The following is a 57,671-nucleotide window of genomic DNA, read 5'->3' on the forward strand; positions in this document are numbered from 1 at the left end:
TATTTACGAGAAACTTGACGTTGCAACCTACGAAGGCGTTTCTCTGCCTGTCTTACCATTTTTGTTTTGTTGATATTTTTCTTTTTCTGACCATCAGAACAATATGCTAATTCTTTGATTCCAATATCTATTCCTAACGAAACAGCCGTTAACTTCTCTTTTGTAAAATCCTGTTCGATACTGACAGATAAATACCAATACTTACCGTCAAAGCTAACGCGTGGATTAGAGTACTTCACCTCTACAGGTAACTTTTCGGATGTTTTTACCCAACCAACTTTCTCAATCAAAACTTGTTTTTCTTTTACTTTTAACTTGATGTTATCGTTGTAGAAAGAGGGTTTTGATTTCCTTCTGCTTTTGAATCGTGGTTTATCAGCCAGCCCCTTAAAAAATCGTTTATATGCTTCACAAGCATCTTTGATTGCTTGTTTGGCTATATTATTCGAAACATCATACAACCAAGCATATTCTTCAGTCTGCTTCAATACAGTTAATTCTTTCCGTAAAAAACCGTCTGATATGAACTTTCCGCCATTCTTATAATTCTCCTCTTGCTTCGCCAGTGTCCAATTATAAGCCCATCTTGCCGTGCCAACAGATTTCCAAAGTTGCAATTCTTGTTCTTTATTTGGCTTCATTCTCACTTTCTTCGCAAGCATCACTTTCCAACAACTCCTTAACCATCTTCTTAGCTATATTTGCTCTTTTTCCTTGAAGATGGCAACTAGTTTACTCTGTCCTACCTGCCTTTTTTGCAAAATCACCAATTGAATATAATTTAAGATTTTTCACCCCATGAGGCTACTTTACCCTGACAATGGTTTTTTATCTATAAATATATACTTACCGTCCTCCCCTCCTCATAATAAAAGGCGCGAAACTAATGTTCCACGCCCATACTTACATTTTCCAAATTCCAATAATAATGAGTAATACCCCAGGCAGGAATGTAAATTTTTGTAACCATTTCATATTTGATAAAACCGTTCCAAGTTTCATTCCAATAAATAAAAACAAAGAACTCATAACCGCAACTAATATCGCCATCATAGCGGGCGCATACCCTAATAAAGATGCACCAATTCCAGCACCGAACGAATCTATAGAAAGAGCGATACCAAGAAGCAATGCTTCTCCTGCGGAAATGGTGCCTGATTTATCAAAATCTGCAACAGTCGGTTTCCGTAAAATTTGAATCACTAGCCCGAGCGAAGCAATTTCTAATTTCCAAACCTTCTCCTCTTGCTTTGGTTCTTCTTTTTTCTCACTTCGAAAAAATTGGTATAATACCCAAATTCCTATTCCAATAAGAACAAGCCCACCGATACGCGTTGCGATAACAGGTGAAAATATTTTCGCGATCATATGTCCAATTCCCATTGAAACAAGCATAACAGCCGCTGAACACATTCCGATAATTATAATTGATCTTAGTGGAATTCTTACGCTTCTTAAACCATATGTTAGCCCTACACTACAGCTATCTAAGCTTAATGTAAAAGCTAATAAAATAAGAGATAAATAAAGGTACATCGGTAAGCTCCTCCCTTATACATAGCCCTGCTGTATGTATATGACAAATGCCTATCCGATGTTATCTCTTTTCTATATTCTCGGCTGACAAATCGGGCAGTAATGCGTTCCTCTTCCGCCGACAACTGTTTTTTCTAATATCGTACCGCAAGTAACACACGGTTCTCCTTTTTTTCCGTATACATTTAGAAGTTCTTGGAATGAGCCAATTTGCCCTTGCGAATTCATATACGTTCGAATTGTACTTCCGCCTCGCTTCACTGCTTCACCTAACGTTGTAACAGTCGCCTCGTAAATTCGTTCAATTTCTTCTGCTGTTAAAGACGAAGCTTCTCGTTCCGGATGAATTTGAGAACGGAATAAAACTTCATCTACATATATATTTCCAAGCCCTACTAAAAGACGCTGGTCTAATAATACGACTTTTATTTTACGATTGGTCTTTTGCAATCTTTCTTGTAAATACTGCGGTGTCAATTCAGCATCAAACGGCTCCGGACCTAAGTCAGCAAGAGGCATTTGATTCAATTCTTCACCTTTCTTAAAGAGATGCATCGTACCAAACTTTCTCACATCTTTATAATGTAGTTCAGTTCCATCTGTAAATAAGAAACGGACGTGTGTATGCTTATCAATTGGCTCGTCCTCTTGATGCAGTAAAAACTTACCTTCCATACGTAAATGTGAAACAATAACATAATTCGTTACATATAAAAGCAAAAACTTTCCTCTTCGCTTTATATTTTCAATCTTCTCGCCTCTTAGCATTTCTTTAAAGATTTCTGCATCATCCGGACGTTTTACTATTTTTGGATAGGTAACAATGACATCTTCAATTGTTTTTCCTTTCACAAGATTTTCAAGTGTCCGTCTGACGTTTTCAACCTCTGGTAATTCAGGCATTTCATCACTTCCTTATTTTGCGTCGTACCAAGTTGGACCGTAAGAATAATCAACTTTCAACGGAACTGCGAGTTCAATTGCATGCTCCATTACTTCTGGTACAAGCTTCTCTAATTTTTCAATTTCTTCTTTTGGCGCTTCAAATATCAATTCATCGTGTACTTGCAGAAGTAGACGCGCCTGTAATCCTTCTTCTTCTAGACGGTCTGCCATAATAATCATTGCTTTTTTAATAATATCTGCCGCAGTCCCTTGAATTGGTGTATTCATAGCCGTACGCTCAGCAAAGCTACGTAAATTGAAATTACGACTCGTAATTTCCGGAATATAACGGCGGCGATTTAATAATGTAGCCACATACCCTTTTTGTTTCGCATCTTTTACGATGTCACTCATGTATTCTTGTACACCAGGGAAACTTTCTAAATACTTTTCAATAAATTCCGCTGCTGCTTTTCTTGTAATTCCTAAGTTTTGTGAAAGACCATAATCACTAATACCATATACAATTCCGAAATTGACAGCTTTCGCTTGTCGTCTCATATTCGAAGTTACTTCATCTTTTTCAACGCCAAATACATCCATCGCTGTTTTCGTATGAATATCCATATCATGTTGGAACGCTTCAACTAGCCCTTTATCATTTGCAATATGAGCTAATACGCGAAGTTCAATTTGTGAATAATCTGCCGCGTACATAATCCATCCTTCTTCTGATGGAACAAATGCCTGACGAATCTTTCTTCCTTCTTCTAATCGAATCGGGATATTTTGCAAGTTCGGATCCGTTGAACTTAATCGACCTGTTTGCGTTAATACTTGATTGAAACGAGTATGGATTTTAGATGAATCTTCATGTACAACTTTTAATAAACCTTCAATATAAGTTGAATTTAGTTTCCCTAATTGACGATAATGTAAAATGTTTGGAATGATTTCATGGCGATCCATAAGCTTTTCTAGTACATCAGCTGACGTAGAATAACCTGTTTTCGTCTTTTTAATAACTGGTAAGTTTAAGTTCTCAAACAGAATAACACCAAGCTGCTTCGGTGAATTAATATTAAATTCTGTTCCCGCAAGCTTATAAATTTCCTGTTCCATTTCCTTTAATCTACCTGCAAGTTCTTCTCCCATATTACGAAGACGCTCCGTATCAACTTTTACACCTTTTACTTCCATATCAGCTAATACACGCGCAAGTGGTAATTCTAACTCTGTAAACAGTTCATATTGCTCATTCTTTTGTAACTCTTCTACGAATGTTTGCTTTACATCATATAATACGTGCACTTTACGGGCTACATGCTCCGCTACTACTTCTAGCTCTGGAACAGCACGCTTCGCACCTTTTCCGTAAACTTCTTCATCAGATTTCACAGCATGTGTTTCTTTCATTTTTGCTACAGTACGGAAATCTTTATCCGTATCAGCCGGGTCAAGTAAATAAGCAGCGATTAATAGATCAAAGTCAATCCCTTGCATATCTATCCCGTTCCATTTAAGTGCAACGATTGCGCGCTTCGCATCAAATGTATGCTTTCTCATTTCTCCATCTGCAAGCCACTCTTTAAAAGCGTCTGACTTAAGAGCAATGTCTGTTTGAATAAAGTAACAGCCATTTTCATTTTGAATACCAAAACCTTGAATGTCCGCTCTATGATAGTTATCTTCTTGTACTTCAACAATAAGCGCACTATCTTGCTGAAGCATTTCTTCTGTAACTTCTTCCACAATATCAAATGTAATATCATCTAATTCAGCTGGAGTCGTTTCTTCTGGCGTAACACCTAATTTATTTAAAAGGGATGTAAATCCTAAATTCTCGAACATTGGAATCACATCACTTGCTTCATACCCTTTATACTCCATATCATCCACATGCACTGTAATCGGTGCATCTGTAATAATAGTTGCAAGATCTTTACTCATAAGAGCTTGGTCTTTATTTGCTTCTAGCTTTTCTTTTAATTTCTTCCCGCTTACTTGATCTATATTTTCATACACTGCCTCGACCGTTTCAAACTGTGTTAACAATTTAATCGCAGTTTTTTCACCAACTCCTGGTACACCTGGAATATTATCTGACTGGTCTCCCATTAAACCTTTCATATCGATAATTTGCTTTGGTGATAAGCTGTATTTCTCAAATAAAGCTTCTTTCGTATATTCATCCACTTCTGTAATCCCTTTGCGAGGAATACATACGAGTGTATTCTCTGAAACAAGTTGCAGTAAGTCTTTATCTCCTGAAATAACTTTTACATGAAACCCTTGTTCACTCGCTTCTTTCGCTAACGTCCCCATAATGTCATCCGCTTCATAATTTTCTAATTCATAACGCGGTACGTTGAATGCATCAAGCATCTCACGAATAAACGGGAATTGCTCTGATAATTCAGGTGGAGTCTTTTGACGTCCTCCTTTATACTCACTATACGTTTTATGACGGAATGTCGTTTTACCCGCATCAAACGCTACTAACATATGCGTTGGTTTTTCTTCCTCTAATATTCTCATTAACATCATTGTAAAACCGTAAATTGCGTTCGTATGTATACCTTTGTCGTTATTTAAAAGCGGTAGTGCAAAGAAAGCACGATACGCGATATTATTACCATCTACTAATACGACCTTTTTTTCCAAACCAGAAACCTCCCCATACAAATTTGAAATGATTTTTTTCACAGAAAAAAACCGTTCCTTTCCTCTCTCTATATTAACATGACTAATAGAGAGAAGAAAAATAACGGCTATTTCCTATCATATATACAAACGTTTACTAACATAAAAGGGAAGTGACGAGAACAGCATAACTATTCTCGTCCAAAATTACTCCTTGGATGAAGGGGTTTTCATGTATTATATTAACAGACCTTTATTAATATTTAATTAAGCCATTGTTAATATATTGTAAACATCCTTCATCCTATTTTTCAGTTGCTGATTTTGGTAAAACAACTGTAAATGTTGTCCCTTCCCCAACTTCACTATCCACTGTAATCGTACCGTGATGTGCCTCAACTAAATGCTTTACAATCGATAATCCAAGGCCTGTACCACCAGTATTTCTACTTCTCGCTTTATCCACTCGGTAAAAGCGTTCAAAAATACGCGGAATTTCATCTTTACTAATACCAATTCCGGTATCCGATACTTTTATATAAGCATTATATTTATCTTCTGCTAATTCTACAGAAACAACGCCTCCAGCCGGCGTATATACGATTGCGTTATTCATTAAATTAATAAAGATTTGCTTCAAACGACTTGGATCTCCAATGACCGAGACTCCTTTTAGCGCATTTACTTGTAAAGAAATTTCTTTTTCTCCCGCTTTGTTATCAAGCACCATATGAATGTCTTCAAGAAGTCCCTTCATATCAACGGTCCCCATACTCAATTTAAATCCTTGTTGCTCAATCTTTGATAAATCTAATAAATCTTCAATTAACCCTTGCATGCGTTCACTTTCTTTTAAAATAATGTGCAAGAAATGTTCGCAGAATTTTTTATTATCCATCGCTCCATCCAAGAGCGTTTCTGAAAAACCTTTAATAGAAGTAATCGGTGTCTTTAGTTCATGAGAAACATTCGCTAAAAAGTCTTTTCTCATTTGTTCTAATTTCTTTAGCTCAGTAATGTCATGGAATACAAGGACAATCCCTTTCCATTCATGGTTCGTCCCAATAATCGGTGCTCCATATACTTCGAAATGCTTTCGCTCAATTCCAAGCGGCAATAACATTTGTTTACGCACTTTCACTTCTGTCATAAAGATTTCTTCCACGAGCTCTATAATTTCTGTATGATGAAACGACTCATAATATAAACGATCTAAATATTCTTCATCTGTTACGTGGAAAGTCTCCTTATACGAACGGTTTACAAGGTTTATATAACCGCGGCTATCAATTAAAATCATTCCGCTTCCCATATTTTCAATTAACGTATGCAGACGATCTTGTTGCATTTCTTGCTCAAGTGTCATCTCTTGTAAATTACGGGCTAAAATATTAATCGCTTTACTCAACATTCCCGTTTCATCCGAATGACTCTCATAAGCGCGTGCTTTATAATTTCCCTTCGCTAATTCGATAGCAACTTTCGTAACGGATTCAATCGGCCTAATATATTGCCCTGTAATTTTCATACCTAAAAATACGACTACGAGACAAGCGATAACAAATCCGATAATTAATAATCCCCACGTTTTTTGATGAACAGATTTCAAAGGCTCAATTGTACTTTTCACCAAAATGTACCCTTGTTTCCCTGCTACATCTTGAACGAATACCGCATGGTAAAATTCATTATTCTGATCTGTTTCTTTCGTAATGACTTTGTTTCTTTGTTTTGTTGTTTCAGAAGAAAGTTCTTTAATTATCCCTTGACTAAAAGCAGACTGTTCTCCTCCGCTATATTGAACTTTCTTTTTTTCATCTACAAATGCAATAGAAGCCTGTATTTTTTCTTCTAACTTTTCAAATACATATGGATTTTTTAAAACATCATCAAAACCCTGTTCTTCTGCTAATACCGCAACATACTCTGTCTCTTTTACCATTCTCTCTTTGGCATGATCTATATAGTAGTTTTCAAACACGGTTTCCAGTAATAAACCTAATCCAACTAAAATAAATACAATAAGAGAAACAAATGTAAAAAGAAGCCTGGAACGAAATTTATTCATCCCCTTTTGGCTCCTCTAATTTATATCCTAAACCACGTATCGTTTTAATGTACGTCGGTTTTTTCGTATTTTGTTCAATTTTATCGCGCAAATGGCTAATATGAACGTCAACAATTCGTGTATCACCAGCAAAATCATAGTTCCATACAGCACTTAATAATTGATCACGTGTCAACACGCGACTTTTATTTTTCGCAAGATAAACAAGTAGTTCAAATTCTTTTGGTGTTAATTCAAGCTTTCTTCCTTGGAAATAAGCCTCATAAAATTCCGGCAAAATTTTAAGTTCAGCAATTGTGATGCTCTCTTCATCTGACGCTTCTTTCACTTGTTCTTCTTGTTGTAATTTCGTGCGGCGCAAAATTGCCTTCACACGCGCAACAACTTCCCTTGGGCTAAATGGCTTCGTCATATAATCATCTGCCCCAAGCTCAAGACCTAGCACCTTATCAAATTCATCATCTTTTGCTGTTAACATTAAAATCGGCGTCATAACGCGCTGCAATCGTAATTCTTTACACACTTCCATACCATCCATTTTTGGAAGCATTAAATCTAATATAATTAAATCTGGGCGTTCTGTTGTCGCTTTTTGAAGCGCCATTTCTCCATCCATCGCTGTTATCACTTCAAACCCAGCTTGTTGTAGATTAAATTCAATTAAAGTTAAGATAAATTCCTCATCATCAACTACTAAAATACGATTGTTCATTCTTTTCCTCCAAGTTATAGACTTGAAACCTTCTTCATCCTAGTATTTTCCCCGTTATTCTCATCATACTAGAAAACAAGGTCCCTCTCAATATAATTGTCTATACATGGATTCAGATTGTGCTATTGTTATTACTCATTCACTCCAATTAACGTGTTGTTATCCATACTTTATACACTTCTATATCGTTATTAAACTCCACATTCGTATAAATATTAAATTCTCGATTTTGCGCTAACAAAAATGCAAGAGCATACGCTATTTTATAGTCTAGCGTTTCATATCCATCAAATACTCTTCCATACATTTCATTCGCGACCCCTTCTACCCACACTTCAGCTTCTCTTATCGTTTCAAAAATAATGTCTTCTCTCGTCCACTTCACCTTACCCCCCCCCTTTCATTGACTTCAATTACCAATGAATATATTATTAATTTAAATATATAAATAAATATAATTAAGGGAGGGCTATTATGCGAGTATTACTACCTATTTTAACTTTAGCAGTAACATGTTTCCTTACTTTTAACGTACCTAGCTGGGATACGATTAAAACAGGTTGTTCAGAATTTGCTGAAGGGTTCAAAGAAGGATTTTTCAACTAAAAATAGCGCTAGCCCCTTATAGTAAGGTATGCTAGCGCTATTCATATTTTCATGTTTTAAAAATTATCTAATGCTTTTTCCATAATAGAAACTGATTTAAAAGGCGGCGTTACTGTTAAGGAACCTTTTACAACCGTTTCTCCTTTTTCATCATGAGCAGATACAAGCATATCAATTGTATGTTCCTCCTCAGAAACAGCCACAACTTCAAAGTGGATTTGTAACGTTTCATAATGGTGAACATGCTTCACGAACGTAAGGTCCTTCCTAGTAATATGACTACCTGGACCTGGTAAATATTTCGTAACTGCCGTTGTAATCATTCCCGTTAGCATAATGCTTGGTACAATCGGCTTTTCATACGGAGTTTGGGATGCGTAATCATGCTGAATATATAATGGATTGGCATCATTCGTTAACCCTAAGTACAATAACAAATCTTTATCCTCAATTTTTTCAGTGATAGATAATTTCTCTCCTACTGTAATTTCATCCATTCTACGACCAATTTGAACTTTTTTCTTTAACATGTTACAACCCCCTCCGATTTTTTCACCTTATTATCCTACTAATAGCGATACCTGATCCGAAATTTACTATGATGAGGGCAATGTATAGTATAAATCTATAGTTTCATTATAGGATACACCAAATGATAGCGTTTTCATATTATTTCAAAAAAACATTTGAATAAATAGTAGAAAAAGATTCGGGGCCCCGAATCTTTTTCCGCTTATATTTAATTATTAAACAAGAACCTTCATAACATTACGTACAGATTCTACAGAGCGATCTAACGCTTCTCTTTCATCTGCAAGAAGTTCTAACTCAATAATTTTTTCAATTCCGTTACCACCTAGAATTACTGGTACCCCTAAGTAAAGGTCGCTATAACCATATTCACCTTCAAGGTACGCAATAGCTGGTAATACACGGCGTTGATCTTTTAAGATTGCTTCTGTCATTTCAACTAAAGAAGCAGCTGGTGCGTAATATGCACTACCGTTTCCTAATAAGCCTACAATCTCGCCGCCACCTTTACGGGTACGTTCTACGATTGCTTCTAAACGCTCTTTCGGAATTAACGTTTCTAACGGAATGCCACCTGCATAAGAATAACGTACAAGAGGTACCATATCGTCACCGTGTCCACCAAGAACAAATCCTGTAATGTCTTTCACAGAAAGATTTAATTCTTGTGCAATAAATGTACGGAAACGAGCTGTATCTAATACGCCCGATTGACCGATAACACGCTCTTTCGGGAATCCTGCTTCTTTAAATACAGAATATGTCATTGCATCAACTGGATTTGTTAATACAACAATAATCGCATTTGGTGAATGTTTTGCAATGTCGCGCGTAATACTTTTCATAATTTTAGAGTTTGTTGCTACTAAGTCATCACGGCTCATACCAGGCTTACGTGCAATACCTGCTGTAATAACGACAACGTCAGAATCAGCAGTATCTGCGTAATCAGATGTTCCAATAATGTTAGCATCAAAACCTTGTACTGGGCTCGCTTCTAACATATCTAACGCTTTCCCTTTTGTTGGATTTTCCAGTTGTGGAATGTCCACTAATACAACATCTGCAAGTTCTTTTTGTGCTAATAAGAATGCTGTTGTTGCTCCTGTAAATCCTGCACCGATGACTGAAACTTTCTTGCGTTTGATTGTCATAATTTACCCCCCGCTTTAATTATGCGTTTTTGATTATCGCTACATCCATGTTTTTAATAAGTTCATTAGCGAACTCAGAACATTTCACTTCTGTTGCACCTTCCATTAAGCGTGCGAAATCATAAGTTACTACTTTTGAAGCAATTGTGTTCTCAACAGAAGCAGTTACTAATTGCGCAGCTTCGTTCCATCCTAAGTGCTCTAATAATAATACACCAGAAAGAAGAACTGAAGATGGGTTTACTTTGTCTAAACCTGCATATTTTGGAGCTGTACCATGTGTAGCTTCAAAGATAGCATGTCCAGTCACATAGTTAATGTTTGCACCAGGTGCAATACCAATTCCACCTACTTGTGCAGCAAGTGCATCAGAGATGTAGTCTCCGTTTAAATTCATTGTTGCAACAACGTCGAACTCACGTGGACGAGTTAAAATTTGTTGTAAGAAGATGTCTGCAATAGAATCTTTTACGATGATTTTTCCAGCCACTTCAGCATCTGCCATCGCTTTATTCGCTGCATCTTTACCATCTTTCTCAACGATACGGTCATATTCAGCCCAAGTAAATACTTTGTCACCGAATTCTTGTTCCGCTACTTCGTAACCCCAGTTTTTGAAAGCACCTTCTGTAAATTTCATAATGTTCCCTTTATGAACTAATGTAACAGAAGAACGTTTTTCGTTAATTGCATATTGAATTGCAGCACGAACAAGACGCTTTGTCCCTTCTTCTGAGATTGGTTTAATACCAATACCAGATGTTTCTGGGAAGCGGATTTTATTAACACCCATTGCTTCTTTTAAGAAAGCAAGGACTTTTTCTGCTTCTGGAGATCCTTGTGCATATTCAATTCCAGCATAAATGTCTTCTGTATTCTCACGGAAAATAACCATATCAGTATCTTCCGGACGTTTTACAGGTGAAGGAACACCATCAAAATAACGAACTGGACGTAGACATACATATAAATCTAATTCTTGACGAAGTGCTACGTTTAGAGAACGAATACCACCGCCAACTGGAGTTGTAAGTGGACCTTTAATCGCGATTAAATATTCACGGATTAAATTTAAAGTTTCTTCTGGTAACCACTCGCCTGTTTGGTTGAATGCTTTTTCCCCTGCAAGCACTTCTTTCCAAACGATTTTCTTCTCACCATCATAAGCTTTTTCAACTGCTGCTTCTAGTACACGAGATGCAGCTGCCCAAATATCAGGACCAATTCCATCTCCTTCGATAAATGGAATAATCGGATTGTTTGGTACATTCATAACACCATTAGTTACAGTAATTTTTTCACCTGTCGTCAATGTGATAACCCCCATGTTTGAAATTTCATATGTATGAAACTGAGGGAATAACCCCTCAGTTCAAACCGTTATTTAAATTAAAATATTCTAATCATTACGTCTTTCCGAAAAAATCAGACTTTTGAAAGCGTATTTTCACTATCAAAATAGTGTTTTTCGCTTATCGTTGTGCAATTGGAACGTACACTTGATGTGTTGGTCCATTATAATCAGCACGCGGACGGATTAAACGGTTGTTTTCATATTGTTCTAGAATATGAGCTAACCAGCCTGACATACGGCTAATTGCAAAAATAGGTGTAAATAAGTCATGGTCAATTCCTAAACAATGGTATACAGAAGCTGAATAGAAATCAACATTTGGTGGAAGACCTTTTTCTTTTGTTACAATGTCTTCAATTTTGATAGACATATTATACCATTTGTCTTCTCCTAAAAGCACGCATAATCTCTTAGACATTTCGCGTAAATGTTTTGCACGCGGATCACCCTGCTCATATACACGGTGGCCAAAGCCCATGATTTTTACTTTATTTTGAAGAGCATTATGAATATATGATTCTACATTTTCTTCTTCGCCAATTTCAGTTAGCATCTTCATTACATTTTCGTTTGCCCCGCCGTGAAGAGGACCTTTTAACGCACCGATTGCTGCTGTAATACCAGAATATACATCTGAAAGTGTAGCTACACAAACGCGTGCAGTAAATGTAGAAGCGTTTAACTCATGATCTGCGTGAAGTACAAGCGCCTTATCAAAAGCTTCAATTTCAACTTCATTTGGCTCGCGATCATTTAACATGTACAAGAAGTTTGCAGCTAATGATAAATCGTTTCTAGGCTCAACAACATCTAAACCTTTACGAATTCTTGCATAAGCAGCAACTAAAGTTCCCACTTGAGCCTGCAATTTAACCGCTTTCAAATAATTGGAGTTTTCATCCATAATTTCAGCGCTCTCATCGTATAATGATAGCATGGAAATTGCAGTTCGTAAAACAGACATCGGATGTGCGATTTTTAAATCTACTTGTTTCAAATATGTTAAAATCTCACCTGGAACTTTATAGTATTCCGATACAGTCTCTTTAAATTTCGCTAGTTCTTGTTCACTAGGAAGCTTGCGATGCCATAATAAGTACACTACTTCTTCAAATGTAGCATTCTCAGCTAAATCATCAATATTATACCCAACATAAGTTAATGTATCATCAATAATAGAGCTCACAGATGATGTTGTTGCTACTACCCCTTCTAAACCTCGAATAACAGTCATGACATTCTCTCCTTTTCCTGAAAATTCTCCCAACCTTGCTCCTTATATCTATTTGCTCCCCTTTTGAATTATGAACGCCCGTTCACTCTTTAGGCAAGCAAAATGCACGATCATGCAAATTTATTGCGATGTTCCCCTCTTATGTCCATTGTCTACATGGAAAGCATGAGCGTGAATGTCTCCCCGAATCCTCACGCTCAAAACAACAAGTTAGTGAGGAAAATTAATTCCGAAGAGTTTTATGATAAAAACAACATAAAACAATATCATTATAAAATTGTTTTATGTTGTTTTTATTTTATCTGGTGTAAAGTCTCTGCTGTTATGTAACTTTTCAAAGTTTCTAATCCTATTATAAACAATTATCTGACTTTTGTGAACAGAAAGAATTCAAAATTTTTATATTACTATAAAATTCCTCATTTAAACATCTGTATAATACTCATAACTGCATAGGCAATTCCAGCCCCAATTAATGGACCTACAGCAACTCCATTAAATAAAGCAACCGCTATAATTGTCCCGAAAACGAGCGCAGTTGTAATATGAGGATCCGTCGTCAATAATTGTACGCCGCCTTTCGCTAACAAAGCAACCGCTACCCCTGAAGCTAAAGCAATCCATGCATAATACGATTTCGCCGCTTCTCCAAGTTGTTTAAAACCTATTTCCCCCGTTGCAATCGGTACGAGTACCGCTATTGTAATAACCGTTACACCGAGGTTAATCCCTTTCGTTTGTAGATAAGGAAAGACTTTATCTCCTAGAAACGTAAATTTCAATAAAAATAACACACCAATGGCTACAGTAAGCGATTGGTTTTTAGCAACAAGTCCTATAATAAGTAGTATGAATAAAAATAACGTTGACTGACTAATCATGTTTGCACTTCCTTTCTGAAAATAATGAACTCATTTCCAAACAAAAATACCTTTAAACCTATCGTTATACATGCTATATCGATGTATATTCAACAATAACCACTTCATTTTTTATGTATTTTAAAATGCTAAAATGAGACTTTCATCATCAAAAATTTAAGCATGTATACATTTTTGAAAACGATTGTCTCTCCTTTCTTTTCTAATAAGAAACAGGTAAAATAAAAAGAAGAGAAAATGAAGTTTTTACCATATAGTAGAAGCATCAACACCAAGCTTTTACAGTCACTCATGTACTGAAAAAGCAGGAAAAATCCATCATTCCACTATAACATAAAGTGAAACTTTAATCAGCGGGGCATTTTCCACTGATTATTAGCCTTCACCAATTGGGCATTTACGGGCAGTTTATCTCCATCTAACTCCTTTGATCCAGCTGCACTTCGGGTAGGAGATTTACTGCCCGCAAATAGCGGGGTAAAGTGAAACTTTAATCAGCGGGGCACACTCGTTATAAGTTGAACGAATTAGGATAATCCAAATTGGAATGGGAGGTATACATCTTTGAACCGAAACTTACTATATATGATATTGCGACTCATATTTGTCATTGTAGCAACGGTAGCCGGGTTCTATGCATTACTATATATGTCAGGACTTATCTATCCTTTTATTATCGCTTTCGCATTTGCTTATTTGATTAATCCCGTCGTCAATTTCCTTAATCAAAAACTACAATTTCCTCGCGCACTAGCAGTACTCGTTAGCTTAATTCTCGTATTCGGAGCTATCGTCGGACTCGTTACATATCTTGTAACGGAAGCAATATCGGCCACAACATACTTACTACAACTTGTTACAGTAAAGTTCCCGGATATCGTTAAATTCGCAGAGCAATTTGCACTTAATCATATTATGCCTCTCTATGATGATTTAATTTCTAAATTTAATCATCTTGGGGAACCACAGCGCTATACGATTACACAAAACATTCAAAACTTAGGAACCGAAGCAACGACGCAAATGAAAGAACTTTTAACTGCTATTATAAGCGGGTTAACAAATTTCATTAGTGCATTACCAACAACTTTAACTGTCCTTGTATTCGTTTTATTAGCCACTTTCTTCATTAGTTACGATTGGCACCGTCTTGCTCAGAAAGTAAGAAAATTTTTGCCGAACCGTGTTCACGGCTATGGAAAAACTATTTTTGTCGATTTAAGAAAAGCTTTATTTGGTTTTGTTAAAGCGCAACTTACACTCGTATCTATGACAACTGTTATTGTACTAATCGGACTTTTAATATTACGCGTACCATACGCCATTACTATCGCGATTATTACAGGTGTTGTAGATTTACTCCCGTATTTAGGAACAGGTGCCGTCTTCGTTCCTTGGGTTATATACGTATTTTTCACTGGCGATACTGCTTTCGCCATCGGTCTTCTCATCTTATACATCTTCGTGATTGTCCAAAGACAAATTATGGAGCCTAAAGTACTTTCATCTAATATCGGCCTCGATCCATTAGCAACACTGATTGCTCTATTTGTCGGCTTTAAGCTTTTTGGCTTTTTAGGATTAATCATCGGTCCAGTCATCTTAGTACTACTTAATACATTGCACAAAGCTCGTGTATTCCATGATTTGTGGAAATATATTAAAGGCTCACCTTCAAAATAATAGTTTCTAATTCATATACAACAAAAAACTTACATGTAATCAGTGGGAATTTCCCACTGATTATTCCTTGTACTTATTTTTCACACTCATTACATGCAACAAGAGGATTCCCCACAAAAAGGATAATACTCTTGTTTTTTTTGCATAGAAAACGCATATTCCGAGGTATTTTTACATATTTATTCTATTATTTCTATAATTATTACTTACATTTATTACTTTTTATGTAAATGAATAAATATGCAAAATGGTATGAAATGAGACTTAAACTAACAATTTTCCTGTTCGTATCTAACTTTTCCATTCCAATTGATTCTTTTTATATACAAAACCAACTTGAGTTCATATGAATTTCCCTACAACACACTCATTAAGAACTACCTACATATCCAATCGAAAATACATAGCAAATATAATAAGGCAAAACTATGATCAGTAAGGATTTTGTCCACCACCGATTATTAACTTTCACCAACCGGACTTGTATGAGCAGTCTAATTTCCACTTAACTCCTTCGCATTCACCACATTTTAAGGCATGATACAGCAAAACTTTAATTAACAGAGCTTCATCCATCCGCCATCCTTTTGCGGGCAAAAAAATAGTGCTTAGATTGCTATAATCTAAGCACTATTTCTGCACAATAATAGTAGAACTCTTTCTAAACTTCCATTCCATCCACTTCATAACGAATGGCTTCAACAAAGCCCTCGTCATAGGGATAACGAAGATCAAACCCATTATATCCGTTACGTATCCAGGAAGCACCAAAAGAATACCTCCTATAAAGATAAAAATACCATCCAGTACTGCTCCTCCTGGCATTTCTCCTCTATTCAACTTAGATTGAATCTCTCCAAGCACTTTAAATCCTTGTCTTTTCGCCAAATAGACACCTACAACACCCGTAAATACAATCATGGCGAACGTAGACCATAAACCTATTACATGACTCGATCCAATTAAGACTGTAATCTCAATCGCCGGTATTAAAATAAACAAGAATAGTAACCACTTCATAGTTCTACACTCCTCTCAAACATCACCTTAAACGAACCCAGAGCGCCCGTATACGCTACACAGAAACTAAACGCCTTTCCCTGTTGAACCTCGTAACAAACGGCTTTTAAACGCAATTCCAGGCGTTTCAAGCTGATTCCACCTCGTTTTTGTGTAAAAAAAAGAGAAGGACTCCGATCCTTCTCTTCGTATTACTTATAGCACTTCCGCATGTCCATTATAAACAATTCCGCGTGCTGCATCAACTGTTACTTCTTGGCCATTTTTTAAAGTTGCTGTTACGCTGTTTACACCAACAATAACAGGAATACCGATTGATACACCTACAACAGCCGCATGGCTTGTTAGACCGCCTTCTTCTACAACTAGAGCAGCAGCTTTTTCGATTGCAGGAATCATATCTTTATCAGTGCTTGTTGTAACAAGGATATCACCTTTGTTTACGTTCGCTACAGCTTCAGCAGCTGTTTTCGCTACAACTACTTTACCTTTTGCAGCTTTACGACCGATTCCTTGTCCTTTCGCAACTTCTTCACCAACAACATGGATTTTCATTAAGTTTGTTGTACCAGTTTCAGCAACTGGAACACCAGCAGTGATTACTACAGTGTCTCCAAGTCCAATTAGGCCTGCATCCATACCTGTTTGAATTGCAGTATCTAACATTTCGTCAGTAGACGCTGCACGTTTTCCAGCCATAAATGCTTGTACACCCCAAACAAGTGCAAGACGACGTCCTACTTGCTCGTCAGATGTTACAGCTACGATTGGAGATTTCGGACGGTATTTAGAGATCATTTTCGCAGTATGTCCACTTTCTGTTGGAGCTACGATTGCAGCTACATCAAGAGCAAGTGCTGTATGCGCAACAGATTGGCTAATTGCATCTGTAATTGTTGGAGTGAACTCTTTAATACGTTTTTTGAACATATCTTCATATTGTAATGATTTTTCAACACGTACTGCAATGTTAGCCATCATTGTTACTGCTTCTACTGGGTATTGACCAGCAGCTGTTTCACCTGAAAGCATGATTGCATCTGTACCATCGAAGATTGCGTTAGCTACGTCACTTGCTTCCGCACGAGTTGGGCGTGGGTTACGTTGCATAGAATCTAACATTTGTGTCGCAGTAATAACCGGTTTACCTAACACGTTACATTTTTTGATTAGACGTTTTTGTACTAACGGTACTTCTTCTGGTGGAATTTCTACACCCATATCACCACGAGCTACCATTAAACCGTCAGAAACTTCTAAGATTGAATCGATGTTATCGATACCCTCTTGGTTTTCGATTTTTGGTACGATTTGGATGTATTGAGCGTTATGCCCTTCTAATAATTCACGGATTTCTAATACATCAGATGCTTTACGTACGAATGAAGCTGCGATGAAATCAACTTTTTGCTCGATACCGAAAACGATATCTTTTACGTCTTTTTCAGTGATACCAGGAAGCTTAATGCTTACGTTTGGTACGTTAACACCTTTTTTATTTTTTACAGTTCCGCTGTTTAAAACTTTTGTACGGATGTTTCCGTCAGCTTTTTCGATTACTTCTAGTTCGATAAGACCGTCATCGATTAAAATACGAGAACCTGGGTCTACATCGTCATAAAGACCAGCATAAGATACAGAGAACTTCTCTGCAGTACCTAATACTTGCTCAGTAGAAAGAACTACTTCTGCACCTGTTACAAGCTCAGCTTGTCCGTCTACGAAGTCGTGAGTACGGATTTCTGGACCTTTTGTATCAAGTAAGATACCAACTGTTTTACCAGTTTTCTTTGAAGCTTCACGAATGTTTTTAATACGAGCGCCGTGCTCTTCATGGCTACCATGAGAGAAGTTTAAACGAGCAACGTTCATACCCGCTTCGATTAATTGTTCTAATTTCTCAATACTTTCACTAGCAGGACCTATAGTACATACAATTTTAGTTTTACGCATATTGCACCTCCGAAAATTATGAAACCGTTCCCAAATATCCGACGCTAAGCCGATTAGATGGATAATTCTTTAGATAATTGATACATATCTTTATCGATTGTATGCTTTTGAGCTAACGCTTCGATAATATCATGATCAACAAGTTTATTATCTTGAATACCTACACAACGTCCACCTCTACCAGCAATTAATAATTCAACTGCTCTTGCGCCAAGACGACTTGCTAATACACGATCTTGTGCACTTGGTGATCCACCACGTTGTACGTGACCTAATACAGTTACACGAGTATCAAAGTTTGTTGCTTCTTCAATGTGCTTACCGATGTCAATTGCACTTCCAACACCTTCAGCCACAATGATAATACTGTGTTTTTTACCACGTTCACTACCACGCTTCAGACGAGCAATAACATCTTCCATGTCATACTCTTCTTCTGGAATTAAGATTGTTTCGGCACCATCAGCTAAACCAGCCCATAATGCGATATCTCCAGCATGACGTCCCATTACTTCGATAACATATGTACGTTCATGAGATGTAGCTGTGTCACGAATTTTATCAATTGCATCAATAACAGTATTCAAAGCTGTATCGAAACCAATTGTGAAGTCTGTTCCAGGAATATCATTGTCGATTGTACCTGGTACACCAACACATGGGAATCCTTGTTCAGTTAATTTTTTAGCACCTTGGTAAGAGCCATCTCCACCAATAACAACAAGTCCTTCGATACCGTGTTTCTTTAATTGCTCGATACCTTTTAGTCGTACTTCTGGATCTTTAAACTCAGGACATCTTGCTGTATATAATTTCGTACCACCACGGTGGATAATATCGCCAACAGAACCAAGTTCTAATTTTTCAATATGACCAGAAATTAAACCCGCGTATCCATGGTAAATACCATATACTTCAATATCATGGAAAATCGCTTTACGAACAACTGCACGAATGGCAGCATTCATACCAGGTGAATCTCCACCACTTGTTAATACACCAATACGTTTCATTTGTACTCACCTCATAAAGATTATTTGCCTTATAATAAAATAACACGAAAAAATATAAAAACACAATGGAGAAGATGTGTCTTTTCATAATAAAAACGTGCATTCGCGAAGAGGAACGCACGCTTTTATTATTTTATCCCAATGGAAGCGTTTGAAAACGAAACTTGCCCAATTTTCATATATTTTTCATAACGTTTTTCGATTAATTCATCTTTCGAAATTCCGCTTAATTGTTCAAAAGTTTTCTTAAGCATTAAATCTATATTTTCTGATTGTTTTAAAATATTACGATGCGCTCCACCTTTTGCCTCTGGAATAATTTCGTCAATTACACCTAATTCTTTCAAATCTAATGCTGTAATTTTCATCGCTTCTGCAGCTTCTTTTGCTTTACCAGCGTCTTTCCAAAGAATTGCCGCCGCACCCTCTGGTGTAATAACAGAATACGTGGAATTTTCCAGCATATGAATGTAATCTCCTACTCCAAGACCTAACGCACCACCACTACCACCTTCACCGATAACAATACAAATAACAGGTACCGTTAAACCCGCCATTTCAAATAAATTACGGGCAATCGCCTCACTTTGTCCACGTTCTTCAGCTGCTTTACCAGGATAGGCTCCCTTCGTATCGATGAAACAAATAATAGGACGATTAAACTTTTCCGCTTGTTTCATTAGACGCAGTGCTTTTCGATATCCTTCTGGATGAGGCATCCCAAAATTACGACGAATATTTTCTTTCGTATCTTTTCCGCGTTGGTGCCCAATTACAGTTACAGGCATCCCCTTATATTTCGCAATGCCGCCGACAATCGCTGCATCGTCGCCAAATAGGCGATCTCCATGACATTCAAAAAAATTAGTAAATAAGTGCTCAATATAATCGAGCGTTGTCGGTCGTTCTGCATGACGAGCAATTTGAACACGGTCCCATACTTTCATATTGCCGTATATATCTTCCTCTAATTTTTCTAGCTTGTCTTCCAAAATACGAATCTCCTCACTGAAGTCCATCTGGCTGTTTTTCGTATAGTCTTTCAGTTCACGAATCTTATTTCTTAGCTCAACAACTGGTTTCTCAAATTCTAGCTCTGCCATACAGCCATTTCCCCTCCTTGATGAACTTCTAAAATCTTACGGAGCGATTCTCTCATATCATCACGATGCACAACCGCATCTAATTGACCGTGCTCTAATAAAAATTCTGCCGTTTGGAAATCTTCCGGTAGTTTTTCACGCACTGTTTGTTCAATTACACGTCTACCAGCAAATCCGATAAGTGCACCTGGCTCTGCAAGATTGTAATCACCAAGTGAAGCGAAACTCGCTGAAACCCCGCCCGTCGTTGGGTGAGTCATAACAGAAATAAATAACCCTCCTGCATTACTATGCTTTTTCAAAGCTACGCTTGTTTTTGCCATTTGCATTAAACTTAATATCCCTTCTTGCATACGGGCACCACCCGACGCAGTAAAGATAATAAATGGAACTTGTAAGTCGTATGCTTTTTCAACTGCACGGGCAATTTTCTCTCCTACAACAGAGCCCATGCTGCCCATTCGAAAACGAGAATCCATTACTGCAACAACAACAAGCATGTCATCAATTGTTCCTTCACCAGTTACAACCGCTTCGTTCAATTTAGTCTTCTTACGATCGCTCTCTAGTTTCTCTTCGTATCCTGGAAACTCGAGTGGATTTAATGAAACCATTTCTTTGTCATACTCACGGAATGACCCTTCGTCCAATATACTATCAAGACGTTCCCATGCATTCATAGGATGATGATATCCACAATTCACACATACTTTTAAATTTTTTAGAAGCTCTTTCGTATACATGATTTTTTTACATTTCGGACATTTTGTCATAACGCCATCTGGTACATCTTTTCGTACTTGTTCTGAAGGTATTGCAGCGTACTTTTTCTTTTTCACGAATAAATCTCTTAGCACAATTTGACCCCCTTCATTGAGAGCTAAGGTTAGCGCAAGAAGAAAATTGGGCTAACACCAAAGTTTGATGTTAGCCTTATCTTCTCAATCTGTCTAATAACCTCACTCTTTACGTTTAACTTTAACCGCTACGCGATAGAATGTTTGTCATAACGTGTCATGGTCATTTCGACAAATTTTATACATTACGAGTGAAACTGTATATTCTCTACTAATTCATCGTAAATTTTTAGTGCATCATTTTCTTGTTTTTCTTCCAAAGTAGCATAAAGCTTTCTATACATATCGATAGAATCTCCTGAAACTTCACAAGAAAGAGTTGATACGTAATCATTTACGATCATCCAAATGCGATATAGTAAATAATTATCGACTTGTTCAATGAGTGTTTTAAAGAACGTTTGATGAAGCATCGGAATTGAGTTTTCATTTTCTTCAAGCACTTGATTTAATTTTCTTAGCACTTTAGAAAACGTTTCTTTCGGCAAATTACATACAATTCGAATCATATCTTTCTCAAGCAATCGTTTTGTTTGTAATAAATCACGAATTGTTTTCTCATCTTGCAGCAAGAACGGCGCAATCAATTGTACAAGACCGTTATCGTAAAAGTTTCGAATAAACGTCCCTTCACCACGTCTCGTTTCAATCAATCCTACCAGTTCTAAAGCACGCAATGCTTCTCTTACAGAGGAACGCCCTACGTTTAAACGTGAACTTAACTCACGCTCAGACGGCAAACGATCCCCCGCCACCAATCCATCCTCTTCCATAATGGAACGGATTTTTTTTACAATTTCGAGATATACTTTTGTATTTGATGATGTCAATGGAAATTCCTCGCTTATTCTTTACCAATCAGCGCTAATTGTTTTGTTTTCTCAGCAATCTCATTTGGATCTACTTGACGGCGAGCTACTCCTGTCTCCATTGCAGCTTTCGCAACGTAAGCTGCCACTTGAGGCGCTACACGCACGTCAAACGGTGCCGGAATGATATAGTCTGCATTCAACTCATCTTCTGCTACAAGCTCAGCAATAGCCTGTACAGCTGCCATCTTCATTTCTTCGTTAATTTGTGTCGCATGTACGTCAAGTGCACCACGGAAAATACCAGGGAACGCTAGTACATTATTTACTTGGTTCGCGAAGTCAGAACGACCCGTTCCAACAACAGCTGCGCCCGCTGCTTTTGCCAATTCTGGCATAATTTCTGGAACTGGATTCGCCATTGCAAAAATAATTGCATCGTCATTCATTGTACGAACCATCTCTTCTGTTAATGCACCTTCTGCAGATACACCAATGAATACGTCCGCACCTTGTACAACGTCAGCTAAAGAACCTTCGATACGATTCTTATTTGTATATTTTGCAACTTCATCCTTCACCGGATTCATCCCTGTAGGACGACCATCATAGATTGCGCCTTTACGGTCACACATAATAATGTCACGTACACCATAGCGATATAAAAGTTTAATAATTGCAATACCTGCTGCACCTGCGCCATTTGCGACAACTTTAATGTCAGACATTTTCTTTCCAACTAATTTTAGCGCGTTCACAAGACCTGCTACTGTTACGATAGCTGTTCCGTGTTGATCATCATGGAAGATAGGAATATTTGTTTCTTTTTTCAAACGTTCTTCAATAATGAAGCAGTTTGGTGCTGCGATATCCTCTAAGTTAACGCCGCCAAAAGTTGGCTCCATTAATTTTACAGTTTCAACAATTTTATCTACATCGTTTGTATTTAAGGCAATTGGGAATGCATCTACACCAGCAAAGCTCTTGAATAATACAGCTTTACCTTCCATTACTGGAAGAGATGCTTCAGGTCCAATGTTACCAAGACCAAGTACAGCCGTTCCATCTGTCACAACTGCTACCATATTTCCCTTCATCGTATATTCATATACCTTACTTTTATCGTCATAAATTTCCTTACAAGGTTCTGCAACCCCTGGAGAATATGCAAGACTTAAATCTTTTGCATTTTCTACTTTTACTTTTGATACAGTTTCTAATTTTCCTTGATGCACTTTATGCATGTGAAGTGCTTCTTCACGAAGTGTTGACAAACTATCCACTCTCCTCAAATTATTCTAGCTGATATCAATTTCTCCAAGTGGTCTGACCACGAACACTACTACTATAATAATCGAAGTGTAGGGAAATTGTCCATTATATTTTCACAACTACATTTTCTTCCCCGACAATTTCACGAAGTGCTCCTAAACATTCTTCACTTGGATGAATCGATAAACTTCGAGACAATTGTACCATTTTATGTTCCTTTTCATAATAAATTAGTACTTTCGCAAAACCTGAATAGTCAAACAATATTTTAGTAACCTGATTTAAAAGCTTTTTCTCATACTGAGACGACAATTTCACATAAACAGATGCATCTTTCTTTTCTTCATACACATCCATTTCTTCTAACGGATATAGTCCATTTACAATCCATTGCAACTTATGATTTCTAAGCTCAATCATACCGTCAACTAAAACAATTGCTCCTTCTTGTAACTTATCTGAGAAATGTATATATGTTTCAGGGAAAAGAACTGCTTCCATTTCATCGTTTTGATCACAAAATGTAATAAACGCCATCTTTTGCAACTTTTTCGTACGAATCACTCTCACGCTTGTTATATACACGATAGCCCTTTGTACTTTTTTCTTATGTCGCATTGCCTGAGCAAGAGATGGAATTTCTAATTCTTTTGCTAACTTCACATACTGCGCTGTCGGATAGCTTGATAAATAAAAACCTAGTGCTTCCTTCTCTTTATTTAACTGTTCAATAAAAGAGAGCTCTTCTCCTTGCACGTATTTTGATTTTGGAACAGCATCTCCTAAATCACGTGCAAGATTTGCGTACTCTAACGCTCCTTTAAGGCTTTTCCATAAATTTGTTCTCGAAACACCAAAATCGTCAAAACACCCAGACCAGACGAATGCCTCTAAATTTCGCTCTGTTACAAACTTTGATGGCATGCGAAGACAAAATTCAAATAAATCTTCAAATACTTTTTTCTCTCGTTCTTCGAGTAATGCTGTCACTGTAGCCATTCCGATGTTTCGAATTGAAAGTAAGCTGTAACGTATCGCATTACCTTCTATTTGGAAATTGTAACCACTTCTCTGAAGAGATGGCGGCAAAACGTGAAAACCTTTCCGCTTCGTTTCTCGTATATACTGCACAATCTTATCTTCATTTCCAATTGCACTTGATAATAATGCTGTCATAAATTCCAGCGTATAATTCGCTTTTAAGTAAGCAAGCTGATATCCAATCATACTGTAGGCTACAGCGTGACTCCGGTTAAAACCGTAATTCGCAAATCTTACAATTAAATCGTAAATTTTCTCCGCGGATGTCTCGTCATAACCATTTTGTAAACAGCCTTGTACAAAATGCTTACGCTCCTGATCTAAAATATCACGATTTTTTTTACTCACTGCACGGCGTAATAAATCTGCTTCTCCGAGCGAGAATCCCGCCAACTTCGACGCAATTTGCATAATTTGTTCTTGGTATACAATTACACCGTATGTTCTTTCTAAAATCGGCTTTAAATCCGGATGTAAATATTCAATTTTTCTTTTTCCGTGCTTTGATTCAATAAAGGTTGGAATTTGTTCCATTGGTCCTGGCCTATATAACGAGTTAACAGCGACAATATCTTCAAATTCATTCGGTTTTAACCCGCGAAGTACATTTCGCATACCACCTGATTCAAGCTGGAATACACCTGTTGTATCCCCTCTACCTAACAATTGGAACGTCTTTTCATCTTGAAGTGGTAAATTTCTTAAATCAATTTGTGTCCCCGTCTTTTTCACGATAAACTTTATAATATTTTCAAGTAACGTTAAATTACGTAATCCTAAAAAATCCATCTTTAACAAACCAAGTTCTTCTAATGCATCAGCCGGGTATTGCGTAACATACACATCGTTATGCCCTTCTTGTATTGCAACACTTCCGGTTAACGGCTCTTGGCTCATAATAACGCCAGCTGCATGAATAGACGTATGACGTGGTAAGCCCTCTACACGTTTTGCAATTTCAAACACACGCTCATGTAACAGATTCCCTTGTATAAACTCACGGAGTGATTGCGATTCCTCATATGCATCTTTTAACGTTATACCAAGCTTTGATGGGATAAGTTTTGAGAATATGTCAATGTCTCTCGGTGGAAGCCCCATTACACGCGCAATATCTCTAATTGCCGCTTTCGCTGCAAGCGTCCCGAACGTTACAATTTGTGCAACACGCAGCTGACCATATTTATCTTTCACATATCGAATCATCTCATCACGTCTTATATCTGGAAAATCGATATCAATATCTGGAAGTGTCACACGTTCAGGGTTTAAAAATCTTTCAAATAATAGATCGTATTCAATCGGATCAATATCTGTAATTTCTAATACGTAAGAAACGAGTGAGCCGGCTGCCGATCCACGTCCTGGTCCTGTTAAAATATGATTTTCATGCGCATACTTCATAAAATCCCACACGATGAGGAAATAATCACTAAACCCCATACTAGAAATAACGTTTAATTCATGATTCAGACGCTTTATATGTACTTCTTTCGGCGTACCATATCGTTTCTGCAAGCCTTCTTCACAAACGCGGCGTAAATACATATCATTCGTCTCGTTAGCTGGAACAGGAAATTTCGGTAATTGATTTATATGAAACGGTATTTCTACTCTGCAACGTTCTGCAATTTCTACTGTGTTATAAATCGCTTCTTCTACGTGAGAAAATAGTGCTTCCATTTCATCTGATGATTTTAAATAATATTGATCCGTTTTCAACCTTGGTCTATCTGGATCAGTCATTTTCGTTCCACTTTCAACAGATAATAAGCACTCATGAACAAGTGCGTCACTTTGATTGATGTAGCGTACATCGTTTGTTGCAACGACTGGAACATTTATCCTACTCATAAATGCAGGTAATTTCTCTTGCAGGAGCAGTTCATCTTGAATCGCATGATGCTGCAAACTCATATAAAAATTGTCGAACATACTTTGATACATGCGAGCTACTTCTTCAGCTTGACTCTCTTTGTCTTCTAATAATAATTGTTCAATTTCCCCATCTTTACCTGGTGAAATAGCAATTAATCCTTTCGCATAATGGGCAAGCCACTTTTTCGGAATACCTTCTTTTGACTTCGTCATAATGCTACTAGAAATCTTTAATAAATTTTGATAGCCCATTTCATTTTCAGCAAGTAAAACAAGCGGATAAGATTTTTCCTCTTCTTCACTAAAAATAGAAGCTGTTAAGCCAATAATAGGTTGTATACCATGTTTCTTACATGCTTTATAAAACGGAATAACGCCATACATAACATTTTCGTCCGTAATAGCGAGTGACGAGAAACCAAGTTCTTTCGCCCTGACTACAAGCTCATCAATTTTACAAGCACTTTTTAATAAACTAAAAACGGTTTGACATTGTAAATGCACAAACTTCACTGTTGTACCCTCTCTTTACCAATCTGACTACTTTTATTATAGGTGATGAGGAAAGCGGAAATCAAAACATACTTCTTATACTTTGTCCATATATATGAAGAAGAAAGGGGAATGACGATGGATGTAAGAGAACATACTTTTTTCTCTCTGCTTATTATTAGTTATTTTATTGCCTTTGGGGTTATACTTGGTGGTTCATTAATTGGTGGATTTGGTGCATTTCTTATCGGAAAACCAACTCTAACTTACATTAATCAATTCGCCCAAAATTTAAGAATTTGGGCACTCGTTGCAGCAATTGGCGGAACATTTGATACTTTTTATAGCTTTGAAAGAAGTTTCTTTGGCGGGGATATGAAAGATATCGTAAAACAAATTCTCCTTATTTTTTTCGCAACGGGTGGTATGCAAACAGGCCTTACTATTATTAAATGGCTAACGCAGGAACATGTATGAGAGTACCAAGTGCCAATACAGCAAAAAAATGGTATTTAGTTTTAGCTGGTGCTGCTGTTGGAGGCGTGTTGAGCTGGTTTATTTTTTTGTTCATATACGGTGTTTTTCAAGAAGAACAAGCTAGTAAAATAGCAGAACAAAGAGAAATTATAGAAAAACAAGAAGCAAAGCTCCACGTCCTTCTCGAAGATCAAGAAAAATTGAATACAGAAAATAAACGACTCTTAACTATTCAAGAGATTAAAATAAAACTTATAAATCGAGAAAAATACGATTTAGACAACCTTACACTTGAAAACATGACTACCTCTATCCATAATGACCTCCAGCATCTTTTAACGAAAAACATACAAAGTATCGCAAAAAATAAAGACCTACTCAAAAAGGTAATAGAAAACAAGACGTACAAACATTACGATCGGCTATACCGTTTCAAAGTCGATACGATATCTTTTGATACAGTGCTTGAAATTAGCATTACGATAGAGAAAGAAAAATAAAGAAGGAGGGCTTTAGCGCCACTCCTTCTTTTCGTTTTCATATATAATCTCTTATCTACACAACTCACGTAAATCAGCAAAAAGACGATCCGCTTCTTCCCAAGAAGATGCTTTTGCACCAGAAGCCATCGGATGCCCTCCGCCATTATATTGCATTGCTAATTTATTTATCACTGGTCCTTTTGAACGAAGACGAACACGAATCACATCGTCTTCCTCTAAAAATAGAACCCACGACTTTAATCCATCAATATTACCAAGTGCTCCAACAACACCGGATGCCTCAGAAGGAAGTACATCAAACTTTTCTAATACTTCTTTCGTTAATTTAATGTAAGCTGCTCCTTCTTCTACCATCGTAAAGTTTTGTAAAATATAGCCGTTTAAACGAGCAATCTTTTCTTTCGTCTTATACATTTCATTGTATAAATCTGTGAATTTCACATCCATATCAACAAGCTCACTCACGTAACGAAGTGTTTTCGCTGTTGTATTCGGGAATAAGAAACGACCTGTATCCCCAACAATACCCGCTAAAATAAGACGAGCTGCTTCTTTCGTTATCTGTAATCCTTTATCTTTTCCATAACTGTAAAATTCATAAATCATTTCACTTGTAGAACTTGATGTCGTATCTACCCACGTAATATCTCCGTACGGATCTTCATTCGGATGATGATCAATTTTAATTAACATCTTCCCTTTTGCATAGCGTTGATCGTCAACACGTTCTTGGTTCGCAGTATCACATACGATAACAAGTGCATTTTCATATACACTATCTTCAATATCATCCATTACTCGTAAATATTCTAGTGACGGTTCATTGTACCCAACCGTATAAATATTTTTCTCTGGAAACGATTCTTGTAGAATTGTACCAAGACCTCCCTGTGAACCTAATGCATCTGGATCTGGACGCACATGACGATGAATAATAATTGTATCAAACTCTTTAATTGCTCTTAAAATTTGCTCATGCATATGTATAATCTCCTTTTTACTCAACTTCTTCACTTTAACGTGCAGTAAAAGCCCAATTGGTGCGGGCAAATCATTAGCGCAGAAACATCCTCACACTAATTAAAGTTTCACTTTATCCTCCATTATAACGGAAAGTATTTCATACATGCGAACAATTGCTTTATAATAGAAATTAGAAAGTTTAGATATTTCTTTTTTCTCCACTATTATTTTTCACAAAGCGATGGGAGTGTGCATGATGCCAGTATTAGTCTTCTGTATTATCGTCTCATTTATGTTGTACCTCTTCTACAAAACAAAATACTTTCGTACAAACCGCCCAATGGAGAAAGGTTGGCTCTCAGGAAAATCCGCAATGGCACTTGGTTCATTCGTCTTATTCTTTGGGATAAACCAATTCTTTTTAGAACTTTCAACCGCTCGAATTATCGTTGGTGTTTTATTTGTTCTATTTGGTAGTGCAAGTGCATTTAATGGATTTCGCCAATACAAACATTTCTTACCATTAGCAGTTGAAGAAGCTGAATCTGTCTGAAGCAGTGCAAAAAAAGCATCAACATTGTGATGCTTTTTTACGTCCCTTAACTTTTAAAATCATATATGCGACAAACGCAGATGGTATATTAAATGGGTTGCCCTGCACATGAAGATGTAATTGTTCTTCCCCAAAAGACATTCTTTCATATAACTCTCGCTGAGATAATCCTGTTTTTTTCTTTTTTTCATGTAAACCTTGTAAGTATAAATATTGAATCGGTATCATTATAAGAAAGTAAAAGAGTGCGATACTACCAAAAAAGAGTACTGTTGATGACATAATGCATACCACCTTTCGTAAATCCATTTTCTTACAATTTAATTATAACATAGTCTAGCATCTAATTAAATTAATATTCTGTTTTTTAATCAGACAATTGTCTCACCACATAATTCTTCTTCGACATACTGAATATATCGCCGAATAAAAGCATCAGGTTTTTTTCTAATAGGTTCAATATCAAGTCTTAATAGTATTTTTCCTGCCATATAAAAGATTCTTGAAGCGGTCCCAAGTCGAATGGCTGATTCTGAAATATTTTCCCCATATCCCATCATAAAATTCCCCCATGCATCTTCTAACTGTCCCGAAGCAATTAAATGCAATCTTGGAACACCAATATCAAACTCTTTATAGCCAAATCCACATTCATCAAAATCGAGTAAATACCAATCCTCTTTGTCTACAAGAATATTTCCAAAATGCATATCTCCGTGAACAAATTGTTTTTCTCCCAATTGAATTGAGTTTGTAAGTTCTTGTATTCTTTCTGCAATTTTCAAGCATTTATTTTTATCCTCATAAGATAAAAAAGAAGTATTTAATAAACATTGTAAAGACTCATGAATCATCTTTTGCTCGCTATATATAGGTCTTTCATAACCTCTCCAAGTTTGCGACACTCTTTTAAGCACTCCATTTGTTTTTTCATGAAACATTCGCATTAATGCTCCAAGTTTTTCATAATCTTTATCCTTTGGTTCTATAATTTCACTTCCATTTATAAACCTAAAGACAACAAAATACTGGATACTTCCCTCATCTTTCATAACAGGTGTGACCCAGTCACCATCTTTATTTACAACTACTTCTGGTACTAACATTTGTTTTTGCAACGCTATTAACCAATGTATTTCAGCTTCTATTTGCTCGGCTGTATAACGTCCTTCTCTATACTGCCTAACCACAAATTTATTTTTATCCGATTCGAATATATATGTTTGATTTTCTCCCCCATGCAACAATGACACTTTCGTAAGACTATTTAAATTATATTGCTTACATAACTGCTCTTTAATGTAAAAATCCATTCTTCTCCCCCTAGTTCATATAGTGAAGCATCGTTTCCCCTATCCAATTACACTATTCTTATCTTTTAATGATTAGTAGCGTAATCGACTAACAGCCAATTTTCTATCCACATTGATACATATCCTTCTATTTTTTCACTTCTCTACTAAAACGCCCACTGAACTTAAGTAATAGCTTCAAAATCCAATAAAACAATATAAAGTTAAAGAAAAAGCCTAATGGATTAAACGAAATTTCCCATCCACCATAATAAATGAAATTTTCTGCTGGTATACCAAAGTAAAGAAAATCGCTATTATTTTCTCCAGTTGTAGGGGCAAAGGAACAAATAATAGCGAAAATCAAACTTACTACATACAATTTCTTTTTATTTGAATCCATTCTTCTATGTGTTAACACATAAAAAGTTATTGCAAATACTACACCTAAAAAGAGAACTATTACTCCCATTCGACACCTCCACAATTATTGTTCAAGCATCTTCAAATGATTACATGTTCCTATTTATAAATATGAAACAGAACGTGATTTATTTTTCTCTTTCGCAATTCAAAGCATGCTAGATTCAGTTGCTAACTACATTTTAAAACTCCCTCATGTAGCGTTCTAAAAAAAAATGGAACAAACCAAAGCGGTCTGCTCCATCTTTTTATTTATCGATCAACTGCACCATAAGTAATGCTTTCCCGACGACATTACCTTCATGATGCACTTCTACATCAACCTTACCAAATTTACGTCCAATTTCTAATACTTTCGGATGAACCGATACAACATTGTCAATTTGAACTGGTTTTACGAAATAAATTGTTAAGTTCTCAACAATTAAATCACTCTTCTTTTGCGCACGAATAACGCGATTCGTTGCTTCTGTCACAATTGTTGCGAATACACCATAAGATAACGTTCCGATTGAATTCGTCATTTGCGGCGTCACTGAAAATTGATATAAATGTTCATTTTTCGCTTCTTTCGGCGTCATAAATTGATTCGTTACAATATCATCGATTGTTTCGCCGACTTGTGGTTGGCGCTGAATCATTTGCAACGCCTGAAGTACATCTTGACGACTAATAATACCTTGCAACTTATTTCCTTCATCAACAACAGGAAGTAACTCAATACCTTCCCACACCATCATACGTGCCGCAGCTGCGACAGACATTTTTCCATTTACCGTAATTGGATGCTTTGTCATTACTTTATCAATTGGTGTTTCTTTTACAACACCAATCATATCCTTAGAAGTCACAATACCTAATACCTTTTTATTTTCATCAACAATCGGATATCTTCCGTGCATCGTCTCTTCGTTATACGCATGCCATTGCTGCACTGTATCATTTGGTTTTAAATATAACGTTTCTTCAATTGGCGTTAAAATATCTTCAACGAGTACAATTTCTTTCTTAATCAGCTGATCGTAAATCGCACGGTTAATTAACGTTGCAACTGTAAATGTATCGTAACTACTTGAAATAATCGGCAGTTTTAATTCATCTGCTAATTTCTTCACATGATCTTCCGTATCAAATCCGCCCGTAATTAATACAGCGGCTCCAGTTTCTAACGCTAATTGATGCGCGTTCGTACGGTTACCGACAATAAGTAAGTTTCCAGCTTCTGTATAGCGCATCATAGCTTCTAATTTCATTGCCCCGATTACGAATTTATTTAACGTTTTATGTAGTCCTTCTCTGCCTCCAAGTACTTGGCCATCAACAATGTTAACAACTTCTGCATATGTCAACTTTTCAATATTTTCTTTCTTCTTTTGTTCAATTCGAATGGTTCCGACACGTTCAATCGTACTAACATACCCTTTATTTTCTGCATCTTTAATTGCACGGTAAGCTGTCCCTTCACTTACACTCAAATCTTTTGCAATTTGCCTTACAGAAATTTTATGCCCTACTGGCAGGCTATTAATATGTTCTAAAATTTGGTTATGCTTGGTAGCCAAATGGTTTCACCATACTTTCTTTTCCCTAAATTCTTCATGTGTTGTATTTTCAGTATACTATATTTTCAAAACTGTTACACTCTCTCTTTATATATCTGTACTATTTTTTTTATAACAAAATACGCCTTACATGACACTACTTCTTCTATTACAACAATGTAATGGTATTGTCATCTCGTTCGATAGTTTGTCCAGCCGCTTCCATATACAATGAAGACAAGAAATGAAACAAAGGAGCGGATACATGATGAAAAAATTATTAGAGGTTGTAGGTGCTGTATTTTTAGCTTTCGTAGACGGAAAAAAAGTTGCAATGGAATTGAATGAAACACCTGAACAGCCACTTCCAAAAAGAAAAGAATCGTCAAAACAAGTACAACCTTTAAAAGCTGTCCTACACACGTAAAAAACCCTTCACTTGTCTTTTCAAATGAAGGGTTTCTTTTCTATAGTGTAATACTTTCTCCAGCTTCTAATACTTTTCCTGTACAATTTTGTAGCTTTTCTACAAATTGATATGGATCTTGTTCAATAACCGGGAACGTATTGTAATGCATCGGTACAACAGTTTTCGCCTGAACCCATTTTGCTGCTAAAACAGCATCTTCTGGTCCCATTGTGAAATTATCACCAATTGGTAAAAATGCTACATCAATGTTATTTAGCTCCCCAATTAATTTCATATCAGAGAATAGAGCAGTATCCCCTGCATGATACACAGTTTTTTCTTCTGCTGTAAATAAAATACCTGCTGGCATACCTGTATATGTAATCGTCTTATTTTCTTCATTAATATAACTAGAACCGTGGAATGCTTGTGTAAACTTCACTTTTCCGAAGTCAAATTCATGCGAACCACCAATATGCATCGGATGTGTATTTACACCTTGCCAACTTAAAAATGTCGCTAGTTCAAATGGTGCCACAACAACTGCATTATTTTTCTTCGCAAGCTCTACTGTATCTCCAACATGATCACCATGTCCATGCGATAAAAGAATTGCATCTACTTTGACATCTTCAGCCTTTAAATCCGCTGTCGGATTTCCAGTTAAAAATGGGTCAATTAAAATCACTTTTCCATTCGTTTCAATCTTTACAACTGAATGCCCGTGATAAGATACTTTCATTACTACATTCCTCCCCTATTCACATTCTCATTTTTTATTCTACATGATTTTTCAATTCCCTGTCTTTTCTAACATCTATTTACTTGTCATAACGCTTTCTTCCGATGTAAAGTTATATTTGTAATTAAATATCTCGGGGGTGCCAATCGATGAATGCTAGATTAGAAAATTTAATGCAATGGCTAAAAGAAAAAAACGTAGAAGCTGCGTTCTTAACTTCTACACCAAACGTTTTCTACATGACAAACTTCCACTGCGAACCACACGAAAGACTTCTTGGTATGTTTGTATTCCAAGAAAAAGAACCTATTTTAATTTGCCCTAAAATGGAAGAAGGTCAAGCGCGTAACGCTGGCTGGGCACATGAAATTATCGGATTTACTGATACTGACAGACCATGGGATATGATTGCAAAAGCAATTAAAGACCGCGGCATCAATGCAAATGCAGTTGCAATTGAAAAAGAACATTTAAACGTAGAGCGCTACGAAGAATTAACAAAGTTATTCCCAAATGCAGCTTTCAAATCAGCTGAGGAAAAAGTTCGTGAACTTCGCTTAATTAAAGATGAAAAAGAACTTTCTATTTTACGCGAAGCAGCTAAAATGGCAGATTACGCTGTTGAAGTGGGTGTAAATGCAATTAAAGAAAATCGTAGCGAGCTAGAAGTATTAGCAATTATTGAACACGAATTAAAAACAAAAGGCATACATAAAATGTCATTTGATACGATGGTATTAGCAGGTGCAAACTCTGCTCTTCCACACGGTATTCCAGGTGCAAACAAAATGAAACGCGGCGATTTCGTACTATTTGATTTAGGCGTAATCATTGAAGGTTATTGCTCTGACATTACACGTACAGTGGCATTCGGTGAAATTTCTGAAGAACAAACTCGCATTTATAACACTGTACTTGCTGGACAACTACAAGCAGTTGAAGCATGTAAACCAGGTGTTACACTTGGCGCAATCGACAACGCTGCTCGTTCTGTTATCGCAGATGCAGGTTACGGGGACTTCTTCCCACACCGCCTTGGTCACGGACTTGGAATTAGCGTACACGAATATCCAGATGTAAAAGCTGGTAACGAGTCTCCATTAAAAGAAGGTATGGTCTTCACAATCGAGCCAGGTATTTATGTACCAAACGTAGGTGGCGTTCGTATTGAAGATGATATTTACATCACAAAAGACGGGTCAGAAATTTTAACGAAATTCCCGAAAGAATTACAATTTGTGAAATAAGAAAAAGGCAGCTTAATTGCTGCCTTTTTCTATTTTTCTACTATTTCACATTTCTCTACAATCATTTTTGCTGGATAACTTTCAAGTATTTGAGAAAACCATACTTTTATTTTATCCCCTGTTTTTAACTGTTTATATGTGCCTTTATCTTTAAAGCTCAAAACTATATGTGATGGATGCTCTTTATTTATTTGTTGTTCCATATAATGTTGCAATTCTACTTTTGTATTAAACGTTTTATCATCTACAAAAAACACCGTGTCATTTCTTACTATGACATACCCCTCTTCAGGTACTTTTTTTACTGCTACTTGCTCTACTTGTTTTGTAGTACACGCTGATAATATGACTAGAAATACACTTAAAAACATAAAGTTTTTCATACGCCTATTCATTTTTAACTCCTTACTCTAAGCTATTTCAAATTTAACACCATCTTCTCCTCATACTTATCATCCCATTTAATCACAACCTCTATCGGTTCATCTTTAGATAGAGGTGCACAACTTACACAAGAAGACTTCATTTCAATCCTTGCTCCTTTATGAACTTCTGAAGTTTGCGTCATTTCACTAAAGGTTTCATTAATAGCAATCTCTAAATTTTTAAATTCTGTATTTCCATCTCCGCCCTTATACTGAAACGTAAACATTCCATCTTCACTGTCATCCTTAATATATCCTTTATATTGCCCCGTCCAACTTTTGCTCTCACTAGAAAAAGTAACATACGAAATCGAACAACTTCCTAAAAAGAAAATACTAATAAAAAAGAATAATGCTCTCTTCATAATGCCCCTCCATTCAAAAGCACTTATTTATTGTCTATTTCTTCCTCTTATTATATTATAAAAATACAGAATTTTCTAAAACAGGAGGTTTATATGTTACAACAACAGTTAGAAGAAATTCGTAATAATAATTACATACCGAATAAAACACTTAACATTGATTCTTTAAGTTCCAATATGCTTGAGCATATCGGTGTTACCGATAGCTATTTAAGAGACAAGCTCATCTACTCTACTTTTTATCATCTCATCAAAAAGGACTACATTTCACACACACAATTACAGAAACTATTATTAGAAAGCATGAGTGAAAAATATTTATTGTATAAAATTCATTCGGATGACGAAGATGCTGTATTTACCCGCGCATTTACGACATTATTACTTGCGCTCATTATTGATGCTGATACAAAATATAATTTCTTATCACAGAATGAGATTTTAACTGTAAAAGATCAATTGATTCTATATATGAACAATGAACATGATTTCCGTGGATATGTTAAAGACCACGGCTGGGCACACAGTATCGCTCATGCTTCTGATACATTTGAAGCGCTTGTTCGTAGTCCTAAACTGGAAACTTTATATTACGAAGAAATATTACAAACTTTATTAAACAAAGTTTGTGTCCATTCTATTTACTACAAATATGAAGAAGACGAGCGTCTCGTTTATCCGATTGTCGCAATGCTACAAAATGGTCTAAAGGAAGAAAAACTCATATTAGCCCTTCATGATTTAGTAGCTCAATTACCCGTCAAAAAACAAACATTACATATTGAATCGTACGAGTACCTATACGGAAATATAAAATCTTTCTTACGTAGTTTGTTTTTCCGACTACGCACACTGTCTATATGTGAAGAAACCGAATGCAAAATTGAAAAATTGCTACGAGAACTTCCAAAATATTATTAAAAAAAGAAGGCCACTTAGAAAGTGCCTTCTTCTATTTCACTAATATTTAATTGAAATTTCACGATCCAAACTGAGAAAAGGTGGACAAGAATCGCAAACGCCATACATGCTCCGCTTAAAAAAGTTAGTATAGGATGCGAATACACGTGCCCTAATCCATAGGATATCGCCACGAAAAACATTGTTATGTAAATATAAATTGCTCCATGTATTTGCCTCATATAAACCTCCTTTTCCCATATTATAACATAAATTTTCTGATTATTCACATTAATAGCTTGTAATCAATATTTCTCAACTGTTACACCTCTAACAGCAGCCTTAATATATGGTGCTCCTTGTAAACTTTGTAAATCCTCTGTTTTTCCTGTTACGACTACACCGTATATTGGTAGGTCTTTTTGTTTCGTGTTTTTTATTTCATTATAGTTTATCCTAAAATACTCTTGAAATACCCCTTTATTTTCACTTAAAGATATCTTAATACAGCTTTTCTTTTAAATTTTTTTCAACATAAAAAGCACACCTACCTTAATGTGCTTCTCTCCAACATACTATTCTATTATTTCATCGCTTCCTTCACAACATCTTGAATCATAACGACTTCTGTTTTCATATCAACAGACGGTGCTTCTTCATCAATACATTCATACCAAAACGCTACATGCTTTTTATCAATTTCATGATGAGAATTTTCGACAAGAGCCCCGCCTTCTCCTTGCACAGAATACCAATATAAGTACTCTTCTCCATCTCTTATTTCCCGGAAAATTGTCTCAACGTACATCTTCTCGTCGTTTAGTGTCAAAAGCACTTCTTTCATATTGTCATTAAGAAGCTGCATCCATTCATCTACACGATGACTTTTACCTTGTTTCACTTTAAATCTCGTTAACTCCACATTCATTTTTATTCCCCCGTTTTCTTACGTACAAACAATCTATATTCTATTGGATTATAAAAACGTAATTTACTAGCTAATTTCCGCGAAGGAATATTGTCTACATAACAATCCCAGCACGGTGTAATATCATTTTGCATGCAATGTTCAATGAACCGTGTTGCAACAGCTTGGGCTAATCCTTTCCCTTGATATGCTTTATGCGTCGCAATATCAATTTCAGCAAATCCATTCCCATTAAATATCGAAACACATTCAGCTACAATTATCCCATCTTGTTCTATACAAAATCCGAAACCACCGTTCAAAAATAGCTCTTTTGATCCCCAATATTCTTTATAATACTCCTCTGTAAATTCATTGCTTCGTTCTATATCACTTTTATTAATACGCTTCACTTCATATGTATTTTTGTTTGAATCTCGTTTTCTCTCTTCAAAAATTTCTCGTTGAAATTTCATTCGCGGGATGTTCCGAAGTGTATTACTAAAACGCTCTTCTAACATCATTTCCCACTCGTCACTCGAAGTGAACAACGTAAATCTCTTCTCTGTTTTTTCAATAGCCATTTTTAAATGCGCAAATAAATATTCGTTATAATTTTGATCATCCGTATCACCAAATAAATAATAGATACCGTTAGCTGTACGAATTAGTCCTGCTGTTAACTTCTCGTTTGCAAAAACTTCACCATCTATCATTTGATCACATACCGCATGAGCAAAGGTTGTTGTCCTTGTATGACCTTCTAAAGTCGGAAGGATTTTTCTATACTCGGCTACAGATAATTTGTTCATAATTGCTCCACTTTAATCGTATCAGCCTCTATATTTTCAAAACAAAGATTTACCGTTCTCTTGAATGCTCTCGTTCTATGAATCGTGCATGCTGGAATTAAGATAGAATCATTTGGCTTTAAAACCGCCGTTTCTCCATCTTCAAAATCGATCAGTAGTTCTCCCTCTAGCACAATAAATAATTCATCCGAATTAGAATGATAGTGCCAATCATATTCACCAGTAAATACAGCGATTCGTAAGCAATGACTATTTACATTTGAAACGACAAAATTTTTATGTTGATCTTGAATGTCCTTCGATAATTCTATTAAATTCACAGTTTCCATCTTTCGTCCCACCCTTTCATTAGTCGTTCTTCTGAAAAACTAATTTAGTCTCCACCACCTCCGCAATCTCCTCCACTATCACTTGAGCTGCTACAATCATTGCTACTGTAGTCACCGAATCCACTTGATGAGCTTGAAGCGTATGAAGATTTTTTTCTTCTTTTTCTATCTTTTTTACTTTCATGACTAGGCCACACTTTATCAAATAATATAAAGAATAAGAATCCTTCTACCATAACAAGTATAACGCCAAAAATACCTTCAATAACATTAGGGGTTATCCCCAAATTGTTAACCATCCCACATAAAAACACGCAAAAAATCACATACAAGAACATACAAATATACCGAAATGTTTTTTCTATCATAATAACTACTTTTTTTGAAAGAGGTATGTTCTGTTCCTGTTTTTTCTTTATATACTTTTGTCTTTTAGCTTGCTTTTTCTTCCTATTTTTACTCCCCATTGAATCCCCTCTATCGACTTTCGTTTTTTTCATTCAATTCCAAATTATCACAAAAAACAACATCATAACAAGCTATATTTCACGTAAAGTTTTATTTACTTTTTGTAAAGTTTTATTTACTTATTTCCTAAAAATGGATATAATGAATGTAACAAATTTACAAAAAGGAGACCTTGTATATTTGATTAAAAATAAGGTGAAACAATTCCGCGTCGTTAGAGACATCACTCAAGAGCAATTAGCTTCCTCTGTTCAAATCACCAGACAATCCCTCATCGCTATCGAGAAGAATAAATACAACCCAAGTTTAGAATTAGCATTGAAATTATGTGAGTTTTTCAACTGTAAAGTAGAAGATTTATTTCAATTAGATAAAACTGGGGAGGAAAAAGAATGAAAAATGCTTTTACTCAAAAGTTCATTTCACATCTTACTTTTTTAGTGTTAGGATCATCTTTTCTTTATTTCAATAGTACTGACGAAGAAAAGATTAGTTCTGTCCTTCTATTCGCTGGCGTATACATACTCTTATCCTTAATACTATTCGTAGTGAAACGAATATTCTTTAAGAAAAAAAAGAGCGTTTCCGAGAAATATCCATTACCTGAGATGGATGAAAGAATCGAGAAAATGAGTTTAAAACTTATGGCACAAATTTTCGGTCTCTCTCATTTAGTTGGCTCTACGATACTATTTATTTTATATCTCACTGACAAAAACTCGATGATACGAGTTGAGTATGCCTTATATTACTTGTTCGGCATTCTTTTCTTTACAATGATGTTCGGATTGAAAATTGTAAAGAAACTAGACAATTAATCAAAATAAAAAGACCCTCCTTACAGAAGGAGGGTCTTACATATATCTTTATTATGATAAAGCAGGAGCTTTTTCAAGAAGCTCTTTCGCATCAGCATATTGTAAACCGTGTGCTTCTGCAACTGCTTCGAATGTTACATAGCCATCTAATGTGTTAATACCTTTTAATAATGCAGTGTTGCCTAAGCAAGCATCTTTGTAGCCTTTGTTCGCAATTTGTACTGCATATGGTACTGTTACGTTTGTTAATGCAAGAGTTGATGTACGTGGAACTGCTCCTGGCATATTAGCAACTGCATAATGAACAACGCCATGTTTTTCGTAAGTTGGGTTGTCGTGAGTTGTAATACGGTCAGTTGTTTCGAAAATACCACCTTGGTCAATCGCGATATCTACAACGACAGAACCTCGTTCCATTGATTGAATCATTTCTTCTGTTACCAGTTTTGGCGCTTTTGCACCTGGGATTAATACTGCACCGATTACAAGATCAGACTCTTTTACAGCTTCTGCAATGTTGTATGGATTAGACATTAAAGTTTTTACTTGGTTTCCGAAAATGTCATCTAGTTGACGAAGACGTTCTGCACTTAAATCGATGATTGTTACATCTGCACCTAAACCTACTGCAATCTTCGCTGCGTTTGTACCAGCTTGACCACCGCCGATAATTGTTACTTTGCCGCGTTTTACCCCTGGAACGCCTGCAAGTAAAATACCTTTACCGCCTTTGTTTTTCTCAAGGAATTGTGCACCGATTTGTGCAGACATACGACCAGCTACTTCACTCATAGGTGCAAGTAATGGTAAAGAACGATTGTCTAACTGTACTGTTTCGTATGCAATTGATACAACTTTGTTATCAATTAATGCTTTCGTTAATTCTGGTTCTGGAGCTAAGTGTAAGTATGTGAATAAAATTAAACCTTCGCGGAAATAACCGTACTCACTTGCAACTGGCTCTTTTACCTTCATAACCATATCTTGATTCCATGCTTCTTCAGCAGTTTCAACAAGTTTTGCACCAGCTTGTACGTATTCTTCATCTGTAAAGCCAGATCCTAAACCTGCTCCTTTTTGAACAAAAACTTCATGACCATTTTGTACTAAGTGTACTGCTCCCGCTGGCGTCATTGCCACGCGGTTTTCATTGTTTTTAATTTCTGTTGGAATACCGATACGCATTATTAGTTCCCCCTTGAGTTATGAAATGACCCCTGAATCATTTTTTAAAGCGCTTTCTACGCTCTTATATTTTAACATAATATCTCAATATTTGACAAAAAATAATACAAGTTTTCCGATGGATTTAATCTTACATGAAAGGACAGTATTATCCACACCTCTCAGCATACAGGATAAACTGTCCAATTATACGAAACTTCAATTTATTTCGCTCTATCGATGTCTATGAATAACATCTACTGCACCAGTTACTTCAATAATTGTACCGGTAATCATATCGGAATCTTCCTCACATAAAAACGAAATCGTTCTTGCGATATCTTCACCTGTTCCAGATCTACCAATTGGTGTGTTACGTTCTTTCAACTGACGTGCTTCTTGAATTGTCGCTTCTTTCATTTCACCAATAATATCACCAGGACATACCATGTTCGCAGTAATACCATATTCTGCTTCTTCATAAGCAACTGTTTTAGTCAATGAAACAAGTCCTACTTTCGCTGCTGCAAAAGCTGAACGATAAATCCATCCTGGTGCGCTATCTGCCCCTTGGAATCCGTAATTAATAATACGGCCAAAGTTCTGTTTTCTCATAATCGGAACGACAAGTTTCAACAAATGAAACACCGCTGTTAAATTACCCTGAATCATTTCATTCCATTCGTCTTCTTCATAATCGACTAACTTTTTTCGTTCAAACACATATGGACCAGCATTATTAATTAAAAAATCAATTTTGCCAAAACGACTTATCGCTTCTTCTACTATTTTATGTAAATCTTCCTTTTTCGTGACATCCGCTTGCACGAATTGTAGACGCTCTTCCATATTTTTATATGTTTCTTTCATCGTTTCCATAGCAGTTATATCGCTATGATATGTTACTGTTACTGAATACCCTTTAGCCAATAACTTTTCTGTTACTTGCTTTCCTAAACCTTTCGTACCGGCTGTAATGAGCGCGTGTCTCACAAACATGCCTCCTTTTAAATTGCTATACTTCATATGTAACAAGTTCTCGCCCCAATTACAACTAAAATGAATTAAAGCAAAGTTTTCAAAATTCTGTAACGTTTCCGACAAGCACATTACCAAAATTTGTTTTATAATAAAGTTGTAAACGGTAATAAAAATGATTGGGAGGAATTTACTATGAATAATACATATACAAATATTTTAATCGCGGTGGATGGTTCTAAAGAAGCAGAAAGAGCTTTTAAAAAAGCAATTCAAGTCGCAAAACGCAACAATGCAACATTAACAATTGCTCATATCGTTGATGTAAAAGCATACTCAGCAGTAGAAGCTTATAGCCGCGCAATTGCTGAACGTGCAAATCTATTTGCAGAAGACTTATTAGAAGACTACAAAAAAACTGCGCTTGAAGCTGGCCTTGAAAAAATTGAAACTGTATTAGAATTTGGTAATCCTAAATCTAAAATTTCAAAAGAAATCGCTCCAAACCATAAAGTAGATTTAATTATGTGTGGTGCAACTGGTTTAAATGCTGTTGAGCGTTTCCTAATTGGTAGCGTCTCTGAACATATTATTCGCTATGCGAAATGCGATGTCCTTGTTGTTCGTGGTGATGAGGAGCAAGGTGAGCTTTAATTCATAAAAATAAATAGGGTAGATAAGAGGCTTTCTCTTATCTACCCTATTTTCATTTATACTTTAGGAATTCTGTAATCCGGATTATGTTGTTCCCAGCCACCTTGTGTATCTACACTCGTATCACCATCACCATCTACCCATATTGTTCTCCCGTCAGGTAAAACTCTTTCATGGGGTGTTACATGATGAGCATTTGGATTTTCCTCCGTCGTATATTCTACGTCAGTTGCATCTGGATGTACTGCTTGTGCTATGCTATCACTTCCTACTCCCTCAGCAATTCCATCTACACCATCAACTATATCTATAACTCCAACCGAGAAAACACCTACAGCCGCAACCTTTGCTAATTCTTTTCCTGCCTCTATCGCTTTATCAGTATCTCCCTCTCGTATCGCTTGCACCGTTTCAACTCCCTTTTCTGAAACATGTACAATACCTTTTCCAATTGTCGTTGCCGTATCTTGAACCGTTCCAAGTATTTCTTCGTACCCTCGCTTCGCTTGCTGTTTATCGTCTGTAATAAGCCCACCTATAGCATCATATGTACCATCAGCAAGATTCCCAACAATTTCCCCAGTTTTCACAGTAGCTTTATTAACGCCTTTTCCAACATCTTTTATGAAATTACTATTCGTAACTTCTCCTACCGCTTCTATCGTACCACCCACTACTTCAGCTGTAACTTTGGCCACTGCTCCAGTTATTGATTTTATTAAACCCATACCGCATCCCCTTTTTCTCTATAAATCATTATATAATATTATTACAATTATAATTATATAGTTGTAGCCTATATAACTACAACTTATTTCACATACTTCACTATAAATACAAGACAAACCACCACAACAATGACGATTGCCAACACATAAGATGGTAAGAACTTCATAGACCACAGTGCCATCATAATCGTCGCAATCGTTAAATACGTTTGCTTTGCATCTTCTGTCATTTTTTTACGAAGCAAGAACACATACAAATAACCGATTGGCGGCGTAATGAAGCACAGAACATATATGACTTTAGATTTTAAATACCATTTTTGTTCTCCGAGTTTCTTTATATCCTCTTCTATTCTCTTATGCTCTTGTTCTCTCGCTTCTTCTACAAACGGATCTTCCTCTTCTCCTCGCTTTTCTTTCATATAAGGAAGAAAGTGCACGAAAAAATAGTATGCAAATACGAACGCTCCAAATCCAATATTTAATCTTTCTAATGGAATATGCTCACTAAAGAAAACAGCAGTAAGTACTAAAGACAAACAGTACGTCATCATCCAAAATGAACGTTTTCTCTTTTTCCGTTCGATTTCTTTTTTATCTTGTACATGTTTTCTTTTCGAAAGCCATATTGAAATACAGCAATCTACTACAAATAGAATAAAGATAAATATCCCAACGTGTACTGTTTCTACATCCTTAAATGAAAAGATATTTGGGAATGCAACGTGTAATACAATTAGCGTGTACAAAATTAACCCTATAAAATAAATACGCCTCATTTTCCATTCCTTTCTTATTTTCTAACTTTAGGTTAACATACATTTTTTAGAAATAGATGGACAAAATATATGTGTTTAAAAAAGGAGGATGCTGCATGGATGATTCCGAACGCATTATTTTAGATGTGAATGGGAAAGAAATTGAAATGCTAGATACGATTCGTACTCATTTTAAAGATAAGCATGGCGTGGAACTAAGTAATGGTGCATTACTTAGAGATTTGATGGATATTGAGTATATTCGAATTACGGAAGATCGACATAAGTATGATTAATCGATGAAACTTTAAGCCTAGAGCAAAATGCTCTAGGCTTACTTACCTCCTCACGAAAAATGTTATAATTAGGAAAAAACAAGTATGGAGGATGCTCTACTATGAAATCTGAAAATATCTCAAAACATTTTCACACATTACATGTACAAAGGAACGAGTTCCTTCCTCATCTCCATTCATTATCACAAGAACAACTATGGTATAGGAAAGAGGACAAAAAATGGTCTACTGGTGAACACTTTTATCACTTATATTTAATTACAAGGATGCTCAAAGTAGCGATTAAATTCTCTCTCACTCTTATCCCTTATGCAAAGCTAAGAAAAAATACCCCATTTGAAACTGAAATACACGACATTTATGCCGAATATAAAGAAAAGCATGGTAAAGGAATGAAAGCACCTTGGATTTTAATCCCCTCAAAAAAAATCTATCACTCTATGAATGTAACTGAATTAGAAGAATTACTTTCCCGTGAAACAGATGAAATAAAAAAACTTGTTCAAAATATAGAAGAAAATATCGCCGGACATATCGTATTTTTAGATCCAATCGCTCACTATCCTAACCTGATTCAATCTATCCAACTATTAGCGATACATGAGAAACATCATTTTATGATTATGAAAAATGATTATGAAATGATAGATCCCCCCCTAAAAATCTAAACACAAAAAAAGTAAGGTGCTTTCTAAAAAAGCACCTTACCTTCTCTCTCATACATCATTTAATTCCTACAAACTCTCCAACTAACGCTTTCGCCTTCTCCAAAGCTTTTTCAATTTGCTCAAACCCTGTCCCGCCAGCACTATTACGACGCTTTACAGCTGCATATGATGAAAGAACTTCATATAAATCTTCTTCAAATAATGAGCTCATTTCTTTGTATGTTTCAAGTGGTACATCTAATAAATAAATTCCTTTTTGCGTACAATGAAGAACTAGTTTCCCGACAATTTCATGAGCTTGACGGAATGGCAGTCCCTTGCTTGCTAAATAGTCGGCAATTTCTGTTGCGTTTGAGAAATCTTGCGTTACAGCTTGCCCCATCTTTTCTTTGTTGACAGTCATCGTTTCTAGCATGCCTGCCATAATATGAAGGCATCCTTCTACTGTTTTTACTGTATCAAACATTCCTTCTTTATCTTCTTGTAAGTCTTTATTGTAAGCGAGCGGTAATCCTTTCATTACTGTAAGTAAACTAAATAAATTACCGTACACTCTGCCTGTTTTACCACGAATTAATTCCGCCATATCCGGATTTTTCTTTTGCGGCATAATGCTGCTTCCCGTTGCGTATTGATCGCTCATTTCAATAAATTGAAACTCTTGGCTACTCCATAAAATAAGTTCTTCGCAAAAGCGTGATAAGTGCATCATGAGCATAGATGAGTTACTTAGGAACTCCAGTATGAAATCACGATCGCTTACTGCATCTAAACTATTTTCATAGATTCCATTAAATCCAAGAAGCTCCGCACTATATTCTCGATCAATCGGGAATGTTGTCCCAGCTAATGCTCCTGCTCCTAATGGTGAAATGTTAATGCGCTTTAATGAATCTTCATAACGATTCACATCACGCTCTAACATCCAAAAGTAAGCGAGAATATGATGAGCAAATGAAATTGGCTGCGCACGCTGCAAATGCGTATAACCAGGCATAATGGTTTCAATATTATTTTCTGCTTGATGAACAAGAACCGTTTGCAATTGTTTTGTAGCTTTTATAATATGTTCTACTTTTTCTTTCAAATATAAATGCATATCAGTCGCTACTTGATCGTTACGGCTTCGTCCTGTATGAAGTTTCCCTCCTACTTCACCGATTTGTTCAATTAACATTTTTTCAATGTTTAAATGAATATCTTCTGCTTCTACTGAGAATTGAAGCTTACTCTCTTTTGCTTCTTTTAATAAATACTGAAGCCCTACCTTTATTTTCTCTGCTTCTTCTTTCGTAACGATACCTTGCTTTGCTAGCATCGTTACGTGTGCAATACTTCCCTTTATATCTTGATTTACTAATTGTTGATCGAAGGAGATGGATGCTCCAAACTCTTCAACCCACGCTTCCGCTTCTTCTGTAAAACGTCCGCCCCAAAGTTTGCTCACGCTTCCACCTTCTTTTGATTCACTTGGCTGTATACTTTCGTCGGTAAACCGAATAATGAAATGAATCCAACTGCTGCATCATGATTAAATTCGTCCTGAGCAGTATATGTTGCTAATTTTTCGTCATATAAAGAGTACTCAGATTTACGTCCTTCTACAATCGCATGGCCTTTAAATAATTTCACACGCACTGTACCTGTTACATTCTTTTGCGTTTCTTGTAAGAAAGCATGAAGCGCTTGTTTTAAAGGAGAGAACCATAAACCGTTATAAATAAGTTCTGTTATTTTCTGCTCAATCACCGGTTTAAAATGTGCCACTTCTTTTACGTGCGTTAGATCTTCCAGCTCTTTATGTGCTGTGATTAACGTCATTGCCGCTGGACATTCGTATACTTCACGCGATTTAATACCAACAAGACGATTTTCTACGTGATCGATACGTCCAACGCCATGTTTTCCAGCAAGGGCATTTAACGTTTTAATTAATTCTGAAAGTGAATATGCAGTGCCATTTAAAGTAGTCGGTACGCCTGCTTCAAAGCCGATTTCTACAAACTCTGGCTTATTCGGTGTATCTTCTAATGCCAATGTCATCTCATATGCATCTTCTGGCGGCGCTGCCCATGGATCCTCTAAAATTCCACATTCGTTGCTGCGTCCCCATAAATTTTGATCGATTGAAAATGGGCTATCTAAATTAATAGGAATTGGAACATCGTTTTCTTTTGCATATGCAATTTCTTCTTCACGTGACCATTTCCATTCACGTACAGGCGCAATCACTTCTAAGTAAGGATTTAACGCTTGAATAGAAACTTCAAAACGAACTTGATCATTCCCTTTCCCTGTACATCCGTGTGCAATTGCAGTCGCCCCTTCTTGTTCTGCAATTTCTACTAATTTCTTAGCGATAAGTGGACGAGATAATGCAGAAACGAGAGGGTATTTCCCTTCGTATAACGTGTGTGCTTGCATAGCCATCAATGCATATTCATTTGCAAATTCTTCTTGAACATCGATCATATATGATTTAATTGCACCTACTGAAAGTGCCTTTTCTTTTACGAATGCTAAGTCTTTACCTTCCCCTAAGTCTAAACAAAGCGCGATAATATCATAATTCTTCTCTTGTAACCATTTAATTGCAACGGAAGTATCAAGACCTCCGGAATATGCTAATACCACTTTTTTCTTCTCCATTTTGCATCCCCCTAAAGAATAAATATTCATTTTCTTTTATAATAATACACACTTTAACACCTTTCACAAAATGTATCAAGAGTCATTTTCAAATTTTTTCAAACAATTTCGTCGAGCTTCTTTCTGTTTTCATGTACAATATAAGCAGGAAAACGGGGGTGAACCTATGGAAAAGTATTTCTTATACGACGATCATCTAGGAATTGAAATTCCGTATTTACAAGAAGATTGGGAAAATATCCCCGAAAAAATACAGCATGCTATTTTATTAAAATGGGAACAAGTTCGCGGAAAGATTCCTGATCGTATAAAAGAACTCGAGCACTCTATTAATGCAAAACAGCATCATTTAAATAACGAAGAAAACTTCGAAATTTCTTGCAAACTTAATTCAGAAATTGCCGATCTCGCTTCCATCATTAATGACCTTTGGCTTTGGTATCGACTCACTCAAAATGTATCTGAGGGGAAAGCACACCAATGAAAAAAGCATGCCCCTCAATTACTTTGGGTCATGCTTTTTTGTCGTAACACGATTTACAATATATTTCTTGTGCTGTTTTTGCCAAACACACATCAAACGGACCAACTAATATACTTCTTTCTTTCGGCAACTTTACAAAAGCAACTAGCTCTTCTTCATATTGAATCTTTTTCTGACATGAAACACATATTAATTCTTTTCTTTTGAACATATCTTTTAGCATATCTTCACTCTCCCTCTCATCTATCTATATTAATATACTCTCATAATAGTTAAGACTTGTAAAAAAATGACACATTCCAAAGTGAACGATTCATATACTATGTACAAAAGGAGGTCTAAAATTTATGCGCGCTTTCGTTATTATTGCTTTAACTTTTTTAAGTGTGATTAGCTGGGATGCGTTTTTTAAAGATAAAGGTGACCAGAAAGATACAACTGAATAAACACCATCTCTTTCTTACTAATTGGACAAACCGTTAAAAACTGTCCAATTCTGCAAAATAACTTAGGCTTTTCTACAAAAATATTTAAACATAACAATTTTTGTAGATTCCCTCCGTTTATTGTCGGTTTCCATCCGCATACATTTTTTGAAAGTATGATATAATAATATAAATCTTGAAGGAAGGGATTTTGATATCATGATCGCTCGAAGGAGCATGTGGCATCGTATTGACGAATCATACACGTAGCGTATTTTTCAGCTTAGATACTTTAGTCTAGCGAAAAAAATACGAGAGTGGGGAAATTATGATTGCCCGAAGGATAATTTGGCAAAAAAAAGACTCTTCTTACACATAGCGTTTTGTTTAGGACTTAATTGTTACTAGCTAAACAAAACAAAGAAGAGCAGGATTGCTAAATGAAGAATCCTACTTCACGTTTTGTTTAGTCGTTTTAAGACTTAAACTAAAACGAAGGTAGGGAGAATTGATGGACGAGAGGATTATTCGTTATTTCTTCAGCGACATATAGCGTAGTTAGTTTTTTTAGTAAACTAACTGAAGCTACATGTGAGCTCGTAGTTAGTTTACAACACAAAAAGGACTACTAACTACGGAAAGAAGGAATAACGATGAGGAACATCCAAAGTCGACAAATTATTAAAGAAGTTTTTATGGTTTTAATCGGTTCATTTATTTTAGCAGCAGCGCTATATCACATTCACTTCCAAAACCACTTAACAGAAGGTGGCTTTGTAGGTATTGCACTATTCATCCAAAATTTTTATGATATTTCACCATCTATTTCAACTGTAATTATGGATATCCCAATTATTTTACTGTGTGCTTCATTTTTAGGTAGAAAAATGGTTGGTTATTCATTCCTAGGTTCGATTTCATTCGGAGTATTTTATTCTCTTATGGAAAATTATTCTCCATTTACGGTAGATTTATCAAATAATTTATTTGTAGCTGCAATAGTTGGCGGTGCGTTAGCTGGTATTGGACTCGGTTTTATATTGCGATTTGGCGGTGCAACCGGTGGAGACGATATTTTAACAATTGTATTAAGTAAACGAACTCGCTTTACAATTGGGCAAATTTTCTTCGTCTTTGACGCGATTGTTCTTGCGCTTTCATTATATTATTTAAATTGGACAGAAATTGCTTTCACTATTCTTTCGATTGCCGTACAAGCAAAAACATTGGATTTAATTTATTATCCAAAAGCAGAAAAAAAAGCGGAAAAGCAACCAGTATCTGTTCCAATGCCAAAAAAACATGCAACAAATTAAAAAAGCGAAAGGCTTCGGCCTCTCGCTTTTTTTACGCTCTCTTTTCTTTTTCAACTATGTGGCGCACTTGATAAAATCTATTTGCAAATTCAGTAACGTTTCTTGTTAAACGATAGTTCACTGTAGACCCGATTGCCATTCCAATTACCGGAATACCTTGGAATAATTTACGACGAAGAGCATAAATCGAAAATGTTTTCAAAATTTGTTTTAACACAACTTCAGTAGAAGCTGGTTGTAACACCGCTTCGTCTCCTTCGTAGAAGAACGAATCTGCTTGCTCTAGCTCTTGCAATAAATTGTACCATGCGTATTGCTGAAGTCTTCCTGGTAGTAATGACGCATGAAATACCTTTAATGCAAGCATCATTTCATAAGGCTTGTTCACATCATGCCCAAATGATGTTGCAATAAGTTGGACAGCCTTCACATTTAACGCAATCATAACCGGAAAATCAGCCGTTAATAATAATAAACCTCCGACACCCGTTGCTCCGCCTTGTACGAATGAATATAGGCGATGACGTGCTGTTTGCTGCTCTGCTATGTATGTTAACTGATCAATAGATAATGCTTTCAAATCTTCTAGTTGCTCAATCGATTCATCAAACAATCTCGACGTTCCTAAAATACGATTACGCGCATCTAGCTGTGATTGTGAACTTTGAATCAATGCATGCAAATGAAAGAGCCATCCATCTGCTTTCGTAAAGAAATCTTTTCGTTTTTTCTCAGGCAATTTCGCAATTGTCGTATGTACCCATTTATCAAAGATTTTTTGAAAATCGGTCGCTTCTTGCTCCACTAATTGCGATTCCCATTCTTTTATATTGTCTAAAATGGCTTGTTCTCGCTTCGATCGCATCGTAACAACCACCTCGTTCGATTTTTTTCTATTGTAACATATTTCTGCTTCTTCTTTGCAAATATGCTTGTCTATATTCATTCACATACCATTTTTTTATGGCATAAAATATTAACAAAAAGGATGAGATGAATCACATGAATCTATCCAATATAAAAAAAGAATATAATGTCGTATTCAGCTTAGGACAAAACTGTTGGCCTGCTTGGGCCTTATATCAATTCGGATTATCACCCTTTTTTGGTGTTATCGATTTTATGCTAAGCCCTTCATTAGAAAAAGTGAATGTATTATTACAAAATCGATTTGACCGTTTTTTACATTTCGAAAACTTATCCTTTATCTCATTTTGGGATGATGATGCGAAATTAAGACTAAGGGACAACCTATATGAAATCGACTCCTGTCACGACTTTAAAACAGATGTAAACACACCAACTTCTTGGCCTTCTTATTCAGAAATCAAGCTAAATTATGAGCATCGAATTACTCGTTTTCTAACTACAATTGAAATGGAAAAATCCATATTGTTTATTCGAACTGGAGGAACATACGAAGAAGCACGATCTCTGGAACAAATTTTATCTCAAATAGTTAAACATAAATTCTCTGTCCTATTACTACTTCCTGCAGATGTACCAACTGTTGCCCAAGAAGATTGGGGATTACAAAATATTTGCGTTATAAAATGCCCTATTATGGATGTATACCAGTACAATGAAGCATTTTGGCATGACTTATTTGATGGGATTACGATTAGACCGCAGGCTTAAATACACGATACTTTTTATTACACACTGCCTTATAATCATCCTTATACAAAAGAAATAAGGAGTGATTATATATGTATCCACGTGCAAAGGCTTTTGGTCTTGCTACACATCAAGGTCGCCTTCTCGTACAAGAATATCATACAGGCGATGAAACGTATTACCGACCTCTTGGCGGCTCAATTGAACTTGGTGAAAAATCAGCACATACCGTTATTCGTGAATTTAAAGAAGAGCTTCATACAGAAGTGGAAATCACCAATTATTTAGGCTGCTTAGAAAACATCTTTCAGCTAGATGAGGGAATTGGTCATGAAATCATTCAGCTATATTCTTTACGCTTATTAGACACATCACTATATGAAATGGAAAAAATGAATATACAAGATGAGCAAACAGTATCGTATGCGAAATGGATTCCCGTTACAGTATTCATTCAGAAGAAGAAAGTACTATATCCAGATGGAATTTTAAATTATATACAAAAGAAAAAAGACGAAATCCTATAGGATCTCGTCTTTCTTTTCATATAGTATATTAACCAATATCTCCAAGACGTAGTACGTCACGAGCAATCATAACTTCTTCGTCAGTTGGAATTACGATAATTTTTACTGGAGAGTGTGGGAAGCTGATGAATGCTTCTTCACCAAATACGTTATTACGTTTTACGTCGAAGTATACGCCCATGTACTCAAGGCCTTCTAATACGCGCTCACGAATAATTGCACTGTTTTCACCTACACCAGCTGTGAAGATGATTGCGTCTACACCTTTCATACGAGCAGTGTAAGAACCGATGTATTTGTGTATACGGCTTACGAATACATCAAGTGCTACTTTCGCACGGTGGTCGCCTTCTTCTTCTTTCGCAATGATGTCACGTAGGTCACTAGAGTAACCAGTAAGACCTAACATACCACTCTTCTTGTTTAATACGTTAACTACTTCTTCTACTGTTTGGCCTGTTTTTTCCATGATGTATGGAATTAACGCAGGGTCAAGGTTACCAGAACGTGTACCCATTGTTACACCAGCAAGTGGAGTGAAGCCCATAGAAGTATCGATAGATTTACCGCCTTCTACTGCTGCGATACTTGCACCGTTACCTAAGTGACAAGAAAGTAAGCTTAAGCTTTCAAGTGGACGACCTAATAATTCAGCCGCACGCTCAGTTACGTATTTATGAGAAGTTCCGTGGAAACCGTATTTACGGATACCGAATTTTTCATAGTACTCATATGGTAGGCTGTATAAGAATGCAGATTCCGGCATTGTTTGGTGGAATGCTGTATCGAATACTGCTACTGCTGGTACGTTTGGTAATACTTCTTGGAATGCTTTAATACCAACAAGGTTTGCTGGGTTATGAAGTGGTGCTAAATCGCTTAACTCTTCGATATCAGCTAATACTTCATCAGTAATTAAAACAGAGTCAGCAAATTTTTCGCCGCCGTGAACAACACGGTGACCGATACCGCCAATCTCATCTAGAGACTTAACGATTCCGTTTTCAGTTAATTTTTTAAGAAGCATATTTACTGCTACTGCATGATCTGGAATATTTGTAATTTCTTTTTGTTTTTCGCCATCTACAGTAATAGTGAAGATACTATCTTCTAAACCGATACGTTCTACTAAACCTTTTGTTAATACTGTTTCACTTGGCATTTCAAATAATTGGAATTTTAAGGAAGAGCTTCCTGCGTTAATCGCGATGATTTTTGACATCTAGTCTTTCGCCCCTTTTTCTCTTGGTAGTTGTGTGGATATGTCCACAAACCGCTCGATTTTATCTGATCAAATTCACTAAATATGAAAACGTTTCATCATTATTGAATTTTATACTCACGATTTTAATTTAAACATCGTCCGACATATATTTCAAGTGAAAAAATTGTAACACCAAGAAAAAATATATATTACAGATTTCAAAAAAATTCAGTTTAATCTAGTATATATTTAAAAATATGACATATCATATAAAACTGTACTACATGAATTACTAACCCTGTTACATATACCTTGCCTTATTTGTGGGTTGCAAACCAAGTATTTAATTGATCCATAATGTTCTCCATCGCCTTCATGTTGGAGAATTTAGGTAACTCCACTAATAACGCCTGTTTTGGCATTGTTACACTAGGACCTTTCTTTTGGAGAACAAATATACTTTTTGCATTTTTCTCGTTTTTAAACATGGAAACAGGTAGCTGTAATAGCCCTTGAATAAAACATGTTTCTTTAATAAATGCATGTAATTTGGGTGCTTGATCACTTTCAAAAATGAAGTTTGGTACTAGGAAGAATAAGTACCCGCCTTCTTTCGTATGTTTCACACTTTGTTCAATAAATAGGTGATGGGCATACGACATTCCTTCATCTGCTTTTAACTTATATTCACTTGCACCAATTTCATTTGGATAGTAACCAATCGGTAAGTCTGAAACGACTGCATCAACCGGATCGATATAAAGTGGCGCTAGTCCATCTTGATGGAAGAATTCGATTGCATGCTTTTGTAAATTTGCATTTACTAAAGCAAGTTTAATTAGCACTTCATCCACTTCTACACCAAATCCACTCATTGCTAGTCCTTCTTTGGCGCTATTAAATACTGTAGTCATTAAGTTACCTGTTCCAATTGCAGGATCTAAAACAGTAATTTCGTTTTGCCCTTGCATAAATTTATGGAATAAGTAGCTCATGAACATTCCAACTGCATCAGGCGTCATTTCGTGATTCGCTTGTACGCCTTCTTTCATTCCTTTTAAAATGGCTAACTGAAATGCTTTACGAATTTCTTCCCCTTTATATGTTTCTTCATTAAACGTACTATATTCACGATTCAGCCTTTCAATTGCTGATTCGGATAATTCCTCTTGTAAAATTGCTCCTTCAAACAAGTTATCACCTGTTTCTACAAGCGCCTCTAAATATGTTACATCTAATTCTTTACGTAAAACTACCGCAGAAGAATCAAAAATAGAAAATAATGTTTCTACTGTCTGACTCACGTACATTCCTCCTTCTCTCTTTTACACATAACTTATATCATACCACAAAGTGTTTTTTTCCAAAAAGAAAAAGCGACCTCCTGCAAAGAGCTCCCCTTTAAGTTATATATGATATAACGTTTTTTCTCATATATTGGTACCATTACGCAGCAATACATGAGAAAAAACGACCTCTTTATAAGAGGTCATTTCTTTCTCATTATTTTGCCGCTTTAGCTGCTTCTAATGCTGCTTCATAGTTTGGATGGCTTGTACCTTCGCTTACGTATTCTGCGTAAACTACTTTGTCGTTGCTATCTACTACGAATACTGCACGAGCAAGTAAACGAAGCTCTTTCATTACTAAGCCGTAAGCTTCACCGAATGAAAGGTCACGGTGGTCAGAAAGTGTTACAACATTTTCTAAACCGTTTGCTGCACACCAGCGCTTTTGAGCGAATGGTAAGTCAGCGCTAATTGTTAATACTTTCGCGTTTTCAATACCTGCTGCATCTTGGTTAAAACGACGTGTTTGTGCATCACACACACCTGTGTCGATTGAAGGTACAACACTAATTAATTTTACTTCACCTTTGTATGTTTCTAAACTTACTGGAGATAAGTCATTTGCTAATACTTGAAAGTTTGGCGCTTGATCGCCAACTTTAACTTCTGTTCCAACTAAAGTCATTGGGTTACCTTTAAAAGTTACGTTTGCCACTTGAAAATCCTCCCTTATTTAAACAAAATATGTACACTGTAAATGATAGTTTGTCCCTATCGATAATGCAAATAAAATCGCTTTATTTACAAAAAAATTAAAGAAGCTAATCCATTGATTAGCTTCTTTATTTGTTAAATTTGAAATTCAGGATCGTCTTCTTTTCGTTTATCCATCATTTCTTTCACTTTATCAACAGCTTGTGGCGCTAATTCAATTATTTTATCGATGACGTGTGTTTGCTTATCTAAATGCAACACTTTTACACCTTCTCCATTTATAACAAGAAAAGCAACAGGATTAATAGAAACTCCTCCACCACTTCCCCCGCCAAATGGATGACGGCCTGAATGTTCTACTTTGCCAAATTCACTTCCACCAGCGGCAAATCCGAAACTAACTTTCGAAACGGTAAGAATTACACTTCCATCTGCCGCTTTAATTGGGTCACCAACAATTGTATTTACATCAGTCATTTGTTTTAAATGCTGCATTGCGGTTGTCATTAAACCTTGAATTGGATGGTCCATTCTATATCCCCCCTATGCTTGAACAGATTTTTCAGTCGTACCAGATCTTTGTCTTCTCATAAATACGAGTAATTTGATCCCTGTTCTTATAGCACGAAATATGCGAAAAGATGCCGTTAACTCACATCTTGATGCAAATCCTTTCCCTTGAAAAACAGGAGTAATTTCAAATTCTGGTACGTCTACAATATGCATATATTGTCCTACAACTCCAGCAGCCATTCCTTTTGTCCCCCATGCATATCCAGTGACAATTCCAGTGCTAGCTGCGTCGCCTGCTCCAATTTGCGTATGCCATTTCCACCCATTGATTTTCACTCGTTTGAGAAAATCTTTAACAATAGTATGAACTTCTTGTAGCTTTTTTATCAGCTCCCCCATACTATCAAGTTGCGCCATAATTTTATTATCTAATCCACCGTCTTTTTCAGCTTTTTCGATTTTCTGCCCTGTCTTTTTCTGTTGTTTTTCAATTCTTTCCAATACATCAAACGTATATCGAATCATCCATATTTTCACTTGAAACAAACATTGCTTTTCCATTTCTGAATATAAAAATGTCACTTTAAGCTTTATTTTCGACAATAGTATAAGCAAAATAAAAAGGAGAAGAATTATTATTCCAATCACGAGCCACTTCATACGTATCATCCTTTCACTCCGTACCCATTATCGACAAGTTTATTCATCATTAAACAGAACTCTTTAAGATTGAATATAAAAATTTTTCTAAAAACAAAAAAGGATTTTGACATTTTATATCGAAATATATTATTTGAACATATCGTCGGGGAACGTATTTGGATGATATGTAGCACGAAGAACAGAAAATTTAACTGCAGTGGAGGGATACATAATGGCAGATCGTCGCAATTTATTTTTCTTTTATGGTGATGACAAAGCAACGCTCGTTGAAAAAATGAAACCAATCTATCGTATTTTAGAAGAGAATGGATTCACCATATTAGATCATCCAAAAAATGCAAACGCTATCGTCAGTGTTGGAGATGATGCAACTTTCTTACAAGCCGTTCGTAAAACTGGTTTTAGAGAAGATTGCTTATACGCAGGGATTTCTACGAAAGATGAAATTTCGTTCTACTGCGATTTCCATATTGATCACGTTGATACAGCCCTTCAAGAAATTACAAAAAATGAAATTGAAGTGCGAAAATACCCAACAATTCAGGTAGATGTAGATCACGGTACATCTTTCCATTGTTTAAATGAGTTCTCATTACGTTCTAGCATTATTAAAACATTCGTAGTAGATGTTCACGTTGATGATCTATATTTCGAAACATTTAGAGGGGACGGTTTAGTTGTTTCTACCCCAACAGGAAGTACAGCTTACAATAAATCGTTACATGGTGCGGTTGTTGATCCGCTCATCCCATGCTTCCAAGTAAGCGAACTAGCATCATTAAATAACAACACATACCGTACGCTCGGTTCACCGTTCATTTTAAATCACAAGCGTACATTAACTTTAAAACTAAAACCAAACGGTAACGATTATCCTGTTATCGGTTTGGATAATGAAGCGCTTAGCATTAAACAAGTGGAAAAAGCTGTTGTACGCTTAAGCGATAAACAAATTAAAACAGTTAAATTAAAAAACAATTCCTTCTGGGAAAAAGTACAGAGAACGTTTTTATAGTAATCAAATAACCCTCGAATTATGGGATTTCCATAATTCGAGGGTTATTTATTTATCACATGCAACTTAACGCTGTTTCACAAAATATTTTGGAACAGGACAACAGTATA

The 57,671-nt window shown here is 36.1% G+C and carries 64 protein-coding genes and 2 pseudogenes; 18 read left to right on the plus strand and 48 right to left on the minus strand.

The window, feature by feature from the left end; genetic code table 11:
• From JDS82_RS07835 to JDS82_RS07870, 8 genes and pseudogenes are all read right to left on the minus strand, one after another.
• Nucleotides 1-665, minus strand: a 665-nt coding sequence (locus JDS82_RS07835; RefSeq protein WP_199713021.1) for an RNA-guided endonuclease TnpB family protein, incomplete at its 3' end; no start/stop codon positions are given.
• A pseudogene (locus JDS82_RS07840) lies at nucleotides 628-729 on the minus strand (IS607 family transposase); the annotation flags it as partial. The pseudogene JDS82_RS07840 and the gene JDS82_RS07835, both read right to left, overlap by 38 nt.
• A gap of 174 nt (nucleotides 730-903) precedes the next feature.
• The gene (gene ytaF, locus JDS82_RS07845; RefSeq protein ID WP_000281739.1) at nucleotides 904-1,536 is read right to left on the minus strand and encodes a sporulation membrane protein YtaF; all 633 of its coding nucleotides are present in this window, start codon (nucleotides 1,534-1,536) and stop codon (nucleotides 904-906) included.
• Nucleotides 1,537-1,608: 72 nt separating this feature from the next.
• On the minus strand, nucleotides 1,609-2,439 hold the full coding sequence (gene mutM / locus JDS82_RS07850; RefSeq protein WP_199713027.1) for a DNA-formamidopyrimidine glycosylase: 831 nt from the start codon (nucleotides 2,437-2,439) through the stop codon (nucleotides 1,609-1,611).
• 12 nt (nucleotides 2,440-2,451) lie between these two features.
• On the minus strand, nucleotides 2,452-5,085 hold the full coding sequence (polA, locus tag JDS82_RS07855; RefSeq protein WP_048562144.1) for a DNA polymerase I: 2,634 nt from the start codon (nucleotides 5,083-5,085) through the stop codon (nucleotides 2,452-2,454).
• A gap of 283 nt (nucleotides 5,086-5,368) precedes the next feature.
• Entirely contained in the window at nucleotides 5,369-7,132 is a 1,764-nt protein-coding gene (gene phoR / locus JDS82_RS07860) for a sensory box histidine kinase PhoR (protein WP_076540617.1), read from the minus strand.
• Complete coding sequence (phoP, locus tag JDS82_RS07865; RefSeq protein ID WP_001065222.1) at nucleotides 7,125-7,844, minus strand: two-component system response regulator PhoP; 720 nt, start codon at nucleotides 7,842-7,844, stop codon at nucleotides 7,125-7,127. The genes phoR and phoP overlap by 8 nt, the downstream gene beginning before the upstream one ends.
• A 148-nt stretch (nucleotides 7,845-7,992) precedes the next feature.
• Nucleotides 7,993-8,229, minus strand: a complete 237-nt coding sequence (locus JDS82_RS07870; protein ID WP_048562142.1) for a hypothetical protein — start codon at nucleotides 8,227-8,229, stop codon at nucleotides 7,993-7,995.
• Nucleotides 8,230-8,318: 89 nt separating this feature from the next.
• On the opposite strand from JDS82_RS07870, the gene JDS82_RS30040 reads away from it, so the two are divergent.
• A complete protein-coding gene (locus JDS82_RS30040) occupies nucleotides 8,319-8,450 on the plus strand; it encodes a hypothetical protein (RefSeq protein ID WP_001265021.1) in 132 nt (43 codons plus the stop codon).
• A gap of 56 nt (nucleotides 8,451-8,506) precedes the next feature.
• Here JDS82_RS30040 and JDS82_RS07875 read toward each other — a convergent pair whose 3' ends face one another.
• From JDS82_RS07875 to JDS82_RS07895, 5 genes are all read right to left on the minus strand, one after another.
• Nucleotides 8,507-8,980: a MaoC family dehydratase gene (locus tag JDS82_RS07875; RefSeq protein WP_000914190.1), complete on the minus strand. Its 474-nt coding sequence runs from the start codon at nucleotides 8,978-8,980 to the stop codon at nucleotides 8,507-8,509.
• Between the two features lie 216 nt (nucleotides 8,981-9,196).
• Nucleotides 9,197-10,135, minus strand: a complete 939-nt coding sequence (mdh, locus tag JDS82_RS07880; protein ID WP_000153234.1) for a malate dehydrogenase — start codon at nucleotides 10,133-10,135, stop codon at nucleotides 9,197-9,199.
• Between the two features lie 19 nt (nucleotides 10,136-10,154).
• Nucleotides 10,155-11,447, minus strand: coding sequence for an NADP-dependent isocitrate dehydrogenase (gene icd, locus JDS82_RS07885; RefSeq protein WP_048562141.1), 1,293 nt, complete (start codon nucleotides 11,445-11,447; stop codon nucleotides 10,155-10,157).
• A gap of 160 nt (nucleotides 11,448-11,607) precedes the next feature.
• Nucleotides 11,608-12,756, minus strand: a complete 1,149-nt coding sequence (gene citZ, locus JDS82_RS07890; RefSeq protein ID WP_002203699.1) for a citrate synthase — start codon at nucleotides 12,754-12,756, stop codon at nucleotides 11,608-11,610.
• Between the two features lie 386 nt (nucleotides 12,757-13,142).
• The gene (locus JDS82_RS07895) at nucleotides 13,143-13,604 is read right to left on the minus strand and encodes a DUF441 domain-containing protein (protein WP_000625511.1); all 462 of its coding nucleotides are present in this window, start codon (nucleotides 13,602-13,604) and stop codon (nucleotides 13,143-13,145) included.
• Between the two features lie 564 nt (nucleotides 13,605-14,168).
• Here JDS82_RS07895 and ytvI point away from each other — a divergent pair.
• The gene (gene ytvI, locus JDS82_RS07900; RefSeq protein WP_199713034.1) at nucleotides 14,169-15,287 is read left to right on the plus strand and encodes a sporulation integral membrane protein YtvI; all 1,119 of its coding nucleotides are present in this window, start codon (nucleotides 14,169-14,171) and stop codon (nucleotides 15,285-15,287) included.
• A gap of 630 nt (nucleotides 15,288-15,917) precedes the next feature.
• Here ytvI and JDS82_RS07905 read toward each other — a convergent pair.
• From JDS82_RS07905 to dnaE, 8 genes are all read right to left on the minus strand, one after another.
• A complete protein-coding gene (locus JDS82_RS07905; protein WP_000871634.1) occupies nucleotides 15,918-16,307 on the minus strand; it encodes an FxsA family protein in 390 nt (129 codons plus the stop codon).
• 195 nt (nucleotides 16,308-16,502) lie between these two features.
• On the minus strand, nucleotides 16,503-18,260 hold the full coding sequence (gene pyk, locus JDS82_RS07910) for a pyruvate kinase (protein ID WP_048562140.1): 1,758 nt from the start codon (nucleotides 18,258-18,260) through the stop codon (nucleotides 16,503-16,505).
• A gap of 53 nt (nucleotides 18,261-18,313) precedes the next feature.
• Nucleotides 18,314-19,273, minus strand: a complete 960-nt coding sequence (gene pfkA, locus JDS82_RS07915; protein ID WP_000821162.1) for a 6-phosphofructokinase — start codon at nucleotides 19,271-19,273, stop codon at nucleotides 18,314-18,316.
• A 128-nt stretch (nucleotides 19,274-19,401) separates the two neighbouring features.
• Nucleotides 19,402-20,376: an acetyl-CoA carboxylase carboxyl transferase subunit alpha gene (accA, locus tag JDS82_RS07920; RefSeq protein ID WP_000818786.1), complete on the minus strand. Its 975-nt coding sequence runs from the start codon at nucleotides 20,374-20,376 to the stop codon at nucleotides 19,402-19,404.
• Nucleotides 20,364-21,233 (minus strand): acetyl-CoA carboxylase, carboxyltransferase subunit beta, encoded by an 870-nt coding sequence (accD, locus tag JDS82_RS07925; RefSeq protein WP_000942866.1) that lies wholly within the window; start codon nucleotides 21,231-21,233, stop codon nucleotides 20,364-20,366. The genes accA and accD overlap by 13 nt, the downstream gene beginning before the upstream one ends.
• A gap of 185 nt (nucleotides 21,234-21,418) precedes the next feature.
• Entirely contained in the window at nucleotides 21,419-22,063 is a 645-nt protein-coding gene (locus JDS82_RS07930; RefSeq protein ID WP_000204434.1) for a FadR/GntR family transcriptional regulator, read from the minus strand.
• Between the two features lie 14 nt (nucleotides 22,064-22,077).
• Nucleotides 22,078-23,286 carry an NADP-dependent malic enzyme gene (gene ystJ, locus JDS82_RS07935; protein WP_199713134.1) on the minus strand — a complete coding sequence of 403 codons (1,209 nt, stop codon included), beginning with the start codon at nucleotides 23,284-23,286 and terminating at the stop codon, nucleotides 22,078-22,080.
• A gap of 133 nt (nucleotides 23,287-23,419) precedes the next feature.
• On the minus strand, nucleotides 23,420-26,746 hold the full coding sequence (gene dnaE, locus JDS82_RS07940; RefSeq protein WP_000673714.1) for a DNA polymerase III subunit alpha: 3,327 nt from the start codon (nucleotides 26,744-26,746) through the stop codon (nucleotides 23,420-23,422).
• A gap of 42 nt (nucleotides 26,747-26,788) precedes the next feature.
• Between dnaE and ytrH the strand changes: the two genes are divergently transcribed.
• On the plus strand, nucleotides 26,789-27,202 hold the full coding sequence (gene ytrH / locus JDS82_RS07945) for a sporulation membrane protein YtrH (RefSeq protein WP_073516695.1): 414 nt from the start codon (nucleotides 26,789-26,791) through the stop codon (nucleotides 27,200-27,202).
• Nucleotides 27,199-27,702 carry a sporulation membrane protein YtrI gene (gene ytrI / locus JDS82_RS07950; protein WP_001265725.1) on the plus strand — a complete coding sequence of 168 codons (504 nt, stop codon included), beginning with the start codon at nucleotides 27,199-27,201 and terminating at the stop codon, nucleotides 27,700-27,702. The genes ytrH and ytrI overlap by 4 nt, the downstream gene beginning before the upstream one ends.
• A gap of 51 nt (nucleotides 27,703-27,753) precedes the next feature.
• Here the strand turns inward: ytrI and JDS82_RS07955 are convergent, their stop codons facing one another.
• Nucleotides 27,754-28,686, minus strand: a complete 933-nt coding sequence (locus tag JDS82_RS07955) for a DHH family phosphoesterase (RefSeq protein WP_000545158.1) — start codon at nucleotides 28,684-28,686, stop codon at nucleotides 27,754-27,756.
• A 238-nt stretch (nucleotides 28,687-28,924) separates the two neighbouring features.
• Here JDS82_RS07955 and JDS82_RS07960 point away from each other — a divergent pair, with 238 nt between their 5' ends.
• Nucleotides 28,925-29,221 (plus strand): YtpI family protein, encoded by a 297-nt coding sequence (locus JDS82_RS07960; protein ID WP_001144768.1) that lies wholly within the window; start codon nucleotides 28,925-28,927, stop codon nucleotides 29,219-29,221.
• 18 nt (nucleotides 29,222-29,239) lie between these two features.
• On the opposite strand, the gene JDS82_RS07965 is transcribed toward JDS82_RS07960, so the two are convergent.
• The 4 genes from JDS82_RS07965 to JDS82_RS07980 all read right to left on the minus strand — a co-directional run bounded on the left by JDS82_RS07965 (nucleotide 29,240) and on the right by JDS82_RS07980 (nucleotide 32,498).
• Nucleotides 29,240-29,503 carry a DUF3949 domain-containing protein gene (locus tag JDS82_RS07965; protein ID WP_000099734.1) on the minus strand — a complete coding sequence of 88 codons (264 nt, stop codon included), beginning with the start codon at nucleotides 29,501-29,503 and terminating at the stop codon, nucleotides 29,240-29,242.
• Nucleotides 29,504-29,592: 89 nt separating this feature from the next.
• Nucleotides 29,593-30,534 (minus strand): phosphotransferase enzyme family protein, encoded by a 942-nt coding sequence (locus tag JDS82_RS07970; protein ID WP_199713045.1) that lies wholly within the window; start codon nucleotides 30,532-30,534, stop codon nucleotides 29,593-29,595.
• 127 nt (nucleotides 30,535-30,661) lie between these two features.
• Nucleotides 30,662-30,985, minus strand: coding sequence for a hypothetical protein (locus JDS82_RS07975; RefSeq protein WP_064449248.1), 324 nt, complete (start codon nucleotides 30,983-30,985; stop codon nucleotides 30,662-30,664).
• A gap of 199 nt (nucleotides 30,986-31,184) precedes the next feature.
• Complete coding sequence (locus JDS82_RS07980) at nucleotides 31,185-32,498, minus strand: CBS domain-containing protein (RefSeq protein ID WP_000201589.1); 1,314 nt, start codon at nucleotides 32,496-32,498, stop codon at nucleotides 31,185-31,187.
• 244 nt (nucleotides 32,499-32,742) lie between these two features.
• On the opposite strand from JDS82_RS07980, the gene JDS82_RS07985 reads away from it, so the two are divergent.
• Nucleotides 32,743-32,904 (plus strand): hypothetical protein, encoded by a 162-nt coding sequence (locus JDS82_RS07985; RefSeq protein WP_000976301.1) that lies wholly within the window; start codon nucleotides 32,743-32,745, stop codon nucleotides 32,902-32,904.
• 40 nt (nucleotides 32,905-32,944) lie between these two features.
• Here the strand turns inward: JDS82_RS07985 and JDS82_RS07990 are convergent, their stop codons facing one another.
• The gene (locus JDS82_RS07990) at nucleotides 32,945-33,628 is read right to left on the minus strand and encodes a metal-dependent hydrolase (RefSeq protein ID WP_000868947.1); all 684 of its coding nucleotides are present in this window, start codon (nucleotides 33,626-33,628) and stop codon (nucleotides 32,945-32,947) included.
• Between the two features lie 149 nt (nucleotides 33,629-33,777).
• Between JDS82_RS07990 and pepQ the strand changes: the two genes are divergently transcribed.
• Nucleotides 33,778-34,875: a Xaa-Pro dipeptidase gene (gene pepQ / locus JDS82_RS07995; RefSeq protein ID WP_000994037.1), complete on the plus strand. Its 1,098-nt coding sequence runs from the start codon at nucleotides 33,778-33,780 to the stop codon at nucleotides 34,873-34,875.
• Between the two features lie 29 nt (nucleotides 34,876-34,904).
• Here the strand turns inward: pepQ and JDS82_RS08000 are convergent, their stop codons facing one another.
• The gene (locus JDS82_RS08000; RefSeq protein WP_199713046.1) at nucleotides 34,905-35,270 is read right to left on the minus strand and encodes a DUF3221 domain-containing protein; all 366 of its coding nucleotides are present in this window, start codon (nucleotides 35,268-35,270) and stop codon (nucleotides 34,905-34,907) included.
• Nucleotides 35,271-35,290: 20 nt separating this feature from the next.
• Complete coding sequence (locus JDS82_RS08005) at nucleotides 35,291-35,665, minus strand: hypothetical protein (protein ID WP_064056527.1); 375 nt, start codon at nucleotides 35,663-35,665, stop codon at nucleotides 35,291-35,293.
• A 93-nt stretch (nucleotides 35,666-35,758) separates the two neighbouring features.
• Between JDS82_RS08005 and JDS82_RS08010 the strand changes: the two genes are divergently transcribed.
• Nucleotides 35,759-36,586, plus strand: a complete 828-nt coding sequence (locus tag JDS82_RS08010) for a DUF2785 domain-containing protein (protein ID WP_000941482.1) — start codon at nucleotides 35,759-35,761, stop codon at nucleotides 36,584-36,586.
• A 14-nt stretch (nucleotides 36,587-36,600) separates the two neighbouring features.
• Here JDS82_RS08010 and JDS82_RS08015 read toward each other — a convergent pair whose 3' ends face one another.
• From JDS82_RS08015 to JDS82_RS08040, 6 genes and pseudogenes are all read right to left on the minus strand, one after another.
• Nucleotides 36,601-36,807: a hypothetical protein gene (locus tag JDS82_RS08015; RefSeq protein WP_001248904.1), complete on the minus strand. Its 207-nt coding sequence runs from the start codon at nucleotides 36,805-36,807 to the stop codon at nucleotides 36,601-36,603.
• A gap of 63 nt (nucleotides 36,808-36,870) precedes the next feature.
• A pseudogene (locus tag JDS82_RS08020) lies at nucleotides 36,871-37,062 on the minus strand (anti sigma factor C-terminal domain-containing protein); the annotation flags it as partial.
• Between the two features lie 86 nt (nucleotides 37,063-37,148).
• Nucleotides 37,149-37,493: a DUF6176 family protein gene (locus tag JDS82_RS08025; protein ID WP_001100229.1), complete on the minus strand. Its 345-nt coding sequence runs from the start codon at nucleotides 37,491-37,493 to the stop codon at nucleotides 37,149-37,151.
• Between the two features lie 2 nt (nucleotides 37,494-37,495).
• Entirely contained in the window at nucleotides 37,496-38,284 is a 789-nt protein-coding gene (locus JDS82_RS08030) for a GNAT family N-acetyltransferase (protein ID WP_199713047.1), read from the minus strand.
• Nucleotides 38,281-38,613, minus strand: coding sequence for a cupin domain-containing protein (locus tag JDS82_RS08035; RefSeq protein ID WP_000450923.1), 333 nt, complete (start codon nucleotides 38,611-38,613; stop codon nucleotides 38,281-38,283). Before JDS82_RS08035 ends, JDS82_RS08030 begins: the two co-directional genes overlap by 4 nt.
• 44 nt (nucleotides 38,614-38,657) lie before the next feature.
• Nucleotides 38,658-39,080: a hypothetical protein gene (locus tag JDS82_RS08040; RefSeq protein WP_000534973.1), complete on the minus strand. Its 423-nt coding sequence runs from the start codon at nucleotides 39,078-39,080 to the stop codon at nucleotides 38,658-38,660.
• 133 nt (nucleotides 39,081-39,213) lie between these two features.
• Between JDS82_RS08040 and JDS82_RS08045 the strand changes: the two genes are divergently transcribed.
• Nucleotides 39,214-39,477 carry a helix-turn-helix transcriptional regulator gene (locus JDS82_RS08045; RefSeq protein WP_061673022.1) on the plus strand — a complete coding sequence of 88 codons (264 nt, stop codon included), beginning with the start codon at nucleotides 39,214-39,216 and terminating at the stop codon, nucleotides 39,475-39,477.
• Nucleotides 39,474-39,899 (plus strand): hypothetical protein, encoded by a 426-nt coding sequence (locus tag JDS82_RS08050; RefSeq protein WP_061673023.1) that lies wholly within the window; start codon nucleotides 39,474-39,476, stop codon nucleotides 39,897-39,899. The genes JDS82_RS08045 and JDS82_RS08050 overlap by 4 nt, the downstream gene beginning before the upstream one ends.
• Nucleotides 39,900-39,950: 51 nt before the next feature.
• Here JDS82_RS08050 and ald read toward each other — a convergent pair whose 3' ends face one another.
• Together ald and JDS82_RS08060 are read right to left on the minus strand one after the other, a co-directional pair.
• Nucleotides 39,951-41,084, minus strand: a complete 1,134-nt coding sequence (gene ald / locus JDS82_RS08055) for an alanine dehydrogenase (RefSeq protein WP_199713048.1) — start codon at nucleotides 41,082-41,084, stop codon at nucleotides 39,951-39,953.
• A 213-nt stretch (nucleotides 41,085-41,297) separates the two neighbouring features.
• Nucleotides 41,298-42,089, minus strand: coding sequence for an SDR family oxidoreductase (locus tag JDS82_RS08060; protein ID WP_033657720.1), 792 nt, complete (start codon nucleotides 42,087-42,089; stop codon nucleotides 41,298-41,300).
• A gap of 147 nt (nucleotides 42,090-42,236) precedes the next feature.
• On the opposite strand from JDS82_RS08060, the gene JDS82_RS08065 reads away from it, so the two are divergent.
• On the plus strand, nucleotides 42,237-42,695 hold the full coding sequence (locus tag JDS82_RS08065; protein WP_001066681.1) for a universal stress protein: 459 nt from the start codon (nucleotides 42,237-42,239) through the stop codon (nucleotides 42,693-42,695).
• 56 nt (nucleotides 42,696-42,751) lie between these two features.
• On the opposite strand, the gene JDS82_RS08070 is transcribed toward JDS82_RS08065, so the two are convergent.
• On the minus strand, nucleotides 42,752-43,423 hold the full coding sequence (locus JDS82_RS08070) for a hypothetical protein (RefSeq protein ID WP_199713049.1): 672 nt from the start codon (nucleotides 43,421-43,423) through the stop codon (nucleotides 42,752-42,754).
• A gap of 83 nt (nucleotides 43,424-43,506) precedes the next feature.
• Nucleotides 43,507-44,202: a hypothetical protein gene (locus JDS82_RS08075; RefSeq protein ID WP_001252908.1), complete on the minus strand. Its 696-nt coding sequence runs from the start codon at nucleotides 44,200-44,202 to the stop codon at nucleotides 43,507-43,509.
• A gap of 95 nt (nucleotides 44,203-44,297) precedes the next feature.
• On the opposite strand from JDS82_RS08075, the gene JDS82_RS08080 reads away from it, so the two are divergent.
• Both JDS82_RS08080 and JDS82_RS08085 read left to right on the plus strand, forming a co-directional pair.
• On the plus strand, nucleotides 44,298-44,477 hold the full coding sequence (locus tag JDS82_RS08080; protein ID WP_000342757.1) for a hypothetical protein: 180 nt from the start codon (nucleotides 44,298-44,300) through the stop codon (nucleotides 44,475-44,477).
• 101 nt (nucleotides 44,478-44,578) lie between these two features.
• Nucleotides 44,579-45,145, plus strand: coding sequence for a DinB family protein (locus JDS82_RS08085; protein ID WP_199713050.1), 567 nt, complete (start codon nucleotides 44,579-44,581; stop codon nucleotides 45,143-45,145).
• A gap of 55 nt (nucleotides 45,146-45,200) precedes the next feature.
• On the opposite strand, the gene argH is transcribed toward JDS82_RS08085, so the two are convergent.
• On the minus strand, nucleotides 45,201-46,592 hold the full coding sequence (argH, locus tag JDS82_RS08090) for an argininosuccinate lyase (protein WP_000041249.1): 1,392 nt from the start codon (nucleotides 46,590-46,592) through the stop codon (nucleotides 45,201-45,203).
• The gene (locus JDS82_RS08095; RefSeq protein WP_199713051.1) at nucleotides 46,589-47,794 is read right to left on the minus strand and encodes an argininosuccinate synthase; all 1,206 of its coding nucleotides are present in this window, start codon (nucleotides 47,792-47,794) and stop codon (nucleotides 46,589-46,591) included. Before JDS82_RS08095 ends, argH begins: the two co-directional genes overlap by 4 nt.
• Nucleotides 47,795-47,960: 166 nt before the next feature.
• Between JDS82_RS08095 and JDS82_RS08100 the strand changes: the two genes are divergently transcribed.
• Nucleotides 47,961-48,278 (plus strand): hypothetical protein, encoded by a 318-nt coding sequence (locus JDS82_RS08100; RefSeq protein WP_000417209.1) that lies wholly within the window; start codon nucleotides 47,961-47,963, stop codon nucleotides 48,276-48,278.
• 28 nt (nucleotides 48,279-48,306) lie between these two features.
• On the opposite strand, the gene JDS82_RS08105 is transcribed toward JDS82_RS08100, so the two are convergent.
• Entirely contained in the window at nucleotides 48,307-48,501 is a 195-nt protein-coding gene (locus tag JDS82_RS08105; protein ID WP_000910278.1) for a hypothetical protein, read from the minus strand.
• Between the two features lie 855 nt (nucleotides 48,502-49,356).
• On the opposite strand from JDS82_RS08105, the gene JDS82_RS08110 reads away from it, so the two are divergent.
• On the plus strand, nucleotides 49,357-50,019 hold the full coding sequence (locus tag JDS82_RS08110) for a YitT family protein (RefSeq protein WP_001244522.1): 663 nt from the start codon (nucleotides 49,357-49,359) through the stop codon (nucleotides 50,017-50,019).
• A gap of 31 nt (nucleotides 50,020-50,050) precedes the next feature.
• Here the strand turns inward: JDS82_RS08110 and JDS82_RS08115 are convergent, their stop codons facing one another.
• Nucleotides 50,051-50,884, minus strand: a complete 834-nt coding sequence (locus JDS82_RS08115; RefSeq protein ID WP_199713052.1) for an EcsC family protein — start codon at nucleotides 50,882-50,884, stop codon at nucleotides 50,051-50,053.
• A 137-nt stretch (nucleotides 50,885-51,021) separates the two neighbouring features.
• On the opposite strand from JDS82_RS08115, the gene JDS82_RS08120 reads away from it, so the two are divergent.
• Nucleotides 51,022-51,657, plus strand: a complete 636-nt coding sequence (locus tag JDS82_RS08120; RefSeq protein WP_199713053.1) for a DUF1796 family putative cysteine peptidase — start codon at nucleotides 51,022-51,024, stop codon at nucleotides 51,655-51,657.
• 71 nt (nucleotides 51,658-51,728) lie between these two features.
• A complete protein-coding gene (locus JDS82_RS08125; protein WP_000283494.1) occupies nucleotides 51,729-52,163 on the plus strand; it encodes an NUDIX hydrolase in 435 nt (144 codons plus the stop codon).
• 28 nt (nucleotides 52,164-52,191) lie between these two features.
• On the opposite strand, the gene ackA is transcribed toward JDS82_RS08125, so the two are convergent.
• The 5 genes from ackA to JDS82_RS08150 form a co-directional block, all read right to left on the minus strand.
• A complete protein-coding gene (gene ackA, locus JDS82_RS08130) occupies nucleotides 52,192-53,385 on the minus strand; it encodes an acetate kinase (RefSeq protein WP_000034572.1) in 1,194 nt (397 codons plus the stop codon).
• 299 nt (nucleotides 53,386-53,684) lie between these two features.
• Nucleotides 53,685-54,671, minus strand: a complete 987-nt coding sequence (locus JDS82_RS08135) for a class I SAM-dependent methyltransferase (protein ID WP_000084362.1) — start codon at nucleotides 54,669-54,671, stop codon at nucleotides 53,685-53,687.
• Nucleotides 54,672-54,870: 199 nt separating this feature from the next.
• Nucleotides 54,871-55,371 (minus strand): thiol peroxidase, encoded by a 501-nt coding sequence (tpx, locus tag JDS82_RS08140; RefSeq protein WP_076540703.1) that lies wholly within the window; start codon nucleotides 55,369-55,371, stop codon nucleotides 54,871-54,873.
• 134 nt (nucleotides 55,372-55,505) lie between these two features.
• Nucleotides 55,506-55,901, minus strand: a complete 396-nt coding sequence (ytfJ, locus tag JDS82_RS08145; protein WP_000350005.1) for a GerW family sporulation protein — start codon at nucleotides 55,899-55,901, stop codon at nucleotides 55,506-55,508.
• A gap of 12 nt (nucleotides 55,902-55,913) precedes the next feature.
• Nucleotides 55,914-56,552 (minus strand): DUF2953 domain-containing protein, encoded by a 639-nt coding sequence (locus tag JDS82_RS08150; protein WP_002107586.1) that lies wholly within the window; start codon nucleotides 56,550-56,552, stop codon nucleotides 55,914-55,916.
• A gap of 205 nt (nucleotides 56,553-56,757) precedes the next feature.
• Here JDS82_RS08150 and JDS82_RS08155 point away from each other — a divergent pair, with 205 nt between their 5' ends.
• Entirely contained in the window at nucleotides 56,758-57,561 is an 804-nt protein-coding gene (locus JDS82_RS08155) for an NAD kinase (RefSeq protein WP_048562115.1), read from the plus strand.
• Nucleotides 57,562-57,671 lie beyond the last annotated feature (110 nt).

This window comes from Bacillus cereus group sp. N14, from assembly GCF_016483555.1.
Taxonomy (GTDB): Bacteria; Bacillota; Bacilli; order Bacillales; family Bacillaceae_G; genus Bacillus_A; species Bacillus_A wiedmannii.

Coding starts and splice junctions, on each gene's coding strand:
- ytaF (WP_000281739.1), bottom strand. CDS start 1,536: ATGTACCTTTATTTATCTCTTATTTTATTAGCTTTTACATTAAGCTTA.
- mutM (WP_199713027.1), bottom strand. CDS start 2,439: ATGCCTGAATTACCAGAGGTTGAAAACGTCAGACGGACACTTGAAAAT.
- phoR (WP_076540617.1), bottom strand. CDS start 7,132: ATGAATAAATTTCGTTCCAGGCTTCTTTTTACATTTGTTTCTCTTATT.
- phoP (WP_001065222.1), bottom strand. CDS start 7,844: ATGAACAATCGTATTTTAGTAGTTGATGATGAGGAATTTATCTTAACT.
- JDS82_RS30040 (WP_001265021.1), top strand. CDS start 8,319: ATGCGAGTATTACTACCTATTTTAACTTTAGCAGTAACATGTTTCCTT.
- JDS82_RS07875 (WP_000914190.1), bottom strand. CDS start 8,980: ATGTTAAAGAAAAAAGTTCAAATTGGTCGTAGAATGGATGAAATTACA.
- mdh (WP_000153234.1), bottom strand. CDS start 10,135: ATGACAATCAAACGCAAGAAAGTTTCAGTCATCGGTGCAGGATTTACA.
- JDS82_RS07895 (WP_000625511.1), bottom strand. CDS start 13,604: ATGATTAGTCAGTCAACGTTATTTTTATTCATACTACTTATTATAGGA.
- JDS82_RS07905 (WP_000871634.1), bottom strand. CDS start 16,307: ATGAAGTGGTTACTATTCTTGTTTATTTTAATACCGGCGATTGAGATT.
- pyk (WP_048562140.1), bottom strand. CDS start 18,260: ATGCGTAAAACTAAAATTGTATGTACTATAGGTCCTGCTAGTGAAAGT.
- pfkA (WP_000821162.1), bottom strand. CDS start 19,273: ATGAAACGTATTGGTGTATTAACAAGTGGTGGAGATTCACCTGGTATG.
- accA (WP_000818786.1), bottom strand. CDS start 20,376: ATGGCAGAGCTAGAATTTGAGAAACCAGTTGTTGAGCTAAGAAATAAG.
- ystJ (WP_199713134.1), bottom strand. CDS start 23,286: ATGCATAAAGTGCATCAAGGAAAATTAGAAACTGTATCAAAAGTAAAA.
- ytrI (WP_001265725.1), top strand. CDS start 27,199: ATGAGAGTACCAAGTGCCAATACAGCAAAAAAATGGTATTTAGTTTTA.
- JDS82_RS07955 (WP_000545158.1), bottom strand. CDS start 28,686: ATGCATGAGCAAATTTTAAGAGCAATTAAAGAGTTTGATACAATTATT.
- JDS82_RS07960 (WP_001144768.1), top strand. CDS start 28,925: ATGCCAGTATTAGTCTTCTGTATTATCGTCTCATTTATGTTGTACCTC.
- JDS82_RS07965 (WP_000099734.1), bottom strand. CDS start 29,503: ATGTCATCAACAGTACTCTTTTTTGGTAGTATCGCACTCTTTTACTTT.
- JDS82_RS07970 (WP_199713045.1), bottom strand. CDS start 30,534: ATGGATTTTTACATTAAAGAGCAGTTATGTAAGCAATATAATTTAAAT.
- JDS82_RS07975 (WP_064449248.1), bottom strand. CDS start 30,985: ATGGGAGTAATAGTTCTCTTTTTAGGTGTAGTATTTGCAATAACTTTT.
- JDS82_RS07985 (WP_000976301.1), top strand. CDS start 32,743: ATGATGAAAAAATTATTAGAGGTTGTAGGTGCTGTATTTTTAGCTTTC.
- JDS82_RS07990 (WP_000868947.1), bottom strand. CDS start 33,628: ATGAAAGTATCTTATCACGGGCATTCAGTTGTAAAGATTGAAACGAAT.
- pepQ (WP_000994037.1), top strand. CDS start 33,778: ATGAATGCTAGATTAGAAAATTTAATGCAATGGCTAAAAGAAAAAAAC.
- JDS82_RS08000 (WP_199713046.1), bottom strand. CDS start 35,270: ATGAATAGGCGTATGAAAAACTTTATGTTTTTAAGTGTATTTCTAGTC.
- JDS82_RS08005 (WP_064056527.1), bottom strand. CDS start 35,665: ATGAAGAGAGCATTATTCTTTTTTATTAGTATTTTCTTTTTAGGAAGT.
- JDS82_RS08010 (WP_000941482.1), top strand. CDS start 35,759: ATGTTACAACAACAGTTAGAAGAAATTCGTAATAATAATTACATACCG.
- JDS82_RS08015 (WP_001248904.1), bottom strand. CDS start 36,807: ATGAGGCAAATACATGGAGCAATTTATATTTACATAACAATGTTTTTC.
- JDS82_RS08025 (WP_001100229.1), bottom strand. CDS start 37,493: ATGAATGTGGAGTTAACGAGATTTAAAGTGAAACAAGGTAAAAGTCAT.
- JDS82_RS08030 (WP_199713047.1), bottom strand. CDS start 38,284: ATGAACAAATTATCTGTAGCCGAGTATAGAAAAATCCTTCCGACTTTA.
- JDS82_RS08035 (WP_000450923.1), bottom strand. CDS start 38,613: ATGGAAACTGTGAATTTAATAGAATTATCGAAGGACATTCAAGATCAA.
- JDS82_RS08040 (WP_000534973.1), bottom strand. CDS start 39,080: ATGGGGAGTAAAAATAGGAAGAAAAAGCAAGCTAAAAGACAAAAGTAT.
- JDS82_RS08045 (WP_061673022.1), top strand. CDS start 39,214: ATGGATATAATGAATGTAACAAATTTACAAAAAGGAGACCTTGTATAT.
- JDS82_RS08050 (WP_061673023.1), top strand. CDS start 39,474: ATGAAAAATGCTTTTACTCAAAAGTTCATTTCACATCTTACTTTTTTA.
- ald (WP_199713048.1), bottom strand. CDS start 41,084: ATGCGTATCGGTATTCCAACAGAAATTAAAAACAATGAAAACCGCGTG.
- JDS82_RS08060 (WP_033657720.1), bottom strand. CDS start 42,089: ATGAAGTATAGCAATTTAAAAGGAGGCATGTTTGTGAGACACGCGCTC.
- JDS82_RS08065 (WP_001066681.1), top strand. CDS start 42,237: ATGAATAATACATATACAAATATTTTAATCGCGGTGGATGGTTCTAAA.
- JDS82_RS08070 (WP_199713049.1), bottom strand. CDS start 43,423: ATGGGTTTAATAAAATCAATAACTGGAGCAGTGGCCAAAGTTACAGCT.
- JDS82_RS08075 (WP_001252908.1), bottom strand. CDS start 44,202: ATGAGGCGTATTTATTTTATAGGGTTAATTTTGTACACGCTAATTGTA.
- JDS82_RS08080 (WP_000342757.1), top strand. CDS start 44,298: ATGGATGATTCCGAACGCATTATTTTAGATGTGAATGGGAAAGAAATT.
- JDS82_RS08085 (WP_199713050.1), top strand. CDS start 44,579: ATGAAATCTGAAAATATCTCAAAACATTTTCACACATTACATGTACAA.
- JDS82_RS08095 (WP_199713051.1), bottom strand. CDS start 47,794: ATGGAGAAGAAAAAAGTGGTATTAGCATATTCCGGAGGTCTTGATACT.
- JDS82_RS08100 (WP_000417209.1), top strand. CDS start 47,961: ATGGAAAAGTATTTCTTATACGACGATCATCTAGGAATTGAAATTCCG.
- JDS82_RS08105 (WP_000910278.1), bottom strand. CDS start 48,501: ATGCTAAAAGATATGTTCAAAAGAAAAGAATTAATATGTGTTTCATGT.
- JDS82_RS08110 (WP_001244522.1), top strand. CDS start 49,357: ATGAGGAACATCCAAAGTCGACAAATTATTAAAGAAGTTTTTATGGTT.
- JDS82_RS08115 (WP_199713052.1), bottom strand. CDS start 50,884: ATGCGATCGAAGCGAGAACAAGCCATTTTAGACAATATAAAAGAATGG.
- JDS82_RS08120 (WP_199713053.1), top strand. CDS start 51,022: ATGAATCTATCCAATATAAAAAAAGAATATAATGTCGTATTCAGCTTA.
- JDS82_RS08125 (WP_000283494.1), top strand. CDS start 51,729: ATGTATCCACGTGCAAAGGCTTTTGGTCTTGCTACACATCAAGGTCGC.
- ackA (WP_000034572.1), bottom strand. CDS start 53,385: ATGTCAAAAATCATCGCGATTAACGCAGGAAGCTCTTCCTTAAAATTC.
- ytfJ (WP_000350005.1), bottom strand. CDS start 55,901: ATGGACCATCCAATTCAAGGTTTAATGACAACCGCAATGCAGCATTTA.
- JDS82_RS08150 (WP_002107586.1), bottom strand. CDS start 56,552: ATGATACGTATGAAGTGGCTCGTGATTGGAATAATAATTCTTCTCCTT.
- JDS82_RS08155 (WP_048562115.1), top strand. CDS start 56,758: ATGGCAGATCGTCGCAATTTATTTTTCTTTTATGGTGATGACAAAGCA.